The organism is Spirillospora sp. NPDC046719, assembly GCF_040645715.1.
Classification (GTDB): Bacteria; Actinomycetota; Actinomycetes; order Streptosporangiales; family Streptosporangiaceae; genus Spirillospora.
In genome coordinates this window covers 57672-110624 of record NZ_JBEYYT010000001.1, presented here as the reverse complement: position 1 = coordinate 110624, position 52953 = coordinate 57672, and the positions used below count along the sequence as shown (strand labels likewise).

The following is a 52953-nucleotide window of genomic DNA, read 5'->3' as shown; positions in this document are numbered from 1 at the left end:
CCCCGTCCCCCCCCCCCGGGCCCCCCGCGCCCCCCCCCCCCACCCCCCCGCCCCCGGCCGGCCCGGGCCGGCCCGGGCTGCCCGGGGCGGGGGGGGGGCGGCGGGCGGCGGCGGTCGGGCCGACCGTCCCGCCGGCGCGGGCGGCGCTGTCGCTGCGCTGGGCCCGGCGCGGCCTCGCGCTGATCGAGCGCGGCGTCCTGCCGGGCAAGGAGCCGCTGCGCTGCCTGGACCACCTGCCGACGCTGGTCGCGGCGCAGAGCGAGGAGCTGCTGGACGTGGCGCTCGGCGCCCGGCTCGGGCCGCTGATGGCGCTGCCGCCGCACCGCAGGGACGCGCTGTCGCGGACGCTGCTGACCTACATGGAGTGCCGCGACAACGCGGTGGCGGCGGCGGAGCGGCTCCTCGTGCACGAGCAGACCGTCCGGTACCGGATCCGGCGGCTGGAGGAGACCGTCGGCGGCGCCATGCTGGACCCGGACCGGCGGATCGAGCTGCTGCTCCTGCTGCACCACCTCGTCCGCCTCGACTCCGGGGACCGGCGGCTGTCCCCCGCGTGAAACGGGGACGGTGGCGGCGTCCCCGGTCTCGCGCCGGGGGCGCCGCCACCGTCCCGGGCGGGGTCAGCCGGTCGGGCAGGTGTCCAGGTACTTCGCGATGGCGCCGTCCGGCTTCGGCGCCGGGCACAGGAACTGGTCGTAGCGGGCGTCGTTGTCGACGAACCGCTTCATCCACGCGATGGAGTACTTGGCGATGGTGGTGTTCGGCGAAACGAAGGTCATGTGGCCGGCGTTCTTCAGCAGCAGGTACGCCTTTTCCGGCGCCGTCTTGACGTTGTTGTAGTACGACTCCGCCATCGACGACGCGGGCGCGATGAAGTCGTTGTCCGCCCCGATGATGAGGGTCGGGGTCCTGATGTTCGGGAAGCTGTAATTGGTGTCCCACGGCGCGAGCGGGATGTCGGCCTTGAGGGACGGCCGCTTGTTGGCGGCCTCCAGCGTCCCGCCGCCGCCCATCGAGTGGCCCATGACGGCGGTGCGGGTCGCGTCGATGCGGTTCTTGACGCCGCTCCTGCCGGTCAGCCAGTCGAGGGCGGCGAGAAGCTGGTCGCCGCGCGAGGCGGGGACGTCGACGAGGCTGTTGGTCTCCAGGGTCATGACGACGAAGCCCTGCGACGCCAGCCGGGGCCCGTACCAGGAGATCCACGCCTCGGGGGAGACGAAGCCGGGCGAGACGACGATAGCGCCGAACGTGCCCTGGCTCGTGTCGGTCGGCGCGTAGATGGTGCCCTTGTTGAAGCCGGTGCCGCTGCCCGCCGGGACGGGGATCGTCTCGATGGCGAACGGGCCCTTCTCCGCGGTGATGCTCGCCTCGGTCGGTGCGGGGCCGCGCTGGTACGGATTGTCGGCGGCGCGGCCGACGATGGCGGTGCGTTCGGTGGCCGTGGTGGTCGCGGGTCTCGCCGGGGCCGCGGCGTTCGCGGGCGGGGCCAGCGCCGCACCGGCGGCGAGAACGGACGCGACGGAGAGGAGCCGGACCGAACGGGCGAATGTCCTGGTCATCGGGGGGCGTGCCCTTCACTAGCCGGAGCCGCGGCGGGTGGGTCTCCGCGGTGCCAGAATTCTGGGCCGCCCTGCCGCCGGGCGCTGCTTACGCGGCGACGGCTTGAAGCCGGGGCGCTTATAGCGAAGTTATAAACGGAGAGGGGCCACTCCCCCCAGAGTGACCCCTCTCCCCCCGTTCCGCGGGCCGGCCCATACGCGCACTGGGGACGGCCGCTCCCCCCGAAGCGGCTTCGGCGCGGGGCGCCCTGCGGATGAGAAGACGGTAGCGAGCCCCTTGGCCACCGTTCGACGCTTCAACCCCTCCCGTCGACGAACGGCGCACCGTCTGCGACGAACGGCTCACGCTCCGCAGCGGAGCGTCCTCTTCTCCCGCGCACGGACTCCGGCCGCGGACGATCGGTTCGGGCGCGGGCCGAGGTGTAAGCGAGTTGTAATCGGCCCGTCCTACCGTGGCCGCGTGGAGATCGACCGCGACGGGCCGCACGGGGGTGGGCCCGCTGCGGCGCGGGCCGATCGCGGTGTGGCCGGTGGCGGCGCCGGCCGGTGGCGGGCGATCACCACAGCAGGTGCGCGGCCGTCCCGTCCTCGGTCGGGACGCCGAGCGCGTCGAAGATCTCCAGCGCCTCGCGGCGCGGGTCCGCCCCGCCGGGGGCGTCCCCGCCCGCCACCTGATCGCCCACCGCCTGTTCACCCGTCACCTGATCGCCGGACACCTGAAGGAGGGCGCCCAGCAGGAAGAGGCATTTGGCCCGCCAGAGCGGCACCGACACCTCGGTGGCCAGCTTCAGGGCGCGTTCGAGCAGCCGCCTCGCCGCGGCGAGGTCACCGCGGTCCCAGTACAGGTCGCCGAGCACGTACATGATGCGCGCGCACATCAGCGGGTCGGCGCGCTCCTCGGCGAGCCGCAGCGCCAGCCGCAGCGACTGCTCGGCCTCCGCCGTGCGGCCGAGCGCGAAGGCGGTGCAGCCGAGGCCGTGCGCGGCGTACATGCCGACGAGCCGGCTGCCCGCCGCGGTGCCCGCCTCGTGGATGTGCTCGAACAGCGGCCGGGCCTCGCCGGGACGGCCGAGCGCGAGCAGCGCCTGCCCGATCCAGTACACCGCCTGGAGCTCGACGCCGGTGTAGCGGGCTCGGCGCGCCAGGTCCCGCGCCATGGTGAGCACGCCGAGCGCGTCCTGGGCGGCGCCGCGCTCGTACTGGGCGCAGCCGATCACCAGGACGGCATGCGACTCGCCCGCGACGTCGCCGACGCGCCGGAACAGCTCGCGGGCCCGGCGGCCATCGGCCTCGGCGTCGCCGAACCGGCCCGTCATCCGGTGCACGGTCGCGAGCTGGCGGAGCGAGAGGGCGGTGCCGTGCGTGTTCCCCGTCTCCTCGAACAGCCGCAGCGCCTCCCGGACGGACCGCAGCGCCCGGTCGTAGTCGCGGCGCGCGCACGCCAGGTCCGTGGTGCGCTCCAGCAGCGCCGCCTCGCCGCGCGGGTCGCCCGCCGCCCGGACGACGGGCAGCGCGTCCGCGATGACCTGCTGCCAGTCGTCGGTGTAGTGCGCGGGCTGGAACAGGATGGCCGACCGGACCGCGATCTCCCAGGCCAGCCCTTCCTCACCGAGCCGGGCGGCCTGCCGCACGGCGGTGGTGAGCCCGAACCGCTCGGCCTCGAACCAGTCGGGGGCGTGCGCCAGCGTGTTCCGCACGATCGCCTCGTCCAGCGGGTACCGGACGGCCGGGCCCGCCGCCAGGGCGTCGCCGCCGCCGGTGACCAGCTCGACGACCCGGTCGGTGAGCGCCAGCAGGCCGCCGAGGGCGCGGCGCAGCGCGGCGGTGCGCGTCTCCGGCCCGTCCTCGTCGTGGCACAGCTCGCGGGCGTGGTCGCGGACGAGGTCGTGGAACCGGTAGCGGACGGCGCCGGGCACCGTGGACCGGCCCTGTTCGTCGAGGAGCCCGGCGTCGGGGAGCCGGGCATCGAGGAGCTGCGCGTCCAGCAGCTGCGCGTCGACGAGCGTCTCCAGCAGCTCGGCGACCTCGGCGGGCGGCCGGTCCAGCAGCGCGGCCGCGGTCCAGCAGGCGAAGTCGGGCGCGTCGAGCAGGCCGAGCAGCCGGTACAGCCGCCGCGCGTCCGCGCCGAGGCCCTGGTAGCTGAGGTGCAGGGTGGTGCGGACGCTGAGGCCGCGCTGCGTCAGCTCGTCCAGCCGGCCCTGCTCGCGCATCCGGCGGACGAACCCGGCGATGCTCCAGTGCGCCTTCGCGGCGAGGCGGGCGCCGGCGACGCGCAGCGCGAGCGGCAGATGGCCGCACATCCGGGCGAGCTCGGCGGCGGACTCCGGCTCCGCCGCGATCCGGTCCGCGCCGACGATGCGCACGAGCAGGCCGACGGCCTGCGCGGGGGTCAGCACGTCCAGTTCGATGAGGCGGGCCCCGGGCAGCGCGGTGAGCCGGGTGCGGCTGGTGATGACGGCGCGGGACAGCCGGCCGCCGGGCAGCAGCGGCTCGACCTGCGTCTCGTCGGCGGCGTTGTCGAGCACGACGAGGATGCGCCGGTCGGCGAGGATGCTGCGGTACAGCGCGGCGCGCTCGCCCGGGTTCTCCGGGACGGCGGCGGCGTTGACGCCGAGCGCGCGCAGGAACCGGCCGAGCACCTCGGCGGGGTCGGCGGGGTCGCGTTCGGCGCCGCGCAGGTCCACGAAGAGCTGGCCGTCGGGGAAGGCGTCGCGGGTGCGGTGCGCGATGTGCACGGCGAGGGCCGTCTTGCCGATCCCGCCCATCCCGGCGACGGCCGACACCGAGACGGGCTCGTCACCGTCCCCGGCGGACAGCAGCGCGAGCATGCTGTCGATCTGATCGCCGCGGCCGGTGAAGTCGGGCACGGCGGGCGGGAGCTGGCTCGGCCGCTCCGGGCGGAAGCGGTCGCCGCCGTCCCTGTCGCCGCCCTCCTTTTCGCCGCCGTCCCGGTCGGTGCCGGCGCCCTTGTCGCCGCCGTCCCTCGGTTCGGCGCGGCCCGGCGCGGCGGCGTTCGAGGCGGGGCCGGCGGCGGTCTCCTGGCGCAGCACGCGGACGTGGACGCCGCGCAGCTCGGGCCCCGGGTCGACGCCGAGCTGGTCGAGCAGCCGGACCCGCGCCTCCTCGTACGCCTCCAGCGCCTCGGCCTGCCGCCCGCACGACGCGAGCACCTCGATCCAGACCGTGAGCAGCTGCTCGTCGAGCGGGTGGGCGCGCACCAGCGGGCTCAGGTGCGGCAGCGCGCGCTCGGGCGCGCCCGCCGCGAGGACCGTCCGGGCGTGCTCCATCGTCGCCTCGACCCGCTCGCGTTCCAGCCGGTCGACGGCGGCCTGGTCGACGGAGTCGGGCGACACGTCCTCCAGCGCGCGGCCCTGCCACAGCCCGAGCGCGCGCTCCAGCGCGCCCGCGCGCCGGTCGGGGGGCAGCATGCCCGCGTCGGCGACCGCGCGCCGGAACACCGCCGCGTCGATGTCGGCGTCCGGCAGCTCCAGCGCGTACCCGTTGGTGGTGCGGACGACCTCGACGCCCGGCCCCGCGGCCTCGGTGAGCCAGCGGCGCAGCCGGTAGACGGCGACGGCCAGCGTGGAGTCGGAGATGACGGTCTCGCGGGCGCCCCACAGCAGCGACTTGAGCGTGTCGTCGCCGAGGCCGGACAGCCCGGCGAGCCCGGCGAGGGCGAGCGCGCCGAGCAGCGCGCGGGAGATCCCTGAGCTGGGCAGCGTGCGGCGGCCGGCCCGTTCCACGCCGACCCGGCCGAGCAGGACGATCCGGACGTGCTCCCGGTCCCGCTCGGACCCGCGCTCGGTGCGCTCGCCCGCCACTGCCGACGTCCTTTCCCGTGCCATGCGACCTCCACCATTTGATCAAAATCACACCGGGTCCGGTGCCGGTATTTCTGCACGGTCGCGCGAAAGAAGTGGCGCCGCCGTCCCGCCGAGCGGGTCCCGGGGAGGATGGGACAGGATGGTCACCGAGCGCGAAGGGAGATCGGATGGCGGGACAGGTGCGGCCGATCACGCTGGTCGGGACGCCGGTCCTGCACCGGGCGTGCCGGCCGGTGCAGGAGTTCGACGCGGCGCTGGCGGAGCTGGCCGACGACATGTTCGCCAGCATGTACGCGGCGGAGGGCGTGGGCCTCGCCGGCAACCAGATCGGCGTCGACCTGCGGATCTTCGTCTACGACTGCCCGGACGAGGACGGCGAGCGGCACAAGGGGACGGTCGTGAACCCGGTGCTGGAGCTGCCGGACCTCGCGGACCGTCGGCTCGACGACGACGAGGAGGGGTGCCTGTCGGTGCCGGGCCCGCACGCGCGCGTCGCCCGTCCCGACCGCGCCACCGTGCGCGGCTTCGACGTCAAGGGGAACCCGGTGACGGTCGAGGGGACGGGCCTGCTCGCGCGCTGCCTGCAGCACGAGACCGACCATCTCGAAGGCAAGCTCTACATCGACCGCCTGTCGGCCCGCGCGCGCAAGAAGGTCCTCAAGGAGTACGAGGCGCTGCGCGCCGCCGCCGAGGCCGAGTGAGCCGGGCGAGGCGCGCCGACGCCGAGTGAGCCGGGCCGGGCGGGGTCAGGGTGCCCAGACGGGCAGGTGGAGCGCCGACGGGTGGTCCGCGCCGCGCAGCACCTCGATCCGGACGCGGCGCGACGCGACGGCCCGCCCGGCGGGCTCGCCGCGCCCGTGGTTGCGGGCGAAGCGCGGGAACGCGCCGCCCGCGAGCATGACGCGCAGCCGGTGCCCGCGGCGGAACCGGTAGCCGGTCGGGTGCATCTCGATCTCCGCCCGGACGGTCTCGCCCGGCGCGGCGTCGATGCGGAGCATGCCGTCGGTGACGTTGCGGGAGGCGCCGTCCGGGGCGACGTCGCAGAGCCGGACGAACAGGTCGGCGTGCCCGGTGTCCGTCCGGACGTGGAACGCCGCCGACACCGGGCCGATCAGGTCGAGGCGGCGGTCGAGGCGGGCACCGGTCAGCACGGCGACGTCGCCGCGCGCCTCGATCCGCCCGTTGTCGCGCTGCCCACCCCGGCCGGGCGACAGCAGCGGCCCGCCGGTGGACGGCGTCGGGTCGTACGGGTCGTAGGTGAACGCCGCCGGGTCGAGCGGGCCGGACGGCTCGTCCCAGGTCAGGCCCTGGGAGAGGTACAGCGGCGTCGGTGTGGTCTCCGGTGGGGGCCACTGCTGGAAGTCGAGCCAGCGGTCGGCCTTCTGCAGGTAGAGCCGGACGGGTGCGCGCCGCAGTTCCGCCGCGTCGCCGTGGAGGTGCGCGTTCAGCCAGGAGACCTGGTCGGCGAGGACGGCGCGCAGCGCCCTGGCGTCGTGTCCCCAGGGGCCGATGGTGATGCGGACCTGCCGTCCGGCGGCGTGCAGGGCGGCGAAGTCGCGGAGCTGGCCGCGCAGGAACAGGTCCCACCAGCCCGTCACCATGCTCGCGGGCGACGTGGTCGCGGCGACGCCCGCGCTGTGGTCGGTCTCCCGCCAGAACGCGATGTTCTCGGCGTTGCCGGTGACCTCGCGTAGGAACGACTCGGCCCGCCCTATCGCGGCGATGTCGGACTCGCCGACCGGGAGGTGCCGCATGGCGTGCCTGACGCGCCGGTTGTGCAGCGGGCGCTTCCGGTCGTCGCGCGTCCCCATCAGCGACGACCACACCAGCGTGTTGTGGAGGGCGAGCGCGCCGCCCGGGTAGAACGAGCTGACGAACTCGGACGCGGTGATGCCGAGCCCCATCGCCTCCAGGGGCGGGTCGGCGTACGGCGCGATCGCCCATTGCGTGTAGCCGAGGTAGCTCGCGCCGGCGGTCGCGACGCGCCCGTCGCACCACGGCTGGGCCCGCACCCACGCCAGCGTCGCGAGGCCGTCGTCCCGCTCGTCGTGGAACGCGTGGAACTCGCCGCCCGACCCGTGTATCCCACGTACATTCTGTATGACGACCTGGAAGCCGCGCCGCGCGAGGACCCCGGCGAACAGCCGGACGAGCGCCTGCCGCTTGCCGTACGGGGTCCGGACGAGCACGGCGGGCAGCGGCCCCGCGCCGCGCGGACGGTACAGATCGGCGACGAGCACCACGCCGTCCGGCATGGGGACCCGCAGGTCGCGGGCGATGCCGACGTCCACCGCCACGGCATCGGCCCCGGGCGGCCCGAGGAGACGGTCGGCCAGCCGGCCCGCCATCGACATGCGCAACCTCCGACGAAGGGGAACCCTCACCGTCCCATGCCCCCATAGGGGCGGGGTCAGAGGGCGGCGAGGCGTTCGTACTCTTCCAGAACGCGCGCGAACTCGCCGGTCGGCAGCTCGCAGGCGTGGCCGTCCAGCCAGAGGTGCTCCAGCCGGACCGTCCGGACGTCCAGCCGCAGGTGGCAGGCGTTCCCCGTGTGCTCCCATCCGGGACGCGCCGCGCGGACGACGTCGAGGTGGTGCCGGTGGCACTGCACGTCGTGCAGGAGGAACGCCGTCAGGACGTGCGGCGCGCCGCTCACCGCGCGGGCGGTCCCGGCGGCGCGCGAGGCCGCCCCCTCCAGGTCCACGCCCGATTCGACCAGTTCAGGGAAGAACACCCGGACGTGCTGCGCGACGCCCTCCGCCTCCACCGGCGCGCACGGCAGCCGCACCACCGCGTCCGGGTCGACGTAGCCGTGCACGGGGACGCCCGCGACGAACGACGCCCACGCGCCCGGCACGGACGCGAGGAACCGGGCGCGGGTCAGCGCGTCCCGCAGGTCCGGGACCAGCCGGTCCGCGTCGATGCCGCGCGGCATGAAGGTCTTGGTCCCGCCGCGCAGCCGCCCGCCCGCCTCGTCCAGCACGGCGAGGTCGGCCCAGCACGCGCCCGACCCGGTGCCGAGGACGCCGTGCGGGAGGCAGGCGTCGGGGTGCGGGGTGAGGCCGGCGACGTCCTCCAGCGTGGCGCGGGGCGTCCGGACCAGCGCCCAGCCGCGCGTCCGGCGGGACGTCCCGCCGAGCGCGAGCACCGCCGCCACGGGCTCGTCGCGGCCGGGCGCGGCGGCGCGGTGCGCCCGGTGCGAGTCCGCGTGCGCCTGCCGGAACACCGCGACGACCTGCCGGAACGTCTCGCCGTCCAGGCACAGGTAGGCGCCGCCCTCGCCCTCGATGGTGGCGAGGCCGTCCGCGACGCCGACCCGGAACACCCGTCCCGGCCAGGTCACGGCGGCGCCCGGACGGCCGAGCTCGGCGAGCATCCAGTCCAGCCCGAGGACGAACTCGGCGTCGCCGAGCAGCCCGGCGAGGGGCTCGTTGCCCGGCGCCGGGAGGCAGGCGACCTCGCCCGGCCCGTCGATGCGGAACGCGACGGGCAGCTCCCGGTCCGGGACGAACCGCTCCATGCCGGACTGGAGCACGCCTTCGAGCATCTGCCGGTGCCGCACCGCCCCGACCTGCTCCAGGTACTCCTCCAGGCAGCGCAGCAGGACGCCCGGGTCGAGGTCGCAGGACGACCAGCCGCCGACGTCGCGCAGGTGCACGACCGCGCCGTCGTAGTCGAGCCGGTGGAAGCGGTACAGCTCCTGCCAGGGGTGGGGGCCGCCGGGTCCGGCCGGCCCGGCGCTCAGCCGGCCCTTGGCGCGGAGGATCGCGGCGACGTCCTCGCCCAGGTCGTTGAGCAGGAAGTCGCGCAGCGGGGCGTGCGCGGGGTCGGTCTCGACCGCGACGCGCACGCCGTCACCACGGATCCGCACCGGAAGCGCCATCGCCATTCGCGTGATTATGCCGATAAGCGAAGATCATCACTGGTGTGGCGGAATGTTCGGTCCCGATTCGGGACCGGCGCCGCATCTGCAGCGGCCCCGGTGCGGCCCTGGAGCAGCCCCGGATCACCCCTGGAACAGCCCTAGAGCGGCTCGTCGGCCATGTACGGCGGGGCCGGCTCGTACTGGATGTAGCGGCGCACCGTGCGCGCGTGGTCGCGCCCGTGGATGCGGCCGATCAGCCACAACGCCATGTCGATACCGGCCGACACGCCTTGGCTCGTCACCAGGTCGCCGTCCACGACGTAGCGGGCGTCCCGGACGACCGTCACGTCACCGCGCGCCTCCAGCTCGTCCTCGGACGCCCAGTGCGTCGCGACCCGGCGCCCCCTCGCGACGCCCGCCTCGTGCAGGAGGAACGAGCCGGTGCACACGCTCGCCACCCAGTCGGCCCGCTCGGCGGTCTTCGCGATCCAGCCCGTCAGCGCCGCGTTGCCGATCTGCGTCACGCGGGCGCCCCTGCCGCCCGGCACCAGCAGGACGTCCAGCTCCGGATGGTCGTCGAACGTGCGGTCCGGCACGACCCTCATGCCCTTCGCGCAGCGGACCGGCCCGGGCCGCTCCGCGACCAGGACCGCCCTGTCGCCCTTGTCGCGCTGCGCGGCCGACGCCGTGAACACCTCCCACGGCCCCACGAAGTCCAGCTCCTCGGCGTCCTCGAACACCAGCAGCCCGTAGGTCGTCATGCGTACTCCTTCGTCCCTCGGAATCGGTCCCGGTAGTCGGACGGCGCCACGCCGACCCGCCGGTGGAACGCGCGCCGCAGCGTCTCGCCCGTGCCGAACCCGAGCCGCCGCGCCAGCGTCTCCACCGGCTCGTCGCCCTCGGCCAGCGCCCGCCGCGCCGCCTCGATCCGCACCCGCTCCACGTACACCGACGGCGGCACCCCCATCTCGGCGGTGAACCGGCGCTGCAGGTGCCGCGGGCTCAGCCCCGAGCATTCGGCCAGGTCGGCGATGCCGTGCCGGGCGCCCGGATCGGTCTGCACGGCCGTCACCGCGACCCGGATCGGGTCGGACGCCGGCTGCGCCGACCACAGCGGCACGCTGAACTGCGACTGGCTGCCCGGCCGCCGCAGGAACATCACCAGCTCCCGCGCGACCGCGTGCGCGGCCTCCCGCCCGTGGTCGTCCTCGACGAGCGCGAGCGCGAGGTCCATGCCCGCGGTGACGCCCGCGGACGTCCAGATCCGCCCGTCCCGGACGAAGATCGGATCGCAGTCGACGCGCAGCGCCGGGTACTCGGCCCTGAGCTGCGCCTCGCGGCCCCAGTGGCTCGTGACGCGCCGCCCGTCGAGCAGGCCCGCCTCGGCGAGCAGGATGACCCCGCTGCACACGGCCGCGACCCGCCGGGCGTCCCGCGCCGCGTCCGTCACCCAGCGGACCAGCGCCGGGTCCTCGCGGGCCCGGTCGACGCCGGCCCCGCCCGCCACCAGCACCGTGTCGAACCCCTCCGGCGGGAGATCGCCGATGCCGCGGGAGGCGACGACGGGCAGCCCGCTGCTGGACGTCACCGGTCCCGCCTGCGGCCCCACGACCAGGCACTCGTACCGCCCGGTCGCCTGGAGGACCTCGAACGGACCGGTGAGGTCCAGCCCCTGGAACCCGTCATAGATCACGAACGCGACGCGCATGACTCCAGGCTGCGGCCCGGCCCGTCATGGCGTCAACGACACGTACCCCACAGATCACGTCATGCCACCGCCGGAAAAAAGGGATTGACACCGGTACCGGCCTCAGGCATGATCATCGGCATGGAGCTTTGATATCCGCACGGTCGAGCCGCCCGCATTCCCGCCGGGCCCGCTCCCGTCCTCCGCGCCGAAGGCGACATTCCGCGAACATTCTCACTGGTCGACGCGTACCCGCGTGACCAGCGTCTTCGCCATGCCTCCGGCCATTTCCCTCACCCTTTCACGGCTGCGATCCGACCTGCCCGGAGGTGGTTTCTTCATGCGCTCCAACAATCTTGAAAACATTCCGTTCCCCACGAAGAAGAAGCTCAAGAAGAACAAGACCGACTTCAGGTCGGCGACGTTCGCGAACAACCGCCGCGACACCGGCCGGATGCCCACCCGGCAGTTCAACCGGGGCCGCTGACGGCACCCCGGCCCCGGACCCACGCGTCCGGGGCCGGGAACTCCGCCCACACCACGGTCCGCGTCCCGTCCGCGCGGTATCCCCACCGCGCGGCGAGCCCCTGGACGATCCGCATCCCCCGGCCCGTCTCCGCGCCGGGGTCGTCCTTCACGTAGGGCCGCGTGCCCGCCGCCCCGTCGTCGGCGACCTCCAGCAGCACCGCCCCCGGCGCGGCCGCGACGGTCACCGTCACGAGCCCGCCTTCCAGGCCCGACGCCGTGTGCGTCACCGCGTTCGCGACGGTCTCGCTGGCGGCCATCACCACGTCGTCCCGGCCCGGCAGGTCCGCCAGGAGGCCCCGGACGAACGCCCGCGCGCACCCCACCGACCTGCCGACCCCGGGCAGCGTGACCGTGCCGAGCACCACGAGCCCTTTCCCGTCCACACCACCGCCTCCCCCGTACCGGCCATGGCCGGCGACGCGGCCGGCGGTTCCGAGCACGTCCTCGACGCCCACGCAGACGGCCCCCCTCGTTCCGGAAGCAGCCCGTCACCGCCCAGTACGTCTGCGCACCCGCCCCGCGTTCACTCGCGCCGGTACGCTCCCCGCCATGCCTCCCGCCCGCTCCGTGCCGACCACCCACGTCGTCGAACTGGGCCCGGCGACCGTCACCAAGCGGTACCGGTCGTGGGACCTGGGGCAACCGGAACGCGAATGGCGGGCGCTGACCCTGCTCGCCGAGCACGCGCCCGCGCTCGCGCCCGAGCCCCTGCGGTACGCCCCGGCGGAGGCGCCGCCCAGCGTCACCATGTCCCGCCTCCCCGGCGAGCCCCTCTCGGCGCCGCTCACGGAAGCGCAGCTCACGGGGCTCGTCGAGGCGATGTCCACCTGCCAGAACGCGATCCCCGCCGCGGACCTCGCCGCCCTGCCGCCGCGGCTCCTCCATCCCCTGGACGCGTTGAAGAACCTCCGCGCCTGGTCACAGCGGGTGCCGCCGCCCCCGGACGCGGCGACCGCCGCCGCCCTCGACGGTGCCCGCGGCTGGCTCGGCCGCCCGCACCTCGACACCGTGTTCGCCGCCGAACCGCCGCCCGTCTTCGGCACCGGCGACGGCAACCTCGCCAACGTCCTGTGGGACGGGTCGCGCGCCCGGCTCGTCGACTTCGAGTTCTCCGGACGCGGCGACCGCGCCTACGAGCTCGCCGAGGTCGCCGAGCACGTCTCCGCGAAGCACGTCCTGGCGCCCGGCGACCTGCTCGACCGGTTCGAGCTGACCTCGTCCGAGCGCGCGCGGCTGCCCGAGTGCCGGCGCCTGCTGGCCGTCTTCTGGCTTCTCGCCCTGCTGTCCGACGACCCGGACCGTCCGCGCAACCCGCCCGGCACCCTCGCCCACCAGGCCGGACACCTGCTGACGCTGCTCTGAGCCGCCGCCTCTGGACCGCTCGTCAGGATCGCCGCCCCTCAGGACCGCCAGGGGCGGCCGGTCAGGCGCTCGTAGACCTCGATGTAGCGGGCGCGGGTGGCGTCCACGACGTCCTGCGGGATGGCCGGGCCGGGCGGCGTGCGGTCCCAGTCCAGCGTGCTGCTCCAGTCGCGGACGTACTGCTTGTCGTAGGAGCGCTGCGGGCGGCCCGGCTCCCACTCGTCCGCGGGCCAGAACCGCGACGAGTCGGACGTCAGCACCTCGTCTGCCAGGACGAGCGTGCCGTCGGCGGCGCGCCCGAACTCCAGCTTCGTGTCCGCGATGATGATGCCGCGCTCCGCCGCGATCTCGGCGCCCCGCTTGTAGACGTCCAGCGTGACGTCCTTCAGCCGCGCGGCGGTGTCCGCGCCGATCTCGGCCACCACGTCGTCGTAGGTGATGAACTCGTCGTGCCCCTCGGACGCCTTCGTGGTCGGCGTGAAGATCGGCTCGGGCAGCTTCGACGCCTCGACGAGCCCGTCCGGCAGGGCGATCCCGGAGACGGTGCCGCCCTTCTCGTACTCCTTCAGGCCGAGCCCCGCGAGGTAGCCGCGCGCGATCCACTCGACGGGCAGCATCGTCAGCCGCCGGCACCGGATCGCCCGGCCCGCCCATTCGTCCGGCACCTGGGTCGCCGAGATCACGTGGTTCGGCACCACGTCGGCGAGCTGCTCGAACCACCACAGCGACAGCTGGGTGAGGATCTTCCCCTTGTCGGGGATCAGCGTCGGCAGGACGACGTCGTACACGCTCACCCTGTCCGACGCGACGAGGATCAGGTCGTCCCCGTCCGCGTAGACGTCCCGGACCTTCCCCGAGTGCAGCAGTTCCACGCCGTCCCCCTCGAATCACCAATGCTCACGTCAATGATCCCAGCACCGGCTCCCCGGCCGTCCGCGTGGGTGCGCCCCTCCTGGGAGAAGCGCGCCTCTCGTCCCGTCCGGCGGGCGCTGCGACGCTTCCGGCATGAGCACTGACCAGCACGAATCCAAGGTCGTCCTCGTCACGGGGGCGAGCAGCGGCATCGGCGCGGCCACCGCCGCCCGCCTCGCCGGCGAGGGGCACCGCGTGGTCGCGGGCGCCCGCCGCACCGGCCGGCTGCGGGACCTCGCGGCCCGCTCCCCCGGCGTCCTGCACCCGGTCCCGGTGGACGTGACGGACCGCGACGGCGTCCGCTCCTTCGTCGAGACCGCCCGCGACCGGTTCGGCCGCGTGGACGTCCTCGTCGCCAACGCCGGGGTGATGCCGCTGTCGCGGCTCGACTCCGTGCTCGTGGACGAGTGGGACCGGATGATCGACGTCAACGTCCGCGGCCTGCTGCACGGCATCGCCGCCGCCCTGCCCGTCTTCACCGCCCAGGGGTCGGGGCATTTCGTGACCGTCGCGAGCATCGGCGCGCACCAGGTCGTCCCCACCAGCGCCGTCTACTCCGGGACGAAGTACGCCGCCTGGGCGATCACCGAGGGGCTGCGGCAGGAGTCCGACCCGTCGATCCGGGTCACGACGGTCTCGCCCGGTGTCGTGACGTCCGAGCTCGCCGACACCATCACTGAACCGGGCGCCGCGGAGGCCATGCGGGAGTACCGCGCGCACGCCATCGAGCCGGATGCCATCGCCGCAGCCGTCTCCTACGCCCTGGCGCAGCCGCCGGACGTGGACGTCAACGAGATCGTCGTCCGCCCCGCCCGCCAGCGCTGACGTCCGGCCCCCGGGGGCTCGCCGCCGCAGCGAAAGGTTCGCCTCCGGCGAGAGCCGGAGGCGAACCCTGGTGCCAGGGGGGCGGTGGTGAGGCCGGGCGGTGAACCCTGATCAGTTCGCTGCGCGGAGCGGTGAGGAACCGGACGCCGGCGCCGTGCCGGTGACGCTCGCCGTGGAGGACCGCCGGCCGTCCGCGACCTTGCGGGTCTCGCGGAGGATCAGCAGCCCGGTCATCGCGATCAGCGCCGAGGTCAGGCCGTGGATGCCGAACGCGGCGGCGGTGGAGCCGTGGTGGGCCAGCACGTTGATCATGTCGCCGAACGGGGCGACGGCCTCCATCAGCAGGACCAAGCCCAGGGCGCGGCGGTGGCCCGTCAGCAGCAGGACGCCGATGACCAGGCCCATCGCGAACTCGCGGGTGCCCTTCATGACGAGGAAGCCGTCCCCGTTGCCTGCGGGCCATCTCGGCAGGCCGACGCCCTGGGTGGACGCCGCCGGGGCCAGGATGAAGGACAGCCCGAGGTAGAGGACGAACAGGGCGCAGGCGGTGACAAGGACGGTGTTGACGTTCTTCAGCGACATGGCGCTTCTCCTTCGACGTTCGGAACGGGGGCGGTGCGAAGCGGGGCGGTGCGGAGCGGGGCGGTGCGGAGCGGGGCGGGGCAAGGCGGGGCGGGGCGCCGCCGGCCTCACGATCGGCCGTCGCCCGGGGTGAGGATCTCCATGAGATGCCCGTCGGGGTCGTGGAAGTAGGTGCCTCTGCGGCCCTTGACGTGCTTGCCGCGATAGACCTGCCCGATCTCCTGGCATGCGGGATCGCCGTAGTGGGCGATCCCGCCGTGCCGGATGCGGGCGAGGGCGGCGTCGAACTCCTGCTCGCCGAGCAGGAACGCGTAGTGGTGCGGCTCGAAGTCGTCCAGCCGGTCGTAGTCGAGGGTGACCTTGTTGGCGAGCGTGACCGGCGTGAAGTGCGCCAGCGGCGGATCGACGGTCAGGCCGAGAATTCCGGCCAGGAACCGCGCCGAAGCTTCCGGGTCACGGGCGGGGACGATGGTGTGGTTCAGTTCCACGGTCATAAGGGACTCCGATCACTGCGGCCGTGTCAGACGTCGATCTGCTCGAAGATGTGCGGGTAGGACACGATGTCGTCGGGGAACTCGGCGGCCATGCGCTGGAACTCCGGGCTGCCGAACGCGGCGGCGAGCGCCTCGGTCGATTCCCAGACCGCGACGTTCATCAGAAGTCGGCTGTCCGCTGTTCCCTTGTGCATCTGCAGGGAGACGAATCCCGGCTGAGCCTTCATGAATTCGGCCTGCCTCCGGAAGAGCGGCAGGAACGCCTCGGCCCTCTCCTTCGGGACGAGGAACGTGTTGGCCAGGACGATGGGTCCGGTCTTCGCGGCGAACTGGGCGAACATCGGCGTGCTCGGGTCCAGGCTCTTCAGCTCGGCCATCTTCGGTACTTCCTCTCGCGGTCGGTCGTCGTGCCACGCGACTCCGCCAACGCTTGTTGGCCAACGTGTGTTGGCAAACGTAGATCGCGCCGCCCTGGATTGTCAACAGGTGTTGGCCTACACTTGTTGGCATGACCGGCGTCACGGAGAACCAGCAGGCCGCACGGCGTTCCGACGCCACCCGCGCCGCGATCCTCGCCGCCGCCCGGGTGCGGTTCGCGGAGGACGGCTACGAGAAGGCGACCGTCCGGGCCATCGCGCGCGACGCGAAGATCGACCCGTCGATGGTGATGCGCTACTACGGCAACAAGGCGGCCCTGTTCACGGCGGCCGTCTCGATCGACCCCGGGCTGCCCGGCCTGCCCGTCGAACCCCGCGAGGATCTCGGCCGCACGCTGGTGCGCCACTTCCTCACCCTGTGGGAGGAGAACGAGGGGCTCACCGCGCTGCTGCGGGTCGGCGCCACCGACCCCGCCGCCGCCGAGCGCATGCAGTTCGTGGTGCGCGACCAGCTGATCCCGCTGGCCCGCCAAGTGGGCCCGGAACCGGACCAGGCGCCGGCGCGGGCGGCCCTGTGCGCCTCGACCGTCCTAGGGCTCGCGCTGACCCGCTACGTGCTGCGGTTCCCGGCGAGCGTGGCGCTCGGCCGCGAGGAGATCGTTGACTGGCTCGGACCCACGATCCAGCGCTACCTCACCGCCCCCACGCCCTGAAGAACCCGTCGAGGACGGCGTGAACGCGGCCGGAGGTCCGAGCCCCAGAGGGTCAGGCGGGCGGGGACGGCAGGCGGGCGGGGGTGCGGTCGGCGACCTGCTCGAAGATCATCGACGACCGGAAGCCGGTGATCTCGCGGCGGCCGGCGAGCCGGTCGACGAGGAAGGCGTGCAGGTGGTCGAGGTCCTGGACGGCGACGTGCAGCAGGAAGTCGTCGTCACCGGACAGGACGAACACGCGGAGCACCTCCGGCAGCCCGCCCGCGAACTCCTTGAACGCGTCGATCGCGGTGCGGCTGAGCGGCCGCACCTGGATCGACACCAGCGCCTGGACGCGGCGGTTGAGCGCGGCCGGGTCGATGTCGGCGTGGTAGCCGCGGATCACGCCCCGGCGGGTGAGCGCGCGGACCCGCTCCAGGCACGTCGAGGGCGCGATCCCGAGCCTGCGGGCGAGCTCCCGGTTGGACTGCCGCGCATCCGTCTGGAGAAGCCGCACGATCTCCGAATCAAGTTCGTCCATGCCCGGGAACGTAACACCAAAATCAAACATTCGTTCGGTGCGTCTGGTCAGGCCCGGCCAGTTGCCCGATTCTCTGTGAGGAAGGTGTGCGTTCGGAGGGAGAGCGATGTTCGAGCACGAACAGGTGGTCATCCGGACCGGCCCGCGCACGGGACTGCCCGTGATCATCGCCGTCCACTCGACGGCGCTCGGCCCGGCCGCCGGCGGCGTGCGGATGTGGCGGTACCCCGGCTGGCGGGACGGCCTCGCCGACGCCCTCCGGCTGTCGGCCGCGATGACCGCGAAGTTGGCGGCGGCCGGGCTGTCCAGCGGCGGCGGGAAGACCGTCGTCGCCCTCCCCGAGGGGGCGGAGCTCGACGCGTCCCGGCGGCGCGACGCGCTGCACGACGTCGGCGACGCGATCGCCGCGCTGGACGGGGCGTACTCGGGCGGGCCCGACGTCGGCACGTCGCCCGCCGACATGGCGGTGATCGGCGAGATCACGCCGCACGTCTTCTGCCGGCCCGCCGAGGCGGGCGGCAGCGGCGACTCGTCCCCGCACACCGCGGACGGGACGCTCGCCGCGCTGCGCGCCGCCGCCCGCCACCTGTACGGCACCCGGAGCCTGGCGGGACGCCGCTTCGGCCTGATCGGCTTCGGCCGCGTCGGCGCGCACCTCGCGGGGCTGCTCGCGGCGGAGGGCGCTGAGCTGACGGTCGCCGACATCGACCCCGGCAGGCGGCGGGCGGCCGAAGCGCTCGGCGCCGCCTGGGCCGATCCCGACGAGATCCTCGGCGCGGACGTCGACGTCCTCGTGCCCGCCGCCCTCGGCGGCGTCCTGTCCGAGCGGTCCGTACCGCGGCTGCGCTGCCGGGCCGTCGTCGGGCCCGCGAACAACCAGCTCACCGCCCCCGGCGTCGCCGACCTGCTGCACCGGCGCGGGATCCTGTGGGTGCCCGACTACGTCGCCGGCGCGGGCGGGGTGATCCACGCGGTCACCTCGGAGCTGCACCGCCTCGGCCCCGACGAGGCGCGGGCGCGCGTCGCCGCCATCGAGGACACCGTCACCGGCCTGCTCGACACCGCGTCCCGTCTCGGCCGGACCCCCGCCGAGGCCGCCGACGCCCTCGCCCGCCGCCGCGTCGAGGCGGCGGCGTGAGCGACAGCGCGCGGTCCAGAAGGGCCGAGTTCTTCGCGGCCGACGGCGGCGGGACCAGGTTCGCGTTCCCGGCCGTCGGCGACGAGCGCCGCATGCTCCTCGACGTCCTCGGGTCGCAGCGGGCGACGCTGGAGCTGAAATGCGCCGGTCTGGGCGAGGAGCTGGCGCTGCGGGCCGCCGAGCCGTCGACGCTGTCGCTGCTCGGGCTCGTCCGGCACCTCGCCGACGTCGAGCGCCGCTGGTTCCGGCAGGTGCTGGCCGGGCACGACGCGCCGCCGCGCTTCTCGTCCGCCGCCGACCCGGACGGCGACTTCGACGGCGCCGTCCCGGACCCCGGCGTGATCGCCGCCGCCTGGGACGCCTGGCGCGACGAGGTCGCCTTCGCCGACGCCTTCGCGGCCGCCGCGCCCCACCTCGACGTCGAGGGCCGGGACGCCTGGCGCGGGACGGTCTCGCTGCGCTGGGTGCTCATCCACATGATCGAGGAGTACGCCCAGCACAACGGGCACGCGGACCTCCTGCGCGAACGCATCGACGGCGCCCGCGGGAAATGACCGCAGGGTCAGGACACGGCCCGCAGGAACGCCCCGGCGATCGTCCGGTACCCGGCCGCGTTGGCGTGCCCGTCGCCGGCGGTGCACTGGGAGGTCCAGGCGCAGATCCGTGCCACGTTCAGCGGGACGGTCCCGTACGGCGCCATCGTGACCTCGGTGGCGAAGTCGTGCGCGGCGAAGGCGGTGCTGACGTCGGCCACCTTGAAGCCGCTCGCCAGCGCCGCCGCCCGCTGCACGCCGTTGAACGCGTCGAGCAGCGGCACCGAGGCGACTGCGGTGACCCGGTCGCCCTTCACCCAGGACGCCAGGCCCGGGTCGTAGTAGGTCATCGAGGCGTAGACCGGGGTGCCGCCTCCCGCCGCCCGCAGCCCACCGGTGATCTGCGGCAGCTCACCGAGCAGGCTCCCGACGCCCTTGAGACCACAGGCCAGGTCGCCGTCCAGCATGCAGCCGGTGTTGTTGACCCCGATGCTCAAGGTGACGTACCGGACCCGTCCGCGGTGCCGCTTGAGGAAGTCGAGCGCGGCGTTCATCTGGGAACCGGCGGCGTAGGCGCAGATCCCGCCCTTGAGCATGGTGGTGGTCGTCTCGCCGAGGCATCCCAGCTTCACCAGCCGCAGGCCGGGCCGCCGCGCTTTGAGCGCGGCGTGCAGGTCGTCGGTGTAACCCTCGTCCGTCGGCCCCCGCCCCGCCTGCACACCCACGGCGCCCGAGTCGCCCAGCGCCAGGTAGTACGTCGCCGAAGCGGCCCGCGCAGGCCCGACCCCCAGACCAAGAACGAGCACCACCACCGCGCCCAGCACGCTCGCCCGACTCGCCAACCGGATCACGCCCTCTCCCAGAAGCCCTGAAACCGATCCTGGCCGCGCCGGAACGGCGAGAGTAGAACGTCAAGCAACAATAAACAAACACGTTTGTCTATCTGGCGGTGGAAGACGGGGTCGGGGTTCGGCGAAGTACGGGTGATCGTTGGCCGAACACTCGAAAGGTTCCGCAATGAGCAGGACAGGTACGTGACCGCCGAGGTGGGCGAGTCACCGACCGACCTCGACATCGTGGCGGGGTTCCGGCGGGATCCGGAGCGGTTCACCGACGTCCACGACCGGTACTTCCGGGACGTCTACCGCTACGTCGCCGGCCGGCTGGACGCCCAGACCGCCGAGGACATCGCCGCCGAGACCTTCTGCCTGGCGTTCGGGAAGCGCGACGGGTTCGATCCGGAGCGCGGAAGCCTCCGCGCCTGGCTGTTCGGGATCGCCACGAACCTCGTCGCGCAGCATCGACGCAAGGAGGCGCGCCGGTACCGGGCGCTGGCGCGCAGCGCGGGCGACGCCCCCACGGTCGGCAGCCACGAGGACCGCGTCGTCACCGAGACCGCCGCCTCGCGCATGCGGCCCCAGCTGGCCAAGGCGCTCGCCTCACTCTCCCCTGGTGAACGCGACGTGGTGCTCCTCGTCGCGCTGGCCGAACTGAGCTACGACGAGGTCGCGGACGCGCTCGGGATCCCCCAGGGCACGGTGGGCTCCCGGCTTTCCCGGGCCCGCAAGAAACTGCACGACGCGATCCGGCCGGAGGCGTTCCATGGATGAACTGACAATGCTCGGCACCGCACTGGCCGGGCCCGAACCGTCCACCGACACCGTGAACCGCAGCCGGCACCGGCTCCAGAACACGATGCGGGGCGGCCCCGCCAAGCCCAGGCGCAGGAAGCGCTGGATCGCCGCCGGAGTCGGGCTCACGGCGGCGGCAGCGGCGGCGGCCGTGGTCGTCTCCGACCTGTCGGTGCCGGACGCGAAGAAGGAGCCTGTCCTGTCCGGGCGGCAGGTCATGCTCGCCGCCGCGACCACCGCGGAGTCCAAGCCCGCGAGCTCCGGCACGTACTGGCACACGAAGTCGGTCGAGAAGCTGGGCGAGGTCACCCGCGTCTCCGAGTCGTGGACGCGGCGCGACGGCGCCACCTGGCTCAGCGTCGCGCCGGGCCTGGTCAGCCGCGTCGAGAAGCGTCCGCTGATCAGAACCAGCACCCTCGACTTCGCCGGCGTCCAGCGGCTGCCGACCGACCCCGACGGGCTCAAGGCCGCGCTGCTCAGGAGTTGCGCGGTCCGGAGCGGCTGTGACCAGCCGGTGCGCACCATGAGCCTGCTGGAGTCGCTGCTCTTCGCGGTGCCCGCCCCGCCGAAGGTCCGCGCCGCGGCCTACCGCGCCCTCGCGGCGATGCCCCACATCGACAACCTCGGCAGGACGGCGGGCGGCTACCGGCTGAGGATCTCGTACACGAACGACGCCGGCACGCGCGTCGACGGCACCGAGACGATCGTCGTCGATCCGACGACTACGCGGTTCCGCGTCGAGGGATGGGCCGGATTCGGCGACGGCTCCGCCCCCGTCGGGCCCTCGCAGACGGCGTCCGGCTGGACGGACACGCTGCCCGGGCGGATCGTCCCCTGGAGCAAGCAGATCCCCTACATCGAAAAGGAGAACAAGCAGCTCAAGACCCAGAACCACTGACCCGTGTATCGCGAGCGTATCGAAAATCGCATACGCCGCCACAACAGGCTTCCGTCTTCACTTGAGCCACGGGGGTCCCACCGGCGGGTGATCGGTCGCCGATAGTGCCCGCCGGTGGCCCCGTAACGGTCGATTCATCGATCAGGAAAGGACCGTGATCATGGACTCGGATTCCGTGCGTGGCGTCGATCGGCGGCGGCTGCTCGGGTGGGGCGGCGGGCTGGCGGCCGCCGGCGTCGTGACGGCCGGCGCGTCGCTGGTGGGCTCCCCGTCCGGGCATGCCGTGGCCGCGGGACAGCGCCTTCCGGCCTCGTCCGGCCCCGGCATCCCACCGGCCACGCGCCCCGGCGGAGCCTACGACCGGTACGTGGCGAAGCTGGCCGCCGAGGGCAGGTTCTCCGGCGTGGTGCTGTTGTCGCACAAGGGCCGGACGGTGCTGTCCCGCAGCTACGGCATGGCCGACGAGGAGAAAGGGATCCGCAATCACGAAGGCACGGCGTTCAGCCTGAGCTCGGCGGGCAAGCCGTTCCATGCGGTGGCCGTCTTGCAGCTGGCGCAGCAAGGCAAGCTGAATCTGTCGGACACGGTGGGCACCCACCTGAAAGGCTTCGCCAAGGACATCGCCGAGAAGGTGACCATCCACCACCTGTTGTCCGGCACCTCCGGGCTGGCCAGCCCGGAGGAGGACGTGCAACGCGTCTTCCGGAGCCGCAAGGAAGTGCACAGGTATTACGAGCACCGGGCGCGGCAGGCGAAACCGGTCGGCGTCCCGGGCGTTCCCGACACCTCCCACGCGGAGGCGGAGGTCACCATTTCCGCGCTGATCGTGGAGGCCGTGGCCGGCACGACGTACTGGGACTACGTCCAGGAGAACATCTTCAAGCGCTGCGGCATGACCGGCTCGGCGTTCTACACCCGGCCGCAGTGGCTCACCGACGAGCACATCGCGCACCCGTACATGACGCTGGCGGACGGCAGCCAGGTGGACGCCGTGCGCAACCTGGACAAGAGCAGCGCCGCCCGGGAGGTCCTCGGCAAGAACCCGGGCCGCGCCTTCATCGACGCCCCCGGGGACGGCGGCTTCGTCACCGCGCCGGATCTCGTCCGGTTCGCGCAGGCGCTGGGCGACGGCACGCTGCTGGACCGGCCCTGGGCCGACGTGCTCACCGCGCCCAAGATCCCCCACCAAGGAGCGTCGTTCGGGGCGTACGGGATCCCGGTCTCCATCGTCGGCGGCCAGTGGATGTACCAGCGCGCCGGCGGCAACCCCGGCGTCGCCGCCAACTGGGACATCTACCCGTACACCGGCTGGGTCGGCGTCATCCTCGGCAACCGCGACGGCGTGCCCCTCCAGGAGATGATCGGCCAGGAGATGCAGGCCATCACCGGTGTCTCGCCCGGCGGCGGCGGTGGCGGCGGCGGCTGAAACGGCCTGACGGCGGACACGGGACGCCACGCGAAATCCGATGGTGCGGCGCGGCTCTTGCGTCAAGAATCACCGGATGCACGAAGTGAAGCTGTCCGACGGGATCATCACTCTGTCCCCCCTGCGGCCGGACGATGTGGAGGCGCACCTCGCCGGGGAGGACGAGCAACTCGTTCGGTGGCTCAACGGCGGTCCCGGCACGCGGGACGGCATCGAAGCGTACTTCCGGCACTGCCGGGAGCAGTGGGACACCGCAGGGCCGCTCCGCGCGTTCGGCATCCGGACGGGTGCTGACGAGGTGCTCGCGGGCACGATCGACCTGCGGTTCGCGGGAGATGAACTGGCGCTCGGCCAGGTGAACATCGCCTACGGCCTCTACCCGTCCTGGCGGGGACGCGGCCTGGCCACCCGCGCGGTCCTGTTGGCGTCCCGGTACGCGGCGAGCGAGGGCGCGGCGGAAGTGGTGATCCAGGTGGACCCGGAGAATCCCGCCTCCGCCGCAGTCGCGCAACGGGCAGGATTCACCCCGGGCAACCCGACGCACGGCACACACGGCACACGCTTCGACTGGTACATCCTGGACCTGCAAGCCCCTACCCGATGACGACCAGCAGTCCTGGTCAGGTCCATCACTGCCACGCCCGCGGTGCTAGCACTGGCAGATCCTGCGCCACCGCCACGGTCGCGATGTCCTCCAGCGCTATCGGCCCCTCACTGCGATCGCGGCCGAATATCTCATGCATCTGCGGCGTCCAGACCGCCTGCGGGCCGGCCAGGTCCCACCCGGCCCAGCCCATCCCGCCATCCGCTGTACCCGCTCCCTACCGGAGAGGGAGACCTCGCGCTCTCCGCTCTCGTAGGCAGCCGATAAAGCCATCCAGCAGCCCAGCGCCAGCGAGGCCCGGACTGATCTCCAGCAGGCTCGCCCCGGTCACCTCCTCGCCGGCTCGGCCGTCGATGGTCATGAAGGCCTCATGGATGTCGTCGCGGATCTCCCAGCGGATGCGCAGGCGGCGGAACCAGTGCAGCAGGCCGATGGTGCATTCGACGACGTAGCGGTGGACGCCCAGCCCGGACCCGCGCGGGGTGCCGTTGCCGTCGGTCAGCAGGTGGTGCTTGGAGCCCGCACGGCCGCGGTCGACCGGGCTCGGCCCGGTTTTGGGCCCTTCAAAAGCCCGCACGTGGGAGCTGTCGATCACCGCCCTGGACCAGTCCAACTGCCCGGCGGCATGCAGCTCCTCCAGCAGCAGCCGATGCAGACGTTCCCACACCCCGGCCTGGTGCCATTCGCCCAGCCGCCGCCAGCACGTCATCCCCGGACCGAACCCCAGTTCCTGGGACAGGAACTCCCACCGGATCCCGGTGTGCAACACGTGTCCGCCCGGCGCGCCGGGCAGACGTGAAGCCCCACAGGCCCCCAGCCCACCGGCGGCACGAACCCTGCACGCTTATCTCCAGTTGAGATGACTGACATCCCGAATCATCGCCCCAGATGAGGAAGCACCGGGGGCAGATCGACGCTTCTGCCTACGTGACGGCATCGAGAAAGCTGCCGGCCACACGACAGCGCTTCCGCCCGCGCCGGTATCCCGGCTCGTCCCGACAAGTAGGTGCACATGTCCGCATCATCCGAAGCCAGGACCTCGCTCCGAGGCCCAGCCGCGACGGCCCCGCACGGCGTGCCGGGGTGGCTGGTCGCACTGCTGGCCGTCGCCTCCGGCATGACAGTCGCCAACCTCTACTACGCCCAGCCCCTGCTGTCCTCGCTGAGCGGTGTCTTCCACACCAGCACGGCCACCGCCGGCACACTGATCACGCTCACCCAGGTCGGTTACGTGATCGGCATGCTCTTCCTGGTCCCGCTCGGCGACAGGCTGGAGAAGCGCAACCTGATCACCGTCCTGCTGACGGTCACGACGCTCGCCCTCGTGGCGGCGGGACTCGCCACCAGCTTCCCCATGCTGCTGATCGCCTCGCTGGTCAGCGGCGCCACCTCGGTCGTCGCCCAGATCCTGGTGCCCTTCGCCGCCAGCCTCGCTCCCGACCACGCCCGCGGCCGCATCGTCGGCAGGGTGATGAGCGGCCTGCTCACCGGCATCCTGCTCTCCCGCACGTTGAGCAGTCTGGTCTCGGACCTCGCAGGCTGGCGTGTCGTCTTCCTCGGCTCCGCCGCCCTGATGGCCGTGCTCGCCATGGCCCTGCGCGCGGCCCTACCCCGGCACGCGCCGACCACCACCATCCCGTACCACCACGTGCTGCGCTCCACCGTCCGGCTGGTGCGCACGCACCCGGTACTACTGCGCCGTGGCCTCTACCAGGCGGCGATGTTCGGTGCCTTCAGCGCGTTCTGGACCACGGTGTCCTTCGTCCTGACCGGCCCCCACTTCCACTACTCCCCGGTCGGAGTAGGTGTGTTCGCCCTCGTCGGCGCGGCCGGAGCGGCCATCGCCCCGCTCGCCGGGCACTGGGCCGACCGTGGGCTCGCCCGCCCCGTGACCGGCATCGCCTTCGTGGTCGCCGCCCTCGCCTTCGCACTCGCCGGGTTCGGCGGACACAGCGTCATACTGATCGCCTTGGCCGCGATCCTCATCGACATGGCAGTACAAACCACCCTGATCCTCGGCCAGCACATGGTCTACCAGCTCGATTCCGCCGCCCGCGCCCGCCTCAACAGCGCCTTCATCGCCATGTTCTTCGTCGGCGGCGCGGTCGGCTCGCAACTCGGCTCCGCCGTCTACCACACCGGCGGCTGGACTGCCCTGACGGTTCTCGGCGCGGCCCTCCCCTTGGTCGCCTTCCTCTACTGGACCACCGAGCGGCGGCAGCGAGCGGCGGCGAAGCCGGGTACCGCGAGCCTGTAATGGCGGCCGGCCCCAGGGAAGCCGCCCTGGGACCGGCCGACAAGGTGCGCTGGCGGACAGCACCGCATGCGCTATCGGTCAAGGCCCCCGACCGGGCACCTAGCGTCACCGAGGTACACACAGCACGGCACGACAGGAGGCGGACCGTGACCACCAACTTGTCATCCCCGCACAGCAGCCAGCCCCGGCTGCACCAGAAGGGCGAAGTGATCCAGGAGTTCGGGACCGTCAAGCAGTTCCCCATCGCCGAGCACGCGGGCGAACAGCTCGACACCATCGCCGAACGCGTCCAGTCCCTGGGCGGCGTCGCGGTGGGAGACCCGCGGCACGTCGCCGAAATCAGCTCGATCCCGCGGCCCCGGACGGCAGGCGTGGTTCCTGGCCGGGCATCTGGTCGACACACCGTTGGTCCGTGCCTGAGGAAGGCCGCGGCCTCGGTCCGTCGTACGTGACCCCGGCAGCTGCGGGTCATGAACCGGCGCACGCGCACGACGTCCCATCGTCCGCATACGATGCAGCCAAGATCGAAGCCCGTCGCCTTCACGCCGGACGGAGCGCTGTTCGACCAGGAGCGGATGATGGATCTGCGGCAGATGGAGGTCGTCGTCTCGGTGGCGGACACGGGCGGTTTTACGGCGGCTGCACGGCGGCTGCACGTGGTCCAGTCCGCCGTGTCCAGCACGGTCCGCGCCCTCGAACGCGAACTGGGTGCGCCCTTGTTCGACCGCACTACGCACCGTGTCTCCCTCACTCCGGCCGGCGAGGCGTTCGTCCCCGCCGCACGCGCGACGCTCCGCGCCGCCGAACTGGCCCGGGAGGCCGTCGATGCCGTAGGGGGGCAGCTGCGCGGGCGGGTGACGGTCGGCACGATGCAGGGGGTATGGGCGGGACTTCACCACGCCTTGGCCGCGTTGCGTGCGGAGCATCCCGGCGTGGTCGTGCACCTGCGACAGGCGGCCGTCGCCGACATCCGGCAGGCGCTGCGTGAGGGCACGGTGGACCTCGCCGTAGTGGCGCTCGACCGCCAGCAGCAGCGCGGGCTCACGACCCGGCTGCTCTCCCGCGAGGACATGGTGCTGCTGGCGGCGCCCCGGCGGGTACTCGCCGGAGCGACACCGAGTGGCGAGGTCCGGCTCGCCGACATCGGCCAGTTGCCCCTGGTGGACTTCACACCCGGCTGGGCCATCCGTTACGCGGTCGACCGCGCCTTCCGGGCCGCGGGCGTCGACCGCGGCACGACGTTCGAGGTGAACGACATCGGCGCGGCAGCCGAGCTGGTCCGCAACGACCTCGGCGTCTGCATCATGCCCAAGTCCATTGCGGACCGCTTCCCCGATCTGCCCCAGTACCGGTTCGACCGGCACGCCCCGAACTGGAAGATCATGGTGGTACGACCTCCCGGTGAGGCACCGCCGGCGGTCGCCGCGCTGCTACGGCACATCACCTGACGGCAGCCGGGTCGTTCTTGACCGCCACAACGCCGAACGTCACGCCAAGCTGCTTGCAGGACCGCGGTCCGAAGGAAAAACGCATCCGGGCTCGATTTCGATGTGCCCGGCCGCCGAGTCCGGCGCGGCGTTGATGGCGTAAGCGCCGTGGCGCGGCAGGCGGTCGAACGCCTCGAGCCGCCCCGCAGCGCCACTGCCGGCGACCGCGCGTCCTAGTGCCGCATCAGGCTATGTTCGCCCCCTGGTCACCCGAGGCGGGACCAGTCCGGCCGGCCACTCCCTCCTCGGGCATGATGGGGCCATGGAGGATCAAGCGCCCCTTGGATCCGGTGGCACCCAGGCGCCGATGAGCCGAGAGATTCTGCTCGATGAAGTGGTGGACCCGGTCAAGGCGACGGCCCGTATCCAGATCCGCCGCATCCGGATCGCCCCTGGCCATCCTGCCGGTCGACACATCCACAACGGGCCCGTGTTCGGCAGCATCGAATCCGGCTCGGCCGTCTACCAGATCGCAGGCCAGGAGCCCTCGGTGCTACGCCCCGGGGACGTATTCCACGAACCCCAGGGCGCGGTGATCGAAAAGTTCGACGCCACCGAGGAAGGCGTCACCTTTCTGGGCTACTTCCCGCTCGCCGCCGGCGAGGAGCCGGCGATCGAACCGCCCGCCGGCTCCTGACAAAGGTCGGGACACACCGCTCAGGCAACGTTCGCCCTGTTGACGACGGCGCGTAGGGCATGGTCGGTGCCGTCGAGCGCGAAGTAGCGCAGGGCGGTGTCTTGGGCCTCGATCCGTTCATTGACGCGGCACTAGTTCGTCGGGTGCATCATTGCCACGCCCCTGCGGTGCTAGCGCTTGATGTGCGTCAGGAACTTCGCGAACGCCCGCCGGTCGAACACCAGCCTCGGGCCGTCCGGGTCCTTGCTGTCCCGTGCGACGACGGCATTGGGAAGAGCGCCAAGCTCGACACACTGCCCGCCGTTGTTAGTGCCGTAGCTGCTCGTCCGCCAGGGATTGTGGTTCAGGTCCATCTCGTCTGACACCTCCACGACCGGCACGAGGTCAGTCGGCCCTACCGTTTGACGCTCGTCAGGAACTCCGCGAAGGCGCGCCGGTCGAACACCAGCCTGGGGCCATCCGGGTCCTTGCTGTCGCGGACCGCCACCGTCCCCGGCACCGACGCCAACTCCACGCAATTGCCGCCGTTCGACGTGGTGTAACTCGACTTCCGCCAGATTGCGCTATTCAGGTCCATTTTTCTCGCACCGCTTTCTGAATTACTTCGATAGAATGACTCACGGGCAAGGCCAGCGACCGGATCTCGATGAGCGATCGACTCACCAACGCGATGTCTTCCGGATCACTGAGCGTGAGACCGCGGGCCGCCATGTCCACGTAAGCGATCTCGCTTCTATCGGGGAGCGTAGCGAGGGTGAATGATCCGCTGTTCCCGGCGTGCTCACCAGCACTGGAGACGATCTGGACGGTCACGACGCGCCGCTCCACCTGGTAGAGGAGATGCTCCAGTTGCTCCTTCATGATCTCCGAGCTGCCGACCGGACGGTAGAGGGACACCTCGTCCTGGAGCACCGAGAGATTCGGCGGTGGCGGGTTATCCCGGCCCAGGATGCTCTGGCGGTTGATGCGCGCTTCGACCGCTTCTTTGTCGCTTCTCAGCAGCGCAGAGGCATAGGCGGGAGTCTGGAGAAGGCCGTGGATGTTTAGCGGCTCGTATGCCTGGAGCATTTCCGCTTCGGGTTCGACGGTGTGCCAGTCGAACCAGGTGGGGAAGGTGGCGTCCTTGACCAGGTCGTCGTAGAGGTCGAGGAGCTCGCCGTCCGCGTCCAGGGCGTGGTCCATGGTTTCGGCGAACTCGCGGGTGCAGCGGGTGCGGCCGTTCTCGACCGCGCCGATGTACTGGGGCTTGACTCCGAGCCCGCCGTTCGCGCGGCGGCCGAGCGCCTCCTGCGTCCAGCCCTTCGCCTCGCGGAGCCGGCGGAACCGGCGCCCGAAGGCGAGCAGCGTCGGCGAGACCGTCCCGCGCTTGCGCTGTGGAGCCATGTCCTCATCCTCCCTCTTTCGGGGCACCCAACCAACACCCAAGTGGCAGGGGCGCATGCACCACGGCTTGCCATGCGCGACATGCGTTTTGTCACGCTGAGTGCTTCCATTATGGCTGACTGTCATCAAGAAGCAAAGGAAGTATCCACGGCCAGTCAGGAATGGTGTCCGATGTCGCCTACTTCGTTCGCCTCGGAGGTGCCGACGCTGGTGTTGGAGCCGGATGATCGGGCTCCGGGGCTGGCGCGGCGGTTCCTCGCGGAATGGTTCCGCGAATGGGGTTCGCGCGACGACTACATCGGACGCGTCCTGGTGAGCGAGCTCGTCACGAATTCGTGCGTGCACGGCGAAGGGCCGGTCGTGGTGCGGGTGTTCCGGGACGAGCGGGACGGCGGCGCCGTGATCGAGGTGTGGGACGGCGGCGACGGGCGTCCGGTGGTGTGCGCGGAGGACGTTCAGGCCACGTCGGGGCGCGGGGTGTTCATGGTCTCGGAGCTCGCGCTCTCCTGGGGCACGCGGCCGCTGGTGGAAGGCGGAAAGGTCACGTGGGCGAAATGCGGCCTCTAGCAGGTCGCGCGGTTCGGCTCCGGCTCGGCAGGGCGCGGGCCTTTCGGCCGGTGCGTTCGGCGCAGGGCGAGGTTCTGTTCCAGCGGGCTCGCGAATCGCGGGTGGAGGCGGTCGGTGCGCTTCTCACGTGCCGGTTGTTCTCGGCCCGGTGAAAGTCCCGCGCGAGACAAGGAGATGGGGCCAATGGGCAAGCACGACAACAGCGGCGACACGCATCGGCCGGGGCAGCCGATTCCGCCGGACAAGAAGGACGACGACAACACCGGTGGCGGCGGGAAGAGGGGAAAGTGACCACATCCGAACTCGTCCGGCGGCTGCGGGAGAGCGGTGACCTGCGCAGTCCTGAGTGGGAGCGGGCGATGCACGAGGCGCCGCGCCATCTGTTCGTCCCGGATCGGGCCTGGTGCACGCCCGACGGTGCCGGTGCTCCTTTCGCGATCGACCGGTCCGCCGATCCGGAGCGGTGGCGGGAGGCCGCCTATGCCGACGCCGCGATCGTCACGCAGGTGGACGACGGGGCGGGCGATCCGGCGTCCGGTCAAGGGGCGTGGACGTCGTCGCTGTCGGCGCCCGGGGCGGTGGTGAGCTTCCTCGAACTGCTCGCGCCCCGCGATCACGACCGCGTGCTGGAGATCGGCACCGGGACGGGCTGGACGGCGGCCCTGCTGTCGTCCAGGCTCGGCGCCAGGCGGGTGACGTCCGTCGAGGTGGACGAACGGGTCGCGGAGAGGGCGGCGGCGAACCTCAGGGAGGCGGCGTTCGCGCCGGACCTGGTGGTCGGCGACGGCGAGAAGGGCGTGCCCGCGCGGGCGCCGTTCGACCGGGTCCACGTGACGTGCGCGGTCACCGTCCTGCCGGCGAGCTGGATCGAGCAGACGCGGCCGGGAGGGGTGATTCTGTTCCCGTGGATGCCGTCGCTCGGGGACGGGCACAAGGCGCGGCTCACGGTCACGGGCGACGGCCGCGCGATCGGGCGGTTCCACGGGTCGGCCGATTACATGATGCTGCGGTCGCAGCGCAGTCCCGGGTTCGGTGACCTCGACCGGGACGGCGAGGAGTCGCGGACGCGGCTCGATCCTCGGACCGTGGACGGCGACTCGTCCAGGGCGGGCATCGCGATCGCCGGGATGCTGCCCGACGTGCTCGGTGACGAGCGGATCGTCCGGGGGCGGCCGAGCCTGGTGCTCGTGGACGGGGCGGGGACGTCGTGGGCGCGGTGCTCCTATCGGTTGGGCGCGGACGACTTTCTGGTGGTCCAGGGCGGTGAGCGGCGGCTGTGGGACGAGGTCGAGGCCGCCTACCTGCGCTGGGTCGGGTGGGGAAGTCCGGGCCGGGACCGGTTCGGGCTGGTCGCCGGTCCGGAGGGGCAGCGGGTCTGGCTCGACCGTCCGTCCAACGTGATCTGAGGCGGGACGCGGGGCGGTTCGGCGTCACGAGCGGGAGGGGACGAGGCCGGCGGCGAAGCGGTCGATCTGGGCGGCGAGTGCGCCGGGCGCCTCCAGCGGGGACAGGTGGCCCGTGTCCTCGATGACCGTCATGCGGGAGCCGGGGATGACGGGCAGGAGGTCGGCCTCCAGCGAGGCGGGCGGGTCGACGCGGTCGTGCCGTCCGGCCAGGACGTGGACGGGGACGTCGATGGTGCGGGCGGCGTGGGAGATGTCGGCGGTGATGCCGTGGCGCGGCCAGGCGAGCCGGGCGTCGTCGCCTGCGGCGAGGCTGTCGGCGATCACCTGTTCGCGCAGGTCGGCGGGCAGGGGCCGGTGGGTCAGGACGTGCTGGAGCGCGTCGGCGACCGTCGCGCGGCTGTCGTAGGCGTGCGACAGCGCCTCCGCCGCCCGCGCGTCCACGGTCGGGCGGGGCGGGGCCGGGGCGACGAGGACGAGCCCGGCCAGTCCGGCAGGGCGCCGCGACGCGACGAGCTGGGCGGTCTTCCCGCCCATCGAGTGCCCGACGAGCACGTACCGGTCGAGGCCGAGTCCGCGGACGACGTCCAGCGCGTCGTCGGCGAGGCGCTCGATCCCGTAGGGGCCGGGGAGGTCGCGGGCCGCGCCCCAGCCGCGGTGGTCGTAGGACACGACGGTGCGTCCGGACGCGAGCCGGTCGATCACCGGCGCGAAGGTGCGGTGGGAACCGCCCCAGTAGTGGAGGAACACCAGCGCGGTCGGCTCTCCGTCGCGCACCCACACCGGCAGACGTCCGCCCTGGACGTTCACGTATCGCTTGTCCATCTGGACTCTCCTTTCGTCTGCTTCGACGCTACGAACCGGCGACCTCTCGGAACAGGTAAGCTCCGGCCTGTCTATGGTGAAAAACGGACAGCGAGACGACATCCGATCGCTGCGCTACGCGGCGGACGGCGGTGTCGAAGTCATCACGTTCCCTCTGCTGCGAGGAATGCCCGCAGGCAGCGGGCATCCGCCCTTGCAGCGGGCCGACTTCCATGTGCTCGCGATCGTCGATTCGGGGCGGGGAGCGGTGACGGTGGATTTCGTCCATCACCGCCTGGGGCCGGGCACGATCGTCTGGATCCGGCCGGGCCGTGTGCACCGCTGGGACGACATCGAGAACCTGGACGGAACCCTGGTGCTCTTCCGTCCCGAAGCCGTCCCGCACGGCTCCCCGGGCGCCGAGCCCTTCGGGCCGGTCACCTGGCGGCAGCCCGAGCGCCCCGCGCTGGTCCGTCTCGCCGCCGACCATCTGCGCCGCGAGTACGACGCGTCCCGCGCCCGACCGATACCCGGCGGTACCGCGATCCTGCGCGCGCTGCTGGAGGTCCTCCTGCTCCGCGCCGCCGACTGCGCGCCTCCGCCGCCCGCCGGGCGCGAGGCGTTCACCGCCTACGCGACGGCAGTGGAGGCGCACTTCGCGACGTCGCGGGAGGTCGCCTGGTACGCCCGGCGACTGGGCTACTCGCCGCGCACCCTCAGCCGGGCGACGCAGGAGGCGACCGGCCGCAGCGCCAAGCGGTTCCTGGACGACCGGGTGGTGCTGGAGGCCAAGAGGCTCCTCGCCCATACCGGCATCACCGTCGCCGAATGTGCCCGCAGCACCGGATTCGACGACACCGCCAACTTCTCCAAGTTCTTCCGCGCGCGCGCCGGCCTCACCCCCGGCGCGTTCGCAACCCAGGCCCGCATACCCGCGACCAACGCACCTCCCACCCCGGAGCAATCTGGGGCAGACTTCCCATAAGCGGTGATTCGCAGAGGGGGCTCCTGTGGACGGGGCGTTGCTGTTCGTGATCGGGCTGGCCAACCGGACGGTGTTCGCGGCCACGCGGGGACGGGTCGTGCTCTACCGCTTCGGCGGCATGCCGGGCGTGATGGTCGAACTGGAACCCCACGGCGAGCCCGGCATCATCGCCTCGTTCCGCGACGGCGACGACCACGTCCTGCTGGCCGACGACGCGGACGGCGCGCTGGTGGAGTCGCTGCGCTCCGCCACGTCCGCGAAGGTCGAGGCGGACGATCGCTGGTACCCCGCCGGCATCGTGGTGGTCGAGGACGCCGGGGAAAGGGAACGCCTGCTCAAGCGGATGCTCGGGCAGGCGTCCATCAGCGAGCGGTACGAGGTGAAGCGGCGGCGCATGGTCCCCGTCGCGCGACTGACGCCGCAAGGTGCGCCGGAGGCGTCCGCCGAGGCCGTCAGCGGGCTCCGGGTCGGCTGATCAGACCGACGACCGCACCCGTCGGCGCGCCCGCGCCCCGGCGGGGGACTCCACGACGCGGACGCAGAGATCGGCGACGACGAGTCCGGCCATGCCGACCATCAGCGATCCCGGCAGCAGCATCAGCGCGGCGGGCACGCCGTCGGGGAAGATGTCGCCGGACGCGTTGACCAGGGCAGGGGCGCCGACGAGGGCGAACAGGGCGAACGCGCGGCGGCTCGTGCGGTCGCGTGCCAGCGCGGCCGCGGTCACGACGGCGGCCGCCAGCACACCCGCCGCCTGCACCGCACTCCAGCTCTGCGTGACGGTGACGAGGGCGTCCATGGCGGTCCGCGGTTCGATCTCGGCCTGGTCATAGGCGAGCAGGGAGAACACCGGGTACGAGTGCAGCAAGGCCAGGACGGTGGCCACCGTCACGGCCCCGATGAGGCGGGCGCGGCCGAGCAGGTGGGCGCCACGGCGCGGGCCGGGCGACAGGACCAGGGACGCCGTGGCGAGCAGGGCGAGCGGCAGCGACGTTCCCGCGAAGTCCCTGCCGTAATACGCGTAGGCGTAGTCGTGGAAGGCCGTCCCGTAGGTGGCGAGAGCGATCTGGAGCGCGGTCACCGTGCAGGCGGCGACGGTGGCACGGCGGCGCATGCCGCGCCAGGCCAGCACCGCGATGACCGCCCAGGCGAGCCAGTACGGTCCGGTACCGAGGAAGTAGAGCACCCCGTACAGCCCGAGGCCCCCGTGGTCCTGCATGATGGCGGCGCGGAACAGCGTCGGCACGTTCAGGGTGAACCGCGCGGCCTCGGCCATCAGCAGGAGCATGGCGAGGAAGCCGGTGATGGCGAGGGCGTCCGGCCAGAGGGAGGTCCCGGCGCCGGACAGGGCGCGGCGGAACCGGATCCGCACCGCGCCCAGCAGCAGGTCGGCGGTGTCGGCGAGGGACGGGCGCGTCTGGCCGGGGCGGGCGGCCGACAGCAGGACGTCCAGCATCTCCTGGCCGTGGTCCTCGCGGTGGGCGGCGGGGTAGCAGGCCAGGAGGCGGCGGTAGCGGTCTTCGAGCGTGCTCAACGGAGCCCCCTCGGGAAGAGTCCGGCGAACGCCGGGGCGGTCCCGCCTCCGGGGAGGCGGAAGGCGGCGAGGCGGCGGGCGGCGGCCTCGGTGCGGCGGCGGAGCGCGTCGACCTCGGCGGCGAGCGCGGCGGCGCCGTCCTCGGTGAGCCGGTAGTAGCGGCGCAGCCGGCCGTCGACGACCTCCTCGCGGTCGGGGGCGATGAGGTGCTCGGCCTGGAGCCGGTCGAGGGCCGCGTAGAGGGTGCCGGCGCGCAGCCGGGTGCGCCCGGCGGAGATCCGGTCGACGTCGGCGATGATCCCGTAGCCGTGCTGCGCCCCGTCCGCGAGGGCGGTGAGGATCAGGAACGTCGGTTCCTGCATCGGCTTGCTCATGCGATCTTTATATATCGATGACTTGACTATGCACAAGCCCACCGGTCCCCGGGAACGGGTACGCCGCCCCGTACGCTTGGTAGCGATCAGCAACACAGGGTGACGATCCGGGGGAACGGCTGTGACGCAGGGCTGGCGCGAGCGCACCCGCTACTGGCGCGACCGCCTCTTCATCTCCGTGCGGGGGCGCGCGACGGTCGTCACCGTCGCGTTCGCGGCGCTGTTCCTGACCGTGATCCTGGTGCTCGGCATGCTCCTCGTCCGCGACTGGCTGGAGCGCCGCGAGGCGGACAAGGCCGAGCGCACCACGGAGCGGATCGTGTTCGACGTCCTGCGCGGGCGGAGCGGCCCGGCGCTCACCACCCGCCCGGACGAGTCCAGCCTGGTGCAGGTCGTCACCCCGGACGGCAGGACGGTGCTGGCGGCGACGCCCGCGGCCCGCGGCAAGCCGCCGCTGGCGAGCGCCGACCTCGCGACCGGGACCCTGCTCGTCGACCAGCGGACCTGCCCCGCGTCGATCCCGGGCTGCGCGTGGATCTTCGGCCTGCGGGTGGTGAACGCGTCGCCGTGGGGGCCCGGGGCGATGGTCGTCACGGCCGAGCCGCTCCCGAGCCTGCTGAACGTGTGGGGGCTGCCGCTCAGCCTCGTCGCGATCCTGCTCGTGCTGCTGGCCCTCGTCGCGTGGTGGACGTGGCACACGATCGGCCGGGCGTTCGCCCCCGTCGACCGGATCCGGCGGGAACTGGCCGGCCTCGACATGCGCGACCTGCGCCAGCGCGTGTACGTCCCGCGCACCCACGGCGAGATCCAGGCGCTGGGCGAGACGGTCAACGGGACGCTGCAGCGGCTGGAGGAGGCGACCGACCGGGAGCGCAGGTTCATCTCCGACGCCTCGCACGACCTGCGCAACCCGATCGCCGGCCTGCACATGCAGCTGGAGATGGCGCTGGACGAGGCCGCCGAGGAGTCGCGGCCGCTGCTCCGCTCGGCGCTGCGCGACACCGAGCGGCTCAACGACATCGTGATGGACCTGCTGGAGCTGTCCCGGCTGGACTCGCGGGCGCCGCAGCCGGTGGAGCCCGTCGACCTCGCGGAGGCGGCCCGCCGGGAGGTCGACCGGCGCGGCGACGGCGTGCGGGTCACGGCCCGGCTGGAGCCCGGCGTGATCGTGCGGGCGAACCCGGTGCGGATCGCGCGGGTGCTCGGCAACCTGCTGAGCAACGCCGAGCGGCACGCCGAGTCGAGCGTCGAGGTGACGGTCCGGCGGGACGGCGGGACGGCGCTGCTGGAGGTCCAGGACGACGGCCACGGCATCCCGCCGGACCAGCGGGAACGGGTCTTCGAGCGGTTCGCGCGGCTGAGCGAGTCGCGCGAGCGGGACCCGCAGGGGACGGGCCTCGGGCTGCCGATCGCCCGCGAGATCACCGAGATCTACGGCGGCACGCTCACCATCGCCGACAGCGAGCGGGGCGCGCGGTTCGTCATGCGCCTCCCTCTCGTGCCGGACGGCGGATGACGTCGATGACCGAGGACAGGCCGCCGTCGCCGTGCCCGGCGTCCACGGCGCGCCGGAACAGGTCGCGGAGGGCGGCCGGTCCGGCGGTGTCGATCCCGGCCTCGTGGCTCGCCTCGACGACGTGGTCGGCGCCCACGGCCTGCATGCGGAGGCTGTTGGCGCCGCCCGGGGAGACTCCCCCGTCGATCTCCTCGGCGAGGATGCGCAGGAAGCCCATCGGGCCGTCGCCCGTCAGGGCCTCCAGCGTGGTCGACGCGAACGGCCGGAACTGCTGCGCGGACACCCCGGCGGTGCCGAGCAGGGCCGCGGCGTGCATGTACGAGACGAGCGTGGACCAGAACACGTACAGCTGCGACTGGTAGTAGAGCATCGACAGGCCCGGGTCGGTGCCGACGAACGTGGTGTCGCCCAGTTCGGCGAGGGTGTCGCGGTGGCGGTCGAGGACCGCTTCCGGGCCGCTGTAGAAGACGTACGAGCCGGGCCGCCCGATGCCGGGCGGGGGCACCATCACGCCGCCCGTCAGCAGGTCGGCGCCGTTCTCGCGGGCCCAGTCGCCGGCGCGGCGCAGTTCGCCGGGGCTGCCGGAGCTGAGGTTCACCAGGGCGCGTCCCTTGACGTCGGCGTCGCCGATGGAGTCGTACATGGCCTGGTAGTCGGTCTGGCTGATGACGACCAGTTCGGACGCGGCGAGCGCGTCTGCCATGGTGGCGGCGAGGGTCGCGCCCTGTTCGACCAGTGGGGCGGCCTTGGACGGGGTGCGGTTCCACACCGTGGTGGGGTGGCCGTTGGCGAGGAACGTCCGCGCCATGGTCGCGCCCATGGGGCCTAGGCCGATGACGGTGACCGGCGATGTCATGTGCTTCTCCTTAAGGGGCGTGTTGTTCGGGCCCAACCGTGGCGTGGAGCGCTACGGAACGGCTGCGGGTCCGTCCGTAGCGCTCGTTACGCTGGCGGTGTGCGCTTTGGGGTGCTTGGCCCGCTTACGGGGTGGACGTCCGGCGGGACGCCGGTCCGGGTACCCGAGCCCAAGGTCCGGACGCTGCTGGCGGCGCTGCTCACCGAGGCGCTCACCGAGCCGGGCCGAGCCGTCCCGGTGGACCGGCTGATCGACGCGCTGTGGGGCGAACGGCCGCCCCGGAACCCGGCGGGAACGCTCCAAGCCCGGGTCTCGCAGCTGCGGAGGGTCCTGGAGGACGCCGAGCCGGGCGCGCGGGCGCTGGTCGCCGCCCGCCCGCCCGGGTACGCGCTGGACGTGCCGCCGGACGCCGTGGACGCGGGCGAGTTCGCGGCGCTGCTCGTCCGGGCCGGGCGGACCGCCGATCCGGTCGCCAAGGCGCACCTGCTGGGGTCCGCGCTGGAGCTGTGGCGCGGGCCGGCGTTCGACGGGTTCGCGGACGCCCCGTTCGCCGAGGCGGCGGCCGCCGGCCTGGAGGAGCGCCGGCTGGCCGCCCTCGAAGAGCACGCCGAGGCGCGGCTCGACCTGGGCGAGCACGCGGCGGTCGCCGCCGAGCTGGCCGCGCCGGTCGCGGAGCACCCGCTCCGGGAGCGGTTGCGCGCCGCGCACCTGCGCGCCCTGTACCGCGCCGGACGCCGCGCCGAGGCGCTCACCGGCTACCACGACCTGCGGGAACGCCTCGCCGACGAGCTGGGCGTCGACCCCGGTCCGGAGCTGGCCGCGCTGTACCGGTCGATGCTGGAGCAGGATCCGTCGGAGGCCGAGCGCCCGCGGACGGCTCCGCGCCTGCCGGCCGTCCTCGGCGAGCTGATCGGGCGCGAACGCGAGGTCGAGCGCGCCCGCGCGCTGCTGGCCGCGCACCGGCTGGTGACGCTGACCGGCACCGGAGGCGTCGGGAAGACCCGGCTGGCGCTGGAGACGGCGGCCCGGTCGGCCGCCGTCCACCCGGACGGCGTCTGGTTCGTCGAGCTGGCGCCGGGCCGTCCGGCGACGTCCGCCGAGGTCGCCCGGCTGATCGGGCATGTCCTCGGCCTGCGCGACGAGACCGCGCCGGACCCCGGCGGCCCCGGCGGCCCGTCGGGCGCCGCCGGGCGCGTCGGCGAGGCGCTGCGCGGGCGGCGGGCGCTGCTCGTCCTGGACAACTGCGAGCACGTGGTCGAGCAGGTCGCGGAGCTGGCCGGGCGGCTGCTCGCCGCCGCGCCCGGCCTGCGGGTCCTCGCGACGTCGCGCGAGCCGCTCGGCCTGCCGGACGAGCGGCTGCTGGTCGTCCCGCCGCTGGACCTGCCCGGGCACGCGACGGCCCCGGACGCGCTCCTGGAGTCGGGCGCGGTCCGGCTGTTCGCGGCGCGGGCGTCGGCGGCGGACCCCGGGTTCGCGCTGGACGCGGCGTCGGCGCCGTGGGTCGCGTCGATCTGCCGGCGGCTGGACGGCGTCCCGCTCGCGCTGGAACTGGCGGCGACGCGCGTCCGGGCGTTCGGGGTGCGGGAGCTGGCGGCGCGGCTCGACGACCGGTTCCGCGTGCTGGCGGGCGGCCGGCGCGGCGGCCCGGAGCGGCAGCGGACGCTCCGCGCGGTGATCGACTGGAGCTGGGGCCTGCTCGGCGAGGACGAGCGGGCGGTGCTGCGGCGCCTCGCCGTCCACGCGGGCGGCTGCACGCTCGCGGCGGCTGAGGAGGTCTGCGGCGCGGACGCCGAGGTGCTGGCGCGCCTCGTGGACCGTTCGCTCGTCGTGCGCGCGCGGGACGACCGCTACCGCCTGCTGGAATCGGTCGCCGCCTACGGGCTGGAGCGGCTGCGCGAGGCGGGCGAGGAGAAGGAACTGCGGCACCGCCACATCCGGTACTACATCGACCTGGCCGAACGGGCGGACGGCGCACTACGGGGACCTGAGCAGCGCGAATGGCTGGAACGCCTCGATCAGGAGGGTGCCAACCTGCGCGCCGCCCTCGACCACGGGGCTGGGCTGCCGCTGGTGAACGCGCTGGGCTGGTACTGGTACCTGCGCGGACGGTTCGGCGAGGCCCGATACGCCTTCAAGGAGGCGCTGGCGGAGGCCGGTGCGGCCGAGCCCGGTCGGGTGGAGGCCGAGACGTGGCTGGCGGGTTTCACCATGCTGGCGGGCGAGACCACCGATTCCGAGCGCCTGCGCGTCGCCGCCCTTGAGCGCTACAAGGACCGGGAGACGTTCGCCTACGCGCGGGCGGAGTGGTTCCTGAGCCACGCCCACTGGGCCTATGGCGACATCACCGCGAACCAGGCTCGCGTCGAACATGCGCTCGCCGTGTTCCGCGCGCGCGCCGACCCCTGGTACACGGCCGCCGCGCTGGCGACCCGCGCCAAGTTCGCGATCGTCCACGGCGGCCTGGCGGCCATGGAGCGCGACGGCGGCGAGAGCATGGCGCTCTTCACCGCCCTGGGCGACGCGTGGGGCCGGCTGGAGGCGACCGACGCCCTCGGCCGCCGCGCCGAGATCACCGGCGACTACGCGGCGGCCGCCGCCCACCACCGCGCGGGCCTGCGGCTCGCCGAGGACCTCGGGATGTGGCCCGAGGTGTCGTTCCGCACGGCCGGGCTCGGCCGCGTCGCGCTGCTGACCGGCGCCCTCGACGAGGCCCGCGACCGGCACGAGGAGGCCCTACGGATCGCCACTCGGCAGGCCGCCCGGTCGCCGGAGGAGTTCGCCGAGGCCGGGCTCGGGCTGGTCGCGCGGGCCCGCGGCGACCTCGACGCCGCCGAGCGGCACCTGCGCGCCCCGCTCGGCTGGCTGCGCGGCATCGGCGGGACGGCCGGGATCGCGTTCCTGCACGCCCAGCTCGGGTACGTCGCGGAACTGCGCGGGGACGCGGAGGCCGCGCTCGCGCTGCACCTGGACGGGCTCGCCGGCGCGCGCGCCACCGGCGATCCGCGCGCCATCGCGCTCGCGCTCGAAGGGGTGGCGGGTGCGCGCGCGCTCGCGGGCGAGCACATCGCGGCGGCTCGGCTGCTCGGCGAGGCGTCCGCGCTGCGCGCGTCCGCCGGCGCCCCACTCCCGGAGGCCGAAATGGGCGATATCAACCGAGCTGTCGGGACGATCACGGCGGCGATCGGCGTTGCCCCGTTCAGGAGCGCATTCGAGCACGGCCGCGCGGCCGCGCGGGCGGAGGGAGCATCATGAGCGAGGATCTCGGTTTCGGATGGCAGGGCGACCGGCTGGACCTGCCCGCCTACCTCGAGCGCATCGGCTTCGACGGCGTCCCCCGGCCGGACGCCGCGACGCTGCGCGCGCTGCACCGAGCGCACGTCACCGCGATCCCGTTCGAGAATCTGGAGATCATGCTGGGCCGGCCGATCGAGCTGGACCTCGCGACCGTGCAGGGCAAGCTCGTCGACCGGCCGCGCGGCGGGTACTGCTTCGAGCACAACCGGCTGTTCGCCGCCGTGCTGGAGAGGATCGGCTTCGAGGTCACGGCGCTGACCGGCCGGGTGTCCATGGGGGCGGAGAAGGTGCTCCCGGGCACGCACGCGCTGCTGCACGTCCGCACGCCCGGGCAGGCCGCGGACGAGCCCGCGCTGCTGTGCGACGTCGGCTTCGGCGGCGGCCCGCTGGAGCCGCTGGAGTTCCCCGGCGGCGCGGACGTCGAGCAGGACGGCTGGGGCTTCCGGCTGCGTCCCGGCCGGGCCTCCGCGGCGCTGCCGGCGGGCGCCCAGGTGTGGGAGATGCACCAGCGCGGCCCGGACGGCTGGTTCAGGCGGCACTCGTTCCCCCTGGTCGAGGCGTTCCGCGTCGATTTCGACGTGCTGAACCACTACGTGGCGACGAGCCCGCGGTCGCCGTTCACGAGGCGGCCGTTCGTCCAGCGGTTCTCCCCCGAGGCGCACCTCGTGCTGGACGGGACGAAGCTGACGGTGACGCGGCCGTCCGGCGCGGGCGAGACGCGCACCGTGCCTCCGGTGCGGCTCCCGGACGTGCTCGCCGAGGAGTTCGGCATCGTCCTGGCGGACGACGACGCCCCCCGGCTCGTCAAGGCGGTGGACGGATTGAATCTAGACGTGTAATGTCCGGGTTATGCGAATCAGCGAGGGGGTCGAGTGGGCGGCGCACTGCCTGCTGCTGCTCGACTGGATGGACGAGGACCGGCCCGTGCCGACGGCACGGCTCGCGGCCGGCTTCGAACTTCCCCCGCCCTACCTGAACAAGCAGCTCCAGGCCCTGGTCAAGGCCGGTCTCGTGACCTCGACGCCGGGCGCGCGGGGCGGCTTCCGCCTCGCCCGCCCGCTGGAGAAGATCACGATGATGGACGTGGTGGCCGCGATCGAGGGGCCGGAGGAGGCGTTCCAGTGCACCGAGATCCGCGTCCGCGGCGTCGGGGCCGGCACCCCCGCGTCCGTCCTGCGGCGGCCCTGCGCCGTCAGCACCGCCATGCGGAAGGCGGAGCTCGCCTGGCGCAGGGCGCTGGCCGAGCAGACGCTCGCCGACGTCAGCGCGGCGGTGAAGCGCGGGGTGCCGGAGATCGAGGACAACGTGCGGGCCTGGTACGCGCGCAACTGACCACCTGACCACCTGACCGCCCGACCGCCCGACCACCTGACCGGCGCCGGAGCCGTTCCGGAGCGGCCTCGGCGCGCTTGAAATCTGGATATCCCCCATCTCAGAAAGGGAATTACTATGCAGCCACGGATGACCGGCCTCTCCGCCATCGCCCCCGGCGCCTACAAGGCGCTGCTCGACCTGGAGGGCGTGCTGGCCAAGAGCAGCGTCCCGAAGAGCACCCTCGAACTGGTCCGGCTCCGCGCCAGCCAGATCAACGGCTGCGGCTTCTGCGCCGACATGCACGCCTACGACGCCAAGAAGGACGGCGAGACCGACGAGCGCCTCTGGTCCGTCGCGGCCTGGCGCGAGTCCCCGTACTTCACCGACGAGGAGCGCGCCGCGCTCGCCCTCACCGAGGCCGCCACCCGCATCGCCGACAACCCCGCGGGCGTCCCCGACGACGTCTGGGACGAGGCCGCCGACGCCTACGACGAGGAGAGCCTGCTCTCCCTCATCATGTGCATCGCCGCGATCAACGCGTGGAACCGGATCAACGTCACGACCCGCCAGATCGCCGGCTCGATGCGCGCCTGAGAGGCCGCTCCCGGCCGGGACCAGTCGGGTGACGGATGCCCGGCCGGTCCCCCGGCTCCTAGCGTCGGCGACGACGAGAGGAGACGGCATGAGCGGGGAGAACGCGGTCACGAGCTGGATCGCGGAGGAGGCGCGGCCCGTCGCCGCGGGCTCGGCGGACGGGCCGCTCGGCGACCTGGAACCGCTGCGGGACGCGGCGGGCGGCGCGCGCGTGGCGGGCCTCGGCGCGGCGACGCGCGGCGCCCACGAGCTGTTCGTGCTCCAGCACCGCGTCCTGCGGTTCCTGGTGGAGGAACTGGGGTTCAGGACGCTCGCCCTGGAGGAGGACTGGACGAGCGGCCTGCGCCTCGACGCGTACGTCCGGACGGGCGAGGGCGACCCGCGCGCGCTGCTGTCCGACGCGTGGCTGCCGTGGCGGACCGAGGAGGTGCTCGACGCGCTGCTCTGGATCCGGCGCTTCAACGAGGACCACCCCGGCGACCCGGTCCGGGTGTTCGGGATGAACTTCACCACCGTCCGGGCATCGGCGTACGACCTGGTCACCGAGCACGTCCGGCGGGCCGCCCCCGGCGGGCTCGGCGAGATCCGGGAGCTGTACGCGCCGCTGCGGCCGGACGGCGACATCGACGAGCATGTGGGCCGGTTCCGCCGCGAGCCCGCCAAGCGCCCCCTCAGCGACCGGGCCGAGCAGGCGTACGCGCTGGTCAAGGACATCCCCGGCGACGATCTCGCGGTGCACGCCGCCCAGGCGATCGTGGACTTCCACCACTTCCACGGCCTGCCGTACGAGGAGATCATCCCGTTCAGCGAGCGGCGGATGGCGGCCAACCTGCTCTGGTGGCACGAGCGGACGCGCTCCAAGGTCGTCTACTGGGGCGGCATCGCGCACGCGGCGAGCGGCGAGCGCGTCACCAGCGGGCCGTCCGAGCGCACGAACACGGGCGGTCACCTGCGCAAGGAGCTCGGCGACGGCTACCTGGCGGTCGGGCTGACGTTCGACCACGGCGCGGTGCACGGCGGCGTCCCGGTCCCGCCGCCGCCCGCCGCGTTCGGCGACGCCGTCCTCGGGCAGGCGGGCCCGCCGCACTACCTGCTCGACCTGCGCGGACCGCGCCCGGCCGCGGTCGCCGCCTGGCTCGCCGCCCCCGCGCCGATCCGGGTGATCGGCCCCGGCTACCGTCCCGAGGACGACGCGGACCACGCGATGTCCGGCTCGTGCCCCGGCGCCCTCCTCGACCTCGTGTTCCACTCCCGCCAGGTCACCCCGGCCCGCCTTCTCAGGTGAGGTCGAGGTGCGGGAGCTCGCCTCGTGACGCGACGCCGAGCTTCGGATACGCCTTGTAGAGGTGGTAGCCGACGGTGCGGGGGCTGAGGAACAGCTGCGCGCCGATCTCCCGGTTGCTGAGGCCCGCCGCGGCGAGCCGGACGACCTGGAGCTCCTGCGGGGTGAGGCGGGCGGCGAGATCGTCGCGCCCCGCGTCCGCGCCGGCGGCGGCGAGGCTCTCGCCGGCCGCGCGCAGCTCGGTGCGGACGCGCTCCGCCCACGGCGCCGCGCCGAGCCGCTCGAACGCCTCCAGCGCCGAGTGGAGCTGGGCGCGGGCGTCGTTGCGGCGCCGCGAGCGCCGCAGCCACTCGCCGTAGAGCAGCTCGGTGCGGGCCCGCTCGAACGGCGTGCCGCCCTTGCGGTGCAGCTCGACGGCCTGCGCGAACAACGCGTCCGCCGCGTCGTCCGGGGCGAGGAGGGCGGCGCAGCGCAGCGCGATCGCCTCCGCCCACGGCCGCCCGATCTGCCGGGCCCAGCCGGTGTACCACTCGGCGGCGTCCTTCCCCGGCTCCGGACGGCCCGCGCGGACGGCGGCCTCGACGAGGTCGGGCAGGCTCGCGATCGCGCCCTGCCGGTTCGGCCCGCTCACCACGTCCGACAGCCGGGACAGCGCGGCCTCGTGGCGGCCGAGACCGAGATCGAGGAGCCCGCGCGCCGCCGCCGCGTGGACGCTGCTCGGCGGCACCGCGCGGGCCAGCGCCTCCTCGGTCAGCTCGGTGCAGCGCTCCTCGTCGCCCTCGATCGCGGCGAGGAGGCCGAGGACCGTCTGCAGGTAGACGCGGATGCGGTGCTGCCCGGTGTCGGCGGCGATCCGCAGGCCCTCCGTCGCGGCGGTGTGCGCGTCGCGGTGGTGGCCGAGCATCAGCCGCGCCCGCGCGCGGATCATCAGGATGGGCGCGAGCAGCCCGATCGCGCCCTGCGCGCGGTACCGCGCCTCCAGCTCGGCGGCCGTCTCGGCGGCGCCATCGAGGTCGCCGATCAGGATGTGCCACAGGGCGACGCGGACCCGGTCGCGCGGGCCGAAGCAGAGGTCCATCGCGGCCATGAGCTCGCGGAGCGCGGCGACGCCCCCGGTCATGTCGCCGGGCGCGGCGAGCGGGTTCTGCCCGGCGAACACCCGGGACAGGGCGCGCAGATGGGACGCGTTCGGCAGGTCCAGCTCGGTGCCGCGTGTCGCGATGGCGTCGACGGCCGCGTAGTCGCCCGCGTTCGCCGCGGCGCCCGCGGCCTGGAAGAACAGGTAGCCGGACAGGCGGGGATCCAGCTCGGCGACGGACGCGGCGGTCTCCGCGAACATCCGGTAGGCCTCCTTCGTCCGGTCCTGATCGTCGGCGAGGGACGCGCGGATCAGCGTCAGGTCGGCGCGCGCGACCGGGTCGTCCAGGTCGGTCTCGGCGCGCGCGGCCAGCTCGACGGCCCGCTCCGTCAGCCCGGCGAACGCGTACGCGCGCGCGGCGGCGGCCAAGCGGCGGCCGCGCGCGGCCGGGTCGGGGCTGAGCGCGGCCGCGGACTCGTACATCGCGGCGGCGGACGCGTCGCCGCCGGACTCCCGCTCGGTGCCCGCCGTCGACTCCAGGACGGCCGCGACGGCCTCGTCCGGCCCGGTCGCCGACCGGGCCAGGTGCCAGGCGTGGTGGCAGTGGTCGCCGCGGTCCCGGTACGTCTCCGCGAGCGCGCGGTGCGCCGCGATGCGCAGGCTCAGCGGCGCCTCGCCGTACGCGGCGGTGCGGACGATCGGGTGCCGCACCTCCAGCCGGCCGTCCGCGGTGGACCGCAGCAGGCCGCGCCGCTCGGCGGGCTCCAGGTCGTCGACGGACGCGCCGAGCCGCTCCGCCGCCCCCATGATCGCGGGGATCCCGCCCGCGTCGTCCACCGCGACGAGCAGCAGCAGCGTCCGGGACGGCTCCGGCAGCGCGGCGATCTTCTCGGCGAACGACCGGCGGATCCGCTCGTACGCCGAGGACGCGTCGTGCGCCTGCGTCCGGAGCCCGGGCAGTTCGAGGAGGGCCAGCGGATTGCCCATCGCGGCCGCGAGGATCTCGTGGTGGACGTGCCGGGGCAGTTCGGCGGCGTGCCGGGCGAGCAGCTCGGTAGCGGCGCCCTTGTCGAGCCCGCGCAGCCGCACCTCGGGCAGACCGGGCGCGGGGAACTCCGGCGCGTCCATGTCGCGGGCCGCGAACAGCAGCCCGACCGGCTCGGCCTCCAGGCGCCGCGCCGCGAACAGCAGCGCCTCGGCGGACGGACCGTCCAGCCAGTGCGCGTCGTCGACCAGGCAGAGCAGCGGCTTCTCCTCGGCGAGGTCGGCGAGAAGGGTCAGGACGGCCAGCCCCACGAGGAACCGGTCACCGCCGTCGGCGTCCTGGCGGGCGCCGATGTTGAGGGCGTTGCGCAGTGCGCGCGCCTGTGCGTCGGGCAGCGAATCGATCCGGTCCAGATGCCCGCTCAGAAGCATGTGGAGACCGGCGTACGGCATCCCGCTCTCGTACTCGACGCCCGTACCGCGCAGCACCCGCATGCCGGACGCTTCCGCAGCGGCATGGTCGAGAAGGGCGGTCTTGCCTATGCCTGCCTCACCGCGCAGTACGAGCGTCCGACCGCGCCCCTCGCGGACCTGACCGAGAAGCCGGTCGATCGCGGCCAGTTCCTCGTCCCGCCCGTACAACATGCCTTCACCCTAAGCGTTTATTCGCCTCCCACCCGAGTAGAGGAACCCCATGGCCGAACACAAGCGGGACGAGGACAAACCGCTCGCCGACCGCCGCGCCGAGGCGGGCGCGCCGCAGGAGGTCGACGACGACTTCGCCGAAGAGCACACCCCGAGCAAGACCGACCCCCCGAACGCCGAGGCCGAGGCCCCCGGCGGCGAGGACGAGGGCTACCGCCCGCAGACCCAGGCGCCCTAGCGGATCCCCCGGCCCCCGGGTCACGCGCTGTCGTCGTCGTGGTCCGAGCCGACCGTGACCCCCACGATGTCGGGCAGCTCGGCCAGGGTCGCGGCCAGGTCGGGGATCGAGCCGGCCCCCTCCAGCACCAGCGTCACCACCGCGTTCCACGGGCCGTGCCGCCCGGTCGCCTCGTCCCGGTCGCGGCGCTCGTCGCGGCCGCGGTCGGAGTCGTCCGGCAGGTACTCGCGGTCGACGTTGGCCTCCAGCACCGCGAACCCGCGCTGCGTGCACTCCACCAGCACCCGGCGCAGCGCGCCCCGCCCGTCCCGGTAGACCAGCCGCAGCCGGGCCACCCCGGCGGGCTGGAACCGCTCCATCGGCAGCCGCCGCGACAGCGCGCTCAGCCCGTACACCACCAGGAAGTGCCCGCCGGTCACCGCGATCGCCAGCAGCCACAGGCCGCCGCCCGCCGCCATCCCGACCGCCGCCGTCACCCACACCACCGCCGCGGTCGTCAGCCCGCGCACCGCGTCCCGCCGGACGAAGATCAGCCCGCCGCCGATGAAGCCGATGCCCGACACGATCTGCGCCGCCACCCGCGACGGGTCGAACGACACCGGCCCCGGCGCGTGCTGGAACCCGTACTTGCTGACCAGCATGAACAGCGCCGCGCCCAGCCCGACCAGGGTGTGCGTGCGCAGCCCCGCGCTCTTGTTGCGCAGCCCCCGCTCCAGGCCGATGCAGGCCGACAGCACCAGGGCGAGCAGCAGCTCCCCGATCTGCACGAGCCCCTGCCCCGCCGAAAGCTCCAGCACCTTCCGTCCCTACCCGTCCCTGTCCGCTCGTGTCCGCTCGTTCCCGGTGAGCCGCACGCCGAGGCCGCCCCGGGAGTCCGGGGCGGCCTCGGCGCCTGTCCGCTAGTCGGGGTGCGGGGGCTGCTGGTCCGGCGGTGTCCCGCCGCCCTTGCCGCCGCCCTTGTTCCCCTTGTCGGTGCCGTGCGCGTGGCCCTTCGCCCGCGTCGCCTTGGGGTCGGTGGCCTCCGGCGCCGGCTCCTCGGTCACGGCGGTCCGGCCGGACCGCCTCATCTCGGGCTGCTGCGGGTTCGGCATGATCCCCCTCCTATGCGCTGGACGGCTCGGGGCGCAGCGGGTCGTGGCCCACCGTCATCAGCTCGTGCCGCCACCGCTCGTTGCTCGCGCCGTCCGGCGGCGGGGCGTCCAGGTGCTCCTCGACGTAGTCCACGACCTGCCGCATCACGTCGGCGTCGCCGTCGGTGAGGTCCACCTTCCGCTTGCGCAGCAGGTCCACCACACGGGCGCCGAGCTCGGAGACGCCGGTTTCCGGCTCCGCCGGGAACGCCTCCTCGCCCGAGGCGTCCGTGAGCAGCCAGGTGCGCAGCTCGTCGGACGTCATGTTGACGAGCCGGTGGAAGTCCTCCCAGGCCAGCTCCGCCTCGGCCGGTATGCGATCGTTCATGGCGTTCGCCCTACCCGGTGTCGGCCGTCCCATTCGTCCGGCCGGTCGTCCGCCCGGCCGGCCGCCGGTTCGTCCGCCCGTGCGGCCCGGCGCGCCCGTTAGAGCGTCCCGCCGCGGGGAACACGCCCGGAATGGACCACTCCCGAGCCCCCGTTCTGGAAGCCCTGGCCGCCTACCACCGGGAGGGCCAGGTCCCGTTCACCCCGCCCGGCCACAAGCAGGGCCGCGGCGCCGACCCCCGCGCCCGCGAGGTGCTCGGCGACGCCGTGTACCGGTCGGACCTGCTCGCGATGTCGGGGCTGGACGACCGGACGTCCAGCAAGGGGGTCCTGGAGCACGCGCAGGAGCTGATGGCGGACGCCGTCCACGCCGACAAGACGTTCTTCTCCACCTGCGGAAGCTCGCTCTCGGTGAAGAGCGCGATGCTCTCGGTCGCCGGGCCGCACGAGAAGCTGCTGGTCGGGCGGGACGCGCACAAGTCCGTCGTGTCGGGGCTCATCCTGGCCGGCATCCGCCCGATCTGGGTGGAGCCGGAATGGGACGCGGAGCGGCACCTCGCCCACCCGCCGTCCGCCGGGGCCTACGCCGCCCGGTTCGACGAGCACCCCGACGCCAAGGGCGCCCTCGTCACCAGCCCCACCCCGTACGGGACGTGCGCGCACCTGTCGGCGATCGCCGAGGAGTGCCACAAGCGGGGCAAGCCGCTGATCGTGGACGAGGCGTGGGGCGCGCACCTGCCGTTCCACCCCGACCTGCCGACCTGGGCGATGGACTCCGGCGCCGACGTGTGCGTGACCAGCGTCCACAAGATGGGCGCGGGCCTCGAACAGGGCTCGGTGTTCCACCTCCAGGGGCATCTCGTCGACCCGGACGTGCTGAAGGCCCGCGAGGACCTGCTCGGCACGACCAGCCCGTCCGTCCTGCTGTACGCGGGCCTGGACGGGTGGCGCCGGCAGATGGTCGAGCACGGCCGCGAGCTGCTGGGCGACGCGCTGGAGCTGGCCGCCCGGGCCCGGTCCGAGCTGTCGGAGATGGGCTTCGACGTGCAGGGCCGCGATGAGTTCACCGGCCCCGGCCTCGCCCGGGACCTCGACCCGCTGCCGATCGTCGTCGACCTCGCCGGCCTCGGCACGAGCGGCTACCGCGTCGCCGACCGGCTGCGCGAGCACCACCGGATCAACATGCACCTGGCCGACCACCGCCGGATCAGCGCGCAGCTGACCTTCGCCGACGACAAGGACACCGTCGGGCAGCTCCTCGCCGCGTTCCGCGACCTGCGCGCGAACATCGGCTCGCTCACCGGCGCCCCCGAGGTGAAGGTGCCGCCGCCGGCCGAGCTGCGGCTCGAACAGGTCGTGCTGCCCCGCGACGCGTTCTTCGGCCCCGCCGAGCAGGTGCCCGCGGACCGGGCCGCCGGCCGCGTCTCCGCCGAGATGATCACCCCGTACCCGCCCGGCATCCCGGCCGTCCTGCCCGGCGAGCGGATCACCGGCCCCGTCATCGACTACCTGCGGACCGGCGTCGACGCCGGAATGGTCATCCCCGACACCGCCGACCCGGCGGTGAAGAGCGTCCGGGTGTTCATCGAACGCTGATGTAGTCCTCCAGCCGCGCGACGCTGAACCCGCGCTTCTCGATCTGCTTGAGCAGATCGGCGAACATCCGCGTCATCGTCTCGCCCTTGAGCTGCTTCGGGCCCCGGAAATGCGCGAGCAGGATGTCGCCCGGATGCAGTTCCTTCTTCGGGTCGTCGTACTGGAAGTCGTGGATCTGCATCGACGCCCGCCACATCACGATGCCGCTGATGCCGCATTCGCGCGCGGCCTGCTGCGTCAGCGAGTTCCACCGCCCGAAGGGCGGCCTGAGCAGCGTCGGCGCCGTCCCGTACTGCTCGGTGAGGGCGTCGCGGTCGCCGCAGATCTCGTGCTTCTGCCCTTCCAGGCCGAGCGTGGGCAGCACCGGATGGGTGATGGTGTGGTCCTGGACGCGGTTGCCGAGCGCCTGCAGCGGCTTGAAGTACCCGTAGTCGTCCTGGATGTCGTCCTTGGTGAGGAACATCGTGACGGGCACTTTGAGCTCGTTCATCATCTCGACGAACTTCGGGTCCTTCTCCTGCCCGTCGTCGAGGGTCACGAAGACGACGCGGTCCTTCGTGGGGACGCTTTCGAAGACCTTCGCGGGGCCCTTCCTCGGGAGTTCGAGCGGCTTGTCCACCGGCGGCGCGGGCGCGGGGACCAGCGGCTTCAGGCCCCATTTCCGCCAGACCGCCGCCGTGTCCGGCTGCTGCCCCACAGCGGGCGCCGCCGGACCGTGCGGCGCCGGGGCGGGCGGTGCCGCTCCCTTGGGCTTCTCCGTCGCGGACCGCTGGCACGCCGCGAGCGCGAGAGCGAGGACCGCGGCCCCCGCGACGACCCGGACAGACCGGCCCCAATAGTCCCCCATGGCGCAGAACTTACCGCCTTTCCCATGGGTCCACTGAGCGGCGTCCCGTCCCGCTCTGCCCTGCGTCCGGCCGGTTCAGGCCAAAAGCCGATCATGAAATCGGCGCCCCCTACGGTGGGCCGGTGTCGGACGCGCAGACCACCCGCCCGGACCCGCCCGGGCCCGTCGCCTGGCCCGCCTACGACCCGCGGCCGCCCATGCAGGCGGAGCCGGTCCGGGCCGTGCCGCGGATCGTGCGGGCGTTCGGCGCCGTCCTCGGCGTGCAGGCGCTGGTCGCGTTCGCCGTCCTGCTCGTCCTGAACAGCTACCGGCGGTCCGCCGCGGGGTGGCTGCTGCCGCTCATCGGCGTGGCCGACCTCGCCGCCACCCTCCAGATCTGCTGGCTGGCGATCCGCGACATCCGGCTCCTCGGCGGCCGGACGGCGGGCCCGCGGCTCCTCCTCACCACGCTGGTCCTGCTGCTTGCAGCCGCGCTGGCGGGCGGCGCCTACGCCTTCCACCGGCACGCCACCGCGCCCGTCCGGGGCGCCCTCGGCAGCCCGGTCCAGGACGGCGACCTGGCGTTCACCGCGTCCGGCCCCTGGTGCGGCGTGAAGGTCAAGGGGATCGCCGCCACGGGCGCCTGGTGCCGTGTCCGGCTGACGGCGGCCAACACCGGCTCCGCGCCCCTCCGCCTGGACGCGGCGGCGCAGCGCCTGCGCGGCGGCGACGGCGAGCGGTCCGGTTCGCTGCTCCTCGGCCCGTCGCGCTCGAAGAAGTACGTGCGGGCGGCGTCCCGGCCGCTGCCCGCCGGCTCGTCCTTCAGCGGCTACCTGCTCTTCGACGTCCCGCCCGGCTTCGCCGCCCGCGCGCTGGAACTCCACGCCGCCGGCGGGAGCCGGGGCGTCCGGATCGAGATCGAGGGCGCCTGACGGGTCAGGCGTCGGCGCGCAGGGGGCCGGACGGCAGCCCGAAACGGGCGGGGACGCCGGGCGAGTACAGGACGCTCACCGGTTCGCCGCCCGGCGCGGGCAGCCCGGCGGCGGCCACCAGGTCCTCATCGCATTTCAGCAGTTCGGCGCGGTGCAGCGGCCAGCGCGGATGGGCGTTCCGCAGGAACATCGTCCGGCCGAAGGAGGCATTGTGCAGCCCCCACCGGGCGGTCAGGAAATGCTCCAGGCCCGTCGGCTCATCGATCCGCTCCCCGACGCGGACGACCATTCTGCAGCCCGCGCCGCGCGGCCCCGGCCAGCGCCTCGAACCGATATAGGAGACGGTGTCGCCGACGCGCCGGACCGACATCCGCGACCACAGGTAAGGCAGCCCGAAACCGATCCTCCCGAAGAGCACGGGGATAAGGCGCGAGGCGTCCATGGAACGGAACACGACGCCGCGCCGGCCGTTCCCGTCCACCGAATAGAGGCGGACGTTCGTCTCGGGGAAACGGCTGAGATACGGGACGCCGGGAAACCGGAGCCAGCCGACGCGGTGCATCCGGAAGGCGATCAGGCCCACGTGGGCGGCGCCGTCGAAGGTGTCCGGCCGGGTGCCCGCCGGGAGGAGTCTCGCCACGTCGGCGGGGTCGGCGGTCCAGTGCACCATCGTCACGTCCAGCCAGGACTGGGTGAGCAGCGGGCGGTCGATCGTGCCCGGTGGATCGGGCGTGACCGGTTCGGCGGGCGCGCTGCGGGACGGCACCCGGCCAGTTTAGGCGGCGGCCCCCGCCCGGCCGGGGCGCGGGATCAGCCGGAAGGCCACGAAGGCCGGAACCTGGCTCAGCGAAGCGTGGTCGTCGGGATGGCTTTCGGCCATCTCCGGAACGGGACGGGGTTCGAGGAGTTCGTCGATCAGGAACCCGGCGCGGCGGAATTCGGCGCAGATGTCGGTCAGCGGCATGCGCCAGGCGCGGATCGGCCAGTCGCGCTCATCGCTGAGCGATTCCTCGACGGGTGCCACGTCGAAGTAGGAGCCCCCGAGCCGCAGCCATTTCGACGTCGGATGCTCCGTCGACAGCACCAGCGCCCCGCCCGGCGCGAGAATGCGGCGCAGTTCCTTGAGCAGCGCGACGCGGTCGTCCAGGTAATGGATCGCGAGGGCGAGGACGGCCAGGTCGGCCGTCCCGTCCGGGACCCAGTCGAGCGGCTCGGCCAGGTCGTGGACGCGCAGGTCCGCGCGGCCCCCGGTGCGCTCGCGGGCCAGCTCCACGAACCTCGGGCTCGCGTCGCAGCCCAGCACCCGGGCCCCGCGTTCCTGCAGCTCGGCGGCGTAGAGGCCGGGTCCGCACGCGGCGTCGAACACGGTCATGCCGCGCACGTCCCCGGCGAGGCCCAGCACGGCCGGACGGTCGTAGAGCGCGTTGTGGGG

The 52953-nt window shown here is 73.4% G+C and carries 55 protein-coding genes and 2 pseudogenes (1 of these 57 cut by a window edge); 29 read left to right on the top strand and 28 right to left on the bottom strand.

All coding sequences use genetic code 11. The features are described from left to right. On the top strand, window positions 1-557 hold a 557-nt coding region (locus ABZ914_RS00535; RefSeq protein WP_500190589.1), incomplete at its 5' end, for a helix-turn-helix domain-containing protein. 63 nt (window positions 558-620) lie between these two features. Here ABZ914_RS00535 and ABZ914_RS00530 read toward each other — a convergent pair. Both ABZ914_RS00530 and ABZ914_RS00525 read right to left on the bottom strand, forming a co-directional pair. After that, the gene (locus tag ABZ914_RS00530; RefSeq protein WP_500190587.1) at window positions 621-1559 is read right to left on the bottom strand and encodes a dienelactone hydrolase family protein; all 939 of its coding nucleotides are present in this window, start codon (window positions 1557-1559) and stop codon (window positions 621-623) included. Window positions 1560-2116: 557 nt separating this feature from the next. Then, on the bottom strand, window positions 2117-5404 hold the full coding sequence (locus tag ABZ914_RS00525) for an AfsR/SARP family transcriptional regulator (protein WP_500190585.1): 3288 nt from the start codon (window positions 5402-5404) through the stop codon (window positions 2117-2119). 146 nt (window positions 5405-5550) lie between these two features. Here ABZ914_RS00525 and def point away from each other — a divergent pair, with 146 nt between their 5' ends. Then, the gene (def, locus tag ABZ914_RS00520; RefSeq protein ID WP_500190584.1) at window positions 5551-6084 is read left to right on the top strand and encodes a peptide deformylase; all 534 of its coding nucleotides are present in this window, start codon (window positions 5551-5553) and stop codon (window positions 6082-6084) included. 45 nt (window positions 6085-6129) lie between these two features. On the opposite strand, the gene ABZ914_RS00515 is transcribed toward def, so the two are convergent. The 4 genes from ABZ914_RS00515 to ABZ914_RS00500 all read right to left on the bottom strand — a co-directional run bounded on the left by ABZ914_RS00515 (window position 6130) and on the right by ABZ914_RS00500 (window position 10956). Next, a complete protein-coding gene (locus ABZ914_RS00515) occupies window positions 6130-7737 on the bottom strand; it encodes a CocE/NonD family hydrolase (protein WP_500190582.1) in 1608 nt (535 codons plus the stop codon). A 56-nt stretch (window positions 7738-7793) separates the two neighbouring features. Then, window positions 7794-9272, bottom strand: coding sequence for a hypothetical protein (locus ABZ914_RS00510; protein WP_500190580.1), 1479 nt, complete (start codon window positions 9270-9272; stop codon window positions 7794-7796). A 134-nt stretch (window positions 9273-9406) separates the two neighbouring features. Next, window positions 9407-10009, bottom strand: coding sequence for a DJ-1/PfpI family protein (locus ABZ914_RS00505; RefSeq protein WP_500190578.1), 603 nt, complete (start codon window positions 10007-10009; stop codon window positions 9407-9409). Then, window positions 10006-10956, bottom strand: coding sequence for a GlxA family transcriptional regulator (locus ABZ914_RS00500; RefSeq protein ID WP_500190576.1), 951 nt, complete (start codon window positions 10954-10956; stop codon window positions 10006-10008). The genes ABZ914_RS00505 and ABZ914_RS00500 overlap by 4 nt, the downstream gene beginning before the upstream one ends. 235 nt (window positions 10957-11191) lie before the next feature. Here ABZ914_RS00500 and ABZ914_RS00495 point away from each other — a divergent pair, with 235 nt between their 5' ends. Next, window positions 11192-11422, top strand: coding sequence for a hypothetical protein (locus ABZ914_RS00495; protein WP_190855804.1), 231 nt, complete (start codon window positions 11192-11194; stop codon window positions 11420-11422). On the opposite strand, the gene ABZ914_RS00490 is transcribed toward ABZ914_RS00495, so the two are convergent. After that, entirely contained in the window at window positions 11406-11918 is a 513-nt protein-coding gene (locus ABZ914_RS00490) for an ATP-binding protein (protein WP_433146205.1), read from the bottom strand. The two genes, ABZ914_RS00495 and ABZ914_RS00490, sit on opposite strands and share 17 nt — an antisense overlap. Window positions 11919-12012: 94 nt before the next feature. Here ABZ914_RS00490 and ABZ914_RS00485 point away from each other — a divergent pair, with 94 nt between their 5' ends. Continuing rightward, window positions 12013-12825 carry a phosphotransferase gene (locus ABZ914_RS00485; RefSeq protein ID WP_500190574.1) on the top strand — a complete coding sequence of 271 codons (813 nt, stop codon included), beginning with the start codon at window positions 12013-12015 and terminating at the stop codon, window positions 12823-12825. A gap of 38 nt (window positions 12826-12863) precedes the next feature. Here ABZ914_RS00485 and ABZ914_RS00480 read toward each other — a convergent pair whose 3' ends face one another. After that, window positions 12864-13697 (bottom strand): phosphoribosylaminoimidazolesuccinocarboxamide synthase, encoded by an 834-nt coding sequence (locus ABZ914_RS00480; RefSeq protein WP_190855813.1) that lies wholly within the window; start codon window positions 13695-13697, stop codon window positions 12864-12866. Window positions 13698-13830: 133 nt separating this feature from the next. Between ABZ914_RS00480 and ABZ914_RS00475 the strand changes: the two genes are divergently transcribed. Beyond that, window positions 13831-14562, top strand: coding sequence for an SDR family oxidoreductase (locus ABZ914_RS00475; protein ID WP_500190570.1), 732 nt, complete (start codon window positions 13831-13833; stop codon window positions 14560-14562). A 111-nt stretch (window positions 14563-14673) separates the two neighbouring features. On the opposite strand, the gene ABZ914_RS00470 is transcribed toward ABZ914_RS00475, so the two are convergent. The 3 genes from ABZ914_RS00470 to ABZ914_RS00460 all read right to left on the bottom strand — a co-directional run bounded on the left by ABZ914_RS00470 (window position 14674) and on the right by ABZ914_RS00460 (window position 16015). Then, window positions 14674-15144, bottom strand: a complete 471-nt coding sequence (locus tag ABZ914_RS00470) for a DUF4267 domain-containing protein (protein ID WP_500190569.1) — start codon at window positions 15142-15144, stop codon at window positions 14674-14676. 107 nt (window positions 15145-15251) lie between these two features. Next, window positions 15252-15638, bottom strand: coding sequence for a VOC family protein (locus ABZ914_RS00465; RefSeq protein ID WP_500190568.1), 387 nt, complete (start codon window positions 15636-15638; stop codon window positions 15252-15254). A 26-nt stretch (window positions 15639-15664) separates the two neighbouring features. Further along, window positions 15665-16015: an antibiotic biosynthesis monooxygenase family protein gene (locus tag ABZ914_RS00460; RefSeq protein WP_500190566.1), complete on the bottom strand. Its 351-nt coding sequence runs from the start codon at window positions 16013-16015 to the stop codon at window positions 15665-15667. A gap of 131 nt (window positions 16016-16146) precedes the next feature. Here ABZ914_RS00460 and ABZ914_RS00455 point away from each other — a divergent pair, with 131 nt between their 5' ends. Continuing rightward, entirely contained in the window at window positions 16147-16728 is a 582-nt protein-coding gene (locus ABZ914_RS00455) for a TetR/AcrR family transcriptional regulator (RefSeq protein ID WP_500190564.1), read from the top strand. A 52-nt stretch (window positions 16729-16780) separates the two neighbouring features. Here ABZ914_RS00455 and ABZ914_RS00450 read toward each other — a convergent pair whose 3' ends face one another. Continuing rightward, the gene (locus ABZ914_RS00450) at window positions 16781-17248 is read right to left on the bottom strand and encodes an Lrp/AsnC family transcriptional regulator (protein WP_190855830.1); all 468 of its coding nucleotides are present in this window, start codon (window positions 17246-17248) and stop codon (window positions 16781-16783) included. Between the two features lie 106 nt (window positions 17249-17354). Here ABZ914_RS00450 and ABZ914_RS00445 point away from each other — a divergent pair, with 106 nt between their 5' ends. Beyond that, complete coding sequence (locus ABZ914_RS00445; RefSeq protein ID WP_500190563.1) at window positions 17355-18386, top strand: Glu/Leu/Phe/Val dehydrogenase family protein; 1032 nt, start codon at window positions 17355-17357, stop codon at window positions 18384-18386. Next, on the top strand, window positions 18383-18940 hold the full coding sequence (locus ABZ914_RS00440) for a DinB family protein (RefSeq protein ID WP_500190561.1): 558 nt from the start codon (window positions 18383-18385) through the stop codon (window positions 18938-18940). The genes ABZ914_RS00445 and ABZ914_RS00440 overlap by 4 nt, the downstream gene beginning before the upstream one ends. An 8-nt stretch (window positions 18941-18948) precedes the next feature. Here ABZ914_RS00440 and ABZ914_RS00435 read toward each other — a convergent pair whose 3' ends face one another. Further along, window positions 18949-19770, bottom strand: coding sequence for an SGNH/GDSL hydrolase family protein (locus ABZ914_RS00435; protein ID WP_500190559.1), 822 nt, complete (start codon window positions 19768-19770; stop codon window positions 18949-18951). A 183-nt stretch (window positions 19771-19953) separates the two neighbouring features. Between ABZ914_RS00435 and ABZ914_RS00430 the strand changes: the two genes are divergently transcribed. The 4 genes from ABZ914_RS00430 to ABZ914_RS00415 all read left to right on the top strand — a co-directional run bounded on the left by ABZ914_RS00430 (window position 19954) and on the right by ABZ914_RS00415 (window position 23478). Beyond that, on the top strand, window positions 19954-20529 hold the full coding sequence (locus tag ABZ914_RS00430) for an RNA polymerase sigma factor (protein ID WP_500190558.1): 576 nt from the start codon (window positions 19954-19956) through the stop codon (window positions 20527-20529). Then, window positions 20522-21448, top strand: coding sequence for a CU044_5270 family protein (locus ABZ914_RS00425; RefSeq protein WP_500190556.1), 927 nt, complete (start codon window positions 20522-20524; stop codon window positions 21446-21448). Before ABZ914_RS00430 ends, ABZ914_RS00425 begins: the two co-directional genes overlap by 8 nt. A 160-nt stretch (window positions 21449-21608) precedes the next feature. Continuing rightward, window positions 21609-22874: a serine hydrolase domain-containing protein gene (locus ABZ914_RS00420; protein WP_500190554.1), complete on the top strand. Its 1266-nt coding sequence runs from the start codon at window positions 21609-21611 to the stop codon at window positions 22872-22874. A gap of 76 nt (window positions 22875-22950) precedes the next feature. Beyond that, window positions 22951-23478 (top strand): GNAT family N-acetyltransferase, encoded by a 528-nt coding sequence (locus ABZ914_RS00415; RefSeq protein WP_500190553.1) that lies wholly within the window; start codon window positions 22951-22953, stop codon window positions 23476-23478. Window positions 23479-23695: 217 nt separating this feature from the next. On the opposite strand, the pseudogene ABZ914_RS00410 reads toward ABZ914_RS00415, so the two are convergent. Continuing rightward, window positions 23696-24247: pseudogene (locus ABZ914_RS00410) on the bottom strand (transposase); the annotation flags it as partial. A gap of 243 nt (window positions 24248-24490) precedes the next feature. Here ABZ914_RS00410 and ABZ914_RS00405 point away from each other — a divergent pair. The 4 genes and pseudogenes from ABZ914_RS00405 (at window position 24491) to ABZ914_RS00390 (ending at window position 27859) form a co-directional block, all read left to right on the top strand. Then, window positions 24491-25735, top strand: coding sequence for an MFS transporter (locus tag ABZ914_RS00405; RefSeq protein WP_500190551.1), 1245 nt, complete (start codon window positions 24491-24493; stop codon window positions 25733-25735). Window positions 25736-25881: 146 nt separating this feature from the next. Continuing rightward, window positions 25882-26094 (top strand): annotated as a pseudogene (locus tag ABZ914_RS00400) (DNA starvation/stationary phase protection protein); the annotation flags it as partial. 153 nt (window positions 26095-26247) lie between these two features. Further along, window positions 26248-27183 carry a LysR family transcriptional regulator gene (locus tag ABZ914_RS00395; RefSeq protein WP_206699916.1) on the top strand — a complete coding sequence of 312 codons (936 nt, stop codon included), beginning with the start codon at window positions 26248-26250 and terminating at the stop codon, window positions 27181-27183. Window positions 27184-27484: 301 nt separating this feature from the next. Beyond that, window positions 27485-27859, top strand: coding sequence for a cupin domain-containing protein (locus ABZ914_RS00390; protein ID WP_500190549.1), 375 nt, complete (start codon window positions 27485-27487; stop codon window positions 27857-27859). 170 nt (window positions 27860-28029) lie between these two features. On the opposite strand, the gene ABZ914_RS00385 is transcribed toward ABZ914_RS00390, so the two are convergent. Genes ABZ914_RS00385 through ABZ914_RS00375 form a run of 3 tightly spaced genes read right to left on the bottom strand, consistent with a single transcriptional unit; the run spans window position 28030 to window position 29242 of the window. Further along, window positions 28030-28212, bottom strand: a complete 183-nt coding sequence (locus tag ABZ914_RS00385; RefSeq protein ID WP_500190547.1) for a DUF397 domain-containing protein — start codon at window positions 28210-28212, stop codon at window positions 28030-28032. A gap of 41 nt (window positions 28213-28253) precedes the next feature. Next, complete coding sequence (locus ABZ914_RS00380) at window positions 28254-28436, bottom strand: DUF397 domain-containing protein (RefSeq protein ID WP_500190546.1); 183 nt, start codon at window positions 28434-28436, stop codon at window positions 28254-28256. Next, window positions 28427-29242 (bottom strand): helix-turn-helix domain-containing protein, encoded by an 816-nt coding sequence (locus tag ABZ914_RS00375; RefSeq protein ID WP_500190544.1) that lies wholly within the window; start codon window positions 29240-29242, stop codon window positions 28427-28429. The genes ABZ914_RS00380 and ABZ914_RS00375 overlap by 10 nt, the downstream gene beginning before the upstream one ends. A gap of 171 nt (window positions 29243-29413) precedes the next feature. On the opposite strand from ABZ914_RS00375, the gene ABZ914_RS00370 reads away from it, so the two are divergent. Then, complete coding sequence (locus ABZ914_RS00370) at window positions 29414-29809, top strand: ATP-binding protein (RefSeq protein WP_500190543.1); 396 nt, start codon at window positions 29414-29416, stop codon at window positions 29807-29809. Window positions 29810-30096: 287 nt separating this feature from the next. After that, window positions 30097-31215, top strand: a complete 1119-nt coding sequence (locus ABZ914_RS00365; RefSeq protein ID WP_500190541.1) for a methyltransferase domain-containing protein — start codon at window positions 30097-30099, stop codon at window positions 31213-31215. 24 nt (window positions 31216-31239) lie between these two features. Here ABZ914_RS00365 and ABZ914_RS00360 read toward each other — a convergent pair whose 3' ends face one another. Then, a complete protein-coding gene (locus ABZ914_RS00360) occupies window positions 31240-32037 on the bottom strand; it encodes an alpha/beta fold hydrolase (protein WP_500190539.1) in 798 nt (265 codons plus the stop codon). 166 nt (window positions 32038-32203) lie between these two features. Here ABZ914_RS00360 and ABZ914_RS00355 point away from each other — a divergent pair, with 166 nt between their 5' ends. Both ABZ914_RS00355 and ABZ914_RS00350 read left to right on the top strand, forming a co-directional pair. Next, window positions 32204-33001: a helix-turn-helix domain-containing protein gene (locus tag ABZ914_RS00355; RefSeq protein ID WP_500190537.1), complete on the top strand. Its 798-nt coding sequence runs from the start codon at window positions 32204-32206 to the stop codon at window positions 32999-33001. A gap of 25 nt (window positions 33002-33026) precedes the next feature. Next, window positions 33027-33476, top strand: a complete 450-nt coding sequence (locus ABZ914_RS00350) for a hypothetical protein (RefSeq protein WP_500190535.1) — start codon at window positions 33027-33029, stop codon at window positions 33474-33476. Here ABZ914_RS00350 and ABZ914_RS00345 read toward each other — a convergent pair whose 3' ends face one another. Further along, complete coding sequence (locus ABZ914_RS00345; protein ID WP_500190534.1) at window positions 33477-34535, bottom strand: hypothetical protein; 1059 nt, start codon at window positions 34533-34535, stop codon at window positions 33477-33479. Next, window positions 34532-34909: a PadR family transcriptional regulator gene (locus ABZ914_RS00340; RefSeq protein WP_433244201.1), complete on the bottom strand. Its 378-nt coding sequence runs from the start codon at window positions 34907-34909 to the stop codon at window positions 34532-34534. Before ABZ914_RS00340 ends, ABZ914_RS00345 begins: the two co-directional genes overlap by 4 nt. 121 nt (window positions 34910-35030) lie before the next feature. On the opposite strand from ABZ914_RS00340, the gene ABZ914_RS00335 reads away from it, so the two are divergent. Then, entirely contained in the window at window positions 35031-36425 is a 1395-nt protein-coding gene (locus ABZ914_RS00335; RefSeq protein WP_500190532.1) for a sensor histidine kinase, read from the top strand. On the opposite strand, the gene ABZ914_RS00330 is transcribed toward ABZ914_RS00335, so the two are convergent. Continuing rightward, complete coding sequence (locus tag ABZ914_RS00330) at window positions 36391-37281, bottom strand: NAD(P)-dependent oxidoreductase (protein WP_500190531.1); 891 nt, start codon at window positions 37279-37281, stop codon at window positions 36391-36393. The two genes, ABZ914_RS00335 and ABZ914_RS00330, sit on opposite strands and share 35 nt — an antisense overlap. A gap of 111 nt (window positions 37282-37392) precedes the next feature. On the opposite strand from ABZ914_RS00330, the gene ABZ914_RS00325 reads away from it, so the two are divergent. From ABZ914_RS00325 to ABZ914_RS00305, 5 genes are all read left to right on the top strand, one after another. After that, a complete protein-coding gene (locus tag ABZ914_RS00325; RefSeq protein WP_500190529.1) occupies window positions 37393-40533 on the top strand; it encodes an AfsR/SARP family transcriptional regulator in 3141 nt (1046 codons plus the stop codon). Continuing rightward, window positions 40530-41414, top strand: coding sequence for an arylamine N-acetyltransferase family protein (locus ABZ914_RS00320; protein ID WP_500190527.1), 885 nt, complete (start codon window positions 40530-40532; stop codon window positions 41412-41414). Before ABZ914_RS00325 ends, ABZ914_RS00320 begins: the two co-directional genes overlap by 4 nt. 10 nt (window positions 41415-41424) lie before the next feature. Next, window positions 41425-41907, top strand: coding sequence for an RrF2 family transcriptional regulator (locus ABZ914_RS00315; protein WP_500190525.1), 483 nt, complete (start codon window positions 41425-41427; stop codon window positions 41905-41907). A 129-nt stretch (window positions 41908-42036) separates the two neighbouring features. After that, a complete protein-coding gene (locus ABZ914_RS00310) occupies window positions 42037-42483 on the top strand; it encodes a carboxymuconolactone decarboxylase family protein (RefSeq protein ID WP_500190523.1) in 447 nt (148 codons plus the stop codon). A gap of 88 nt (window positions 42484-42571) precedes the next feature. Then, entirely contained in the window at window positions 42572-43768 is a 1197-nt protein-coding gene (locus ABZ914_RS00305) for an erythromycin esterase family protein (RefSeq protein ID WP_500190521.1), read from the top strand. On the opposite strand, the gene ABZ914_RS00300 is transcribed toward ABZ914_RS00305, so the two are convergent. After that, a complete protein-coding gene (locus tag ABZ914_RS00300; protein ID WP_500190519.1) occupies window positions 43761-46472 on the bottom strand; it encodes a helix-turn-helix transcriptional regulator in 2712 nt (903 codons plus the stop codon). The two genes, ABZ914_RS00305 and ABZ914_RS00300, sit on opposite strands and share 8 nt — an antisense overlap. Before the next feature lie 49 nt (window positions 46473-46521). On the opposite strand from ABZ914_RS00300, the gene ABZ914_RS00295 reads away from it, so the two are divergent. After that, window positions 46522-46710, top strand: a complete 189-nt coding sequence (locus tag ABZ914_RS00295; RefSeq protein WP_190855897.1) for a hypothetical protein — start codon at window positions 46522-46524, stop codon at window positions 46708-46710. A 20-nt stretch (window positions 46711-46730) separates the two neighbouring features. Here the strand turns inward: ABZ914_RS00295 and ABZ914_RS00290 are convergent, their stop codons facing one another. The 3 genes from ABZ914_RS00290 to ABZ914_RS00280 form a co-directional block, all read right to left on the bottom strand. Next, window positions 46731-47507 (bottom strand): MgtC/SapB family protein, encoded by a 777-nt coding sequence (locus ABZ914_RS00290; RefSeq protein WP_500190517.1) that lies wholly within the window; start codon window positions 47505-47507, stop codon window positions 46731-46733. Window positions 47508-47609: 102 nt separating this feature from the next. Beyond that, window positions 47610-47801 (bottom strand): hypothetical protein, encoded by a 192-nt coding sequence (locus tag ABZ914_RS00285; protein ID WP_173097109.1) that lies wholly within the window; start codon window positions 47799-47801, stop codon window positions 47610-47612. 10 nt (window positions 47802-47811) lie between these two features. Then, window positions 47812-48168 carry a DUF3140 domain-containing protein gene (locus tag ABZ914_RS00280; protein WP_190855900.1) on the bottom strand — a complete coding sequence of 119 codons (357 nt, stop codon included), beginning with the start codon at window positions 48166-48168 and terminating at the stop codon, window positions 47812-47814. Window positions 48169-48299: 131 nt separating this feature from the next. On the opposite strand from ABZ914_RS00280, the gene ABZ914_RS00275 reads away from it, so the two are divergent. After that, a complete protein-coding gene (locus ABZ914_RS00275) occupies window positions 48300-49763 on the top strand; it encodes an aminotransferase class I/II-fold pyridoxal phosphate-dependent enzyme (protein ID WP_500190515.1) in 1464 nt (487 codons plus the stop codon). Here ABZ914_RS00275 and ABZ914_RS00270 read toward each other — a convergent pair. Next, window positions 49750-50610 (bottom strand): polysaccharide deacetylase family protein, encoded by an 861-nt coding sequence (locus ABZ914_RS00270; RefSeq protein WP_500190513.1) that lies wholly within the window; start codon window positions 50608-50610, stop codon window positions 49750-49752. The genes ABZ914_RS00275 and ABZ914_RS00270 overlap by 14 nt on opposite strands. Window positions 50611-50732: 122 nt before the next feature. On the opposite strand from ABZ914_RS00270, the gene ABZ914_RS00265 reads away from it, so the two are divergent. Next, window positions 50733-51521: a DUF4352 domain-containing protein gene (locus ABZ914_RS00265; RefSeq protein WP_500190512.1), complete on the top strand. Its 789-nt coding sequence runs from the start codon at window positions 50733-50735 to the stop codon at window positions 51519-51521. Between the two features lie 4 nt (window positions 51522-51525). Here the strand turns inward: ABZ914_RS00265 and ABZ914_RS00260 are convergent, their stop codons facing one another. Together ABZ914_RS00260 and ABZ914_RS00255 are read right to left on the bottom strand one after the other, a co-directional pair. After that, complete coding sequence (locus ABZ914_RS00260; RefSeq protein WP_500190510.1) at window positions 51526-52287, bottom strand: YqjF family protein; 762 nt, start codon at window positions 52285-52287, stop codon at window positions 51526-51528. A gap of 9 nt (window positions 52288-52296) precedes the next feature. Continuing rightward, window positions 52297-52953: the 3' portion of a class I SAM-dependent methyltransferase gene (locus tag ABZ914_RS00255; RefSeq protein ID WP_500190508.1), read on the bottom strand. 48 nt of this gene lie beyond the right edge of the window; only the last 657 of its 705 coding nucleotides appear in the window; the start codon falls outside the window, past its right edge; the stop codon is at window positions 52297-52299.

Coding starts and splice junctions, on each gene's coding strand:
- ABZ914_RS00530 (WP_500190587.1), bottom strand. CDS start 1,559: ATGACCAGGACATTCGCCCGTTCGGTCCGGCTCCTCTCCGTCGCGTCC.
- ABZ914_RS00525 (WP_500190585.1), bottom strand. CDS start 5,404: ATGGCACGGGAAAGGACGTCGGCAGTGGCGGGCGAGCGCACCGAGCGC.
- def (WP_500190584.1), top strand. CDS start 5,551: ATGGCGGGACAGGTGCGGCCGATCACGCTGGTCGGGACGCCGGTCCTG.
- ABZ914_RS00515 (WP_500190582.1), bottom strand. CDS start 7,737: ATGTCGATGGCGGGCCGGCTGGCCGACCGTCTCCTCGGGCCGCCCGGG.
- ABZ914_RS00510 (WP_500190580.1), bottom strand. CDS start 9,272: ATGGCGATGGCGCTTCCGGTGCGGATCCGTGGTGACGGCGTGCGCGTC.
- ABZ914_RS00505 (WP_500190578.1), bottom strand. CDS start 10,009: ATGACGACCTACGGGCTGCTGGTGTTCGAGGACGCCGAGGAGCTGGAC.
- ABZ914_RS00500 (WP_500190576.1), bottom strand. CDS start 10,956: ATGCGCGTCGCGTTCGTGATCTATGACGGGTTCCAGGGGCTGGACCTC.
- ABZ914_RS00485 (WP_500190574.1), top strand. CDS start 12,013: ATGCCTCCCGCCCGCTCCGTGCCGACCACCCACGTCGTCGAACTGGGC.
- ABZ914_RS00475 (WP_500190570.1), top strand. CDS start 13,831: ATGAGCACTGACCAGCACGAATCCAAGGTCGTCCTCGTCACGGGGGCG.
- ABZ914_RS00470 (WP_500190569.1), bottom strand. CDS start 15,144: ATGTCGCTGAAGAACGTCAACACCGTCCTTGTCACCGCCTGCGCCCTG.
- ABZ914_RS00465 (WP_500190568.1), bottom strand. CDS start 15,638: ATGACCGTGGAACTGAACCACACCATCGTCCCCGCCCGTGACCCGGAA.
- ABZ914_RS00460 (WP_500190566.1), bottom strand. CDS start 16,015: ATGGCCGAGCTGAAGAGCCTGGACCCGAGCACGCCGATGTTCGCCCAG.
- ABZ914_RS00455 (WP_500190564.1), top strand. CDS start 16,147: ATGACCGGCGTCACGGAGAACCAGCAGGCCGCACGGCGTTCCGACGCC.
- ABZ914_RS00450 (WP_190855830.1), bottom strand. CDS start 17,248: ATGGACGAACTTGATTCGGAGATCGTGCGGCTTCTCCAGACGGATGCG.
- ABZ914_RS00445 (WP_500190563.1), top strand. CDS start 17,355: ATGTTCGAGCACGAACAGGTGGTCATCCGGACCGGCCCGCGCACGGGA.
- ABZ914_RS00425 (WP_500190556.1), top strand. CDS start 20,522: ATGGATGAACTGACAATGCTCGGCACCGCACTGGCCGGGCCCGAACCG.
- ABZ914_RS00420 (WP_500190554.1), top strand. CDS start 21,609: ATGGACTCGGATTCCGTGCGTGGCGTCGATCGGCGGCGGCTGCTCGGG.
- ABZ914_RS00415 (WP_500190553.1), top strand. CDS start 22,951: ATGCACGAAGTGAAGCTGTCCGACGGGATCATCACTCTGTCCCCCCTG.
- ABZ914_RS00405 (WP_500190551.1), top strand. CDS start 24,491: ATGTCCGCATCATCCGAAGCCAGGACCTCGCTCCGAGGCCCAGCCGCG.
- ABZ914_RS00395 (WP_206699916.1), top strand. CDS start 26,248: ATGCAGCCAAGATCGAAGCCCGTCGCCTTCACGCCGGACGGAGCGCTG.
- ABZ914_RS00390 (WP_500190549.1), top strand. CDS start 27,485: ATGGAGGATCAAGCGCCCCTTGGATCCGGTGGCACCCAGGCGCCGATG.
- ABZ914_RS00385 (WP_500190547.1), bottom strand. CDS start 28,212: ATGGACCTGAACCACAATCCCTGGCGGACGAGCAGCTACGGCACTAAC.
- ABZ914_RS00380 (WP_500190546.1), bottom strand. CDS start 28,436: ATGGACCTGAATAGCGCAATCTGGCGGAAGTCGAGTTACACCACGTCG.
- ABZ914_RS00375 (WP_500190544.1), bottom strand. CDS start 29,242: ATGGCTCCACAGCGCAAGCGCGGGACGGTCTCGCCGACGCTGCTCGCC.
- ABZ914_RS00370 (WP_500190543.1), top strand. CDS start 29,414: ATGTCGCCTACTTCGTTCGCCTCGGAGGTGCCGACGCTGGTGTTGGAG.
- ABZ914_RS00360 (WP_500190539.1), bottom strand. CDS start 32,037: ATGGACAAGCGATACGTGAACGTCCAGGGCGGACGTCTGCCGGTGTGG.
- ABZ914_RS00355 (WP_500190537.1), top strand. CDS start 32,204: ATGCCCGCAGGCAGCGGGCATCCGCCCTTGCAGCGGGCCGACTTCCAT.
- ABZ914_RS00340 (WP_433244201.1), bottom strand. CDS start 34,909: ATGAGCAAGCCGATGCAGGAACCGACGTTCCTGATCCTCACCGCCCTC.
- ABZ914_RS00330 (WP_500190531.1), bottom strand. CDS start 37,281: ATGACATCGCCGGTCACCGTCATCGGCCTAGGCCCCATGGGCGCGACC.
- ABZ914_RS00320 (WP_500190527.1), top strand. CDS start 40,530: ATGAGCGAGGATCTCGGTTTCGGATGGCAGGGCGACCGGCTGGACCTG.
- ABZ914_RS00315 (WP_500190525.1), top strand. CDS start 41,425: ATGCGAATCAGCGAGGGGGTCGAGTGGGCGGCGCACTGCCTGCTGCTG.
- ABZ914_RS00310 (WP_500190523.1), top strand. CDS start 42,037: ATGACCGGCCTCTCCGCCATCGCCCCCGGCGCCTACAAGGCGCTGCTC.
- ABZ914_RS00305 (WP_500190521.1), top strand. CDS start 42,572: ATGAGCGGGGAGAACGCGGTCACGAGCTGGATCGCGGAGGAGGCGCGG.
- ABZ914_RS00300 (WP_500190519.1), bottom strand. CDS start 46,472: ATGTTGTACGGGCGGGACGAGGAACTGGCCGCGATCGACCGGCTTCTC.
- ABZ914_RS00295 (WP_190855897.1), top strand. CDS start 46,522: ATGGCCGAACACAAGCGGGACGAGGACAAACCGCTCGCCGACCGCCGC.
- ABZ914_RS00285 (WP_173097109.1), bottom strand. CDS start 47,801: ATGCCGAACCCGCAGCAGCCCGAGATGAGGCGGTCCGGCCGGACCGCC.
- ABZ914_RS00280 (WP_190855900.1), bottom strand. CDS start 48,168: ATGAACGATCGCATACCGGCCGAGGCGGAGCTGGCCTGGGAGGACTTC.
- ABZ914_RS00275 (WP_500190515.1), top strand. CDS start 48,300: ATGGACCACTCCCGAGCCCCCGTTCTGGAAGCCCTGGCCGCCTACCAC.
- ABZ914_RS00270 (WP_500190513.1), bottom strand. CDS start 50,610: ATGGGGGACTATTGGGGCCGGTCTGTCCGGGTCGTCGCGGGGGCCGCG.